The organism is Andreprevotia sp. IGB-42, from assembly GCF_009848685.1.
In the GTDB taxonomy this organism is placed as follows: Bacteria; Pseudomonadota; Gammaproteobacteria; order Burkholderiales; family Chitinibacteraceae; genus Andreprevotia.
Window position 1 is genome coordinate 110,554 of sequence record NZ_WXTX01000010.1, and the last position, 57,015, is coordinate 167,568.

At 62.0% G+C, this 57,015-nt stretch carries 54 protein-coding genes and 1 pseudogene; 42 read left to right on the top strand and 13 right to left on the bottom strand.

Annotated elements, in window-relative coordinates; all coding sequences use genetic code 11:
- Positions 1-133: 133 nt before the first annotated feature.
- The 3 genes and pseudogenes from IGB42_RS15745 to IGB42_RS15750 form a co-directional block, all read right to left on the bottom strand.
- Positions 134-256, bottom strand: a pseudogene (locus tag IGB42_RS15745) (exodeoxyribonuclease III); the annotation flags it as partial.
- A gap of 69 nt (positions 257-325) precedes the next feature.
- Positions 326-535 carry a hypothetical protein gene (locus tag IGB42_RS22695; RefSeq protein WP_374705056.1) on the bottom strand — a complete coding sequence of 70 codons (210 nt, stop codon included), beginning with the start codon at positions 533-535 and terminating at the stop codon, positions 326-328.
- Between the two features lie 269 nt (positions 536-804).
- Positions 805-1,275: a nuclear transport factor 2 family protein gene (locus tag IGB42_RS15750; RefSeq protein WP_159673357.1), complete on the bottom strand. Its 471-nt coding sequence runs from the start codon at positions 1,273-1,275 to the stop codon at positions 805-807.
- A gap of 213 nt (positions 1,276-1,488) precedes the next feature.
- Here IGB42_RS15750 and IGB42_RS15755 point away from each other — a divergent pair, with 213 nt between their 5' ends.
- A complete protein-coding gene (locus IGB42_RS15755) occupies positions 1,489-2,322 on the top strand; it encodes an AraC family transcriptional regulator (RefSeq protein WP_159673359.1) in 834 nt (277 codons plus the stop codon).
- A gap of 86 nt (positions 2,323-2,408) precedes the next feature.
- Here the strand turns inward: IGB42_RS15755 and IGB42_RS15760 are convergent, their stop codons facing one another.
- Positions 2,409-3,182: an exodeoxyribonuclease III gene (locus IGB42_RS15760; protein WP_159673361.1), complete on the bottom strand. Its 774-nt coding sequence runs from the start codon at positions 3,180-3,182 to the stop codon at positions 2,409-2,411.
- A 231-nt stretch (positions 3,183-3,413) separates the two neighbouring features.
- Between IGB42_RS15760 and pyrE the strand changes: the two genes are divergently transcribed.
- The 19 genes from pyrE (at position 3,414) to IGB42_RS15855 (ending at position 20,601) form a co-directional block, all read left to right on the top strand.
- Positions 3,414-4,055 (top strand): orotate phosphoribosyltransferase, encoded by a 642-nt coding sequence (gene pyrE, locus IGB42_RS15765; protein WP_159673363.1) that lies wholly within the window; start codon positions 3,414-3,416, stop codon positions 4,053-4,055.
- Positions 4,056-4,106: 51 nt separating this feature from the next.
- Positions 4,107-4,700 carry a DUF4124 domain-containing protein gene (locus IGB42_RS15770; protein ID WP_159673365.1) on the top strand — a complete coding sequence of 198 codons (594 nt, stop codon included), beginning with the start codon at positions 4,107-4,109 and terminating at the stop codon, positions 4,698-4,700.
- A 195-nt stretch (positions 4,701-4,895) separates the two neighbouring features.
- Entirely contained in the window at positions 4,896-5,669 is a 774-nt protein-coding gene (gene ppgK, locus IGB42_RS15775) for a polyphosphate--glucose phosphotransferase (RefSeq protein WP_159673367.1), read from the top strand.
- 158 nt (positions 5,670-5,827) lie between these two features.
- Positions 5,828-7,747, top strand: a complete 1,920-nt coding sequence (gene mnmG, locus IGB42_RS15780; protein WP_159673369.1) for a tRNA uridine-5-carboxymethylaminomethyl(34) synthesis enzyme MnmG — start codon at positions 5,828-5,830, stop codon at positions 7,745-7,747.
- On the top strand, positions 7,748-8,398 hold the full coding sequence (gene rsmG, locus IGB42_RS15785) for a 16S rRNA (guanine(527)-N(7))-methyltransferase RsmG (protein ID WP_159673371.1): 651 nt from the start codon (positions 7,748-7,750) through the stop codon (positions 8,396-8,398). It abuts the gene before it with no gap.
- Positions 8,395-9,183, top strand: coding sequence for a ParA family protein (locus tag IGB42_RS15790; protein ID WP_159673473.1), 789 nt, complete (start codon positions 8,395-8,397; stop codon positions 9,181-9,183). Before rsmG ends, IGB42_RS15790 begins: the two co-directional genes overlap by 4 nt.
- 77 nt (positions 9,184-9,260) lie before the next feature.
- Complete coding sequence (locus IGB42_RS15795) at positions 9,261-10,097, top strand: ParB/RepB/Spo0J family partition protein (RefSeq protein ID WP_159673373.1); 837 nt, start codon at positions 9,261-9,263, stop codon at positions 10,095-10,097.
- 148 nt (positions 10,098-10,245) lie between these two features.
- A complete protein-coding gene (locus IGB42_RS15800) occupies positions 10,246-10,617 on the top strand; it encodes an ATP synthase subunit I (RefSeq protein WP_255461502.1) in 372 nt (123 codons plus the stop codon).
- Position 10,618: 1 nt separating this feature from the next.
- On the top strand, positions 10,619-11,425 hold the full coding sequence (gene atpB / locus IGB42_RS15805; protein WP_159673377.1) for a F0F1 ATP synthase subunit A: 807 nt from the start codon (positions 10,619-10,621) through the stop codon (positions 11,423-11,425).
- A gap of 89 nt (positions 11,426-11,514) precedes the next feature.
- Entirely contained in the window at positions 11,515-11,796 is a 282-nt protein-coding gene (gene atpE, locus IGB42_RS15810; protein WP_159673379.1) for a F0F1 ATP synthase subunit C, read from the top strand.
- A 36-nt stretch (positions 11,797-11,832) separates the two neighbouring features.
- Positions 11,833-12,303 (top strand): F0F1 ATP synthase subunit B, encoded by a 471-nt coding sequence (locus tag IGB42_RS15815; RefSeq protein ID WP_159673381.1) that lies wholly within the window; start codon positions 11,833-11,835, stop codon positions 12,301-12,303.
- A 6-nt stretch (positions 12,304-12,309) separates the two neighbouring features.
- Positions 12,310-12,846 carry a F0F1 ATP synthase subunit delta gene (locus IGB42_RS15820; protein WP_159673383.1) on the top strand — a complete coding sequence of 179 codons (537 nt, stop codon included), beginning with the start codon at positions 12,310-12,312 and terminating at the stop codon, positions 12,844-12,846.
- Positions 12,847-12,855: 9 nt separating this feature from the next.
- Positions 12,856-14,397: a F0F1 ATP synthase subunit alpha gene (atpA, locus tag IGB42_RS15825; protein ID WP_159673385.1), complete on the top strand. Its 1,542-nt coding sequence runs from the start codon at positions 12,856-12,858 to the stop codon at positions 14,395-14,397.
- Between the two features lie 27 nt (positions 14,398-14,424).
- Positions 14,425-15,297 carry a F0F1 ATP synthase subunit gamma gene (gene atpG / locus IGB42_RS15830; RefSeq protein ID WP_159673387.1) on the top strand — a complete coding sequence of 291 codons (873 nt, stop codon included), beginning with the start codon at positions 14,425-14,427 and terminating at the stop codon, positions 15,295-15,297.
- 39 nt (positions 15,298-15,336) lie between these two features.
- Positions 15,337-16,716, top strand: a complete 1,380-nt coding sequence (atpD, locus tag IGB42_RS15835) for a F0F1 ATP synthase subunit beta (RefSeq protein WP_159673389.1) — start codon at positions 15,337-15,339, stop codon at positions 16,714-16,716.
- A gap of 10 nt (positions 16,717-16,726) precedes the next feature.
- A complete protein-coding gene (locus tag IGB42_RS15840) occupies positions 16,727-17,155 on the top strand; it encodes a F0F1 ATP synthase subunit epsilon (RefSeq protein WP_159673391.1) in 429 nt (142 codons plus the stop codon).
- A gap of 651 nt (positions 17,156-17,806) precedes the next feature.
- Positions 17,807-19,219 carry a bifunctional UDP-N-acetylglucosamine diphosphorylase/glucosamine-1-phosphate N-acetyltransferase GlmU gene (gene glmU / locus IGB42_RS15845; RefSeq protein ID WP_236822607.1) on the top strand — a complete coding sequence of 471 codons (1,413 nt, stop codon included), beginning with the start codon at positions 17,807-17,809 and terminating at the stop codon, positions 19,217-19,219.
- 3 nt (positions 19,220-19,222) lie between these two features.
- On the top strand, positions 19,223-20,146 hold the full coding sequence (locus IGB42_RS15850; protein WP_159673393.1) for a 5'-nucleotidase: 924 nt from the start codon (positions 19,223-19,225) through the stop codon (positions 20,144-20,146).
- Positions 20,147-20,214: 68 nt separating this feature from the next.
- On the top strand, positions 20,215-20,601 hold the full coding sequence (locus IGB42_RS15855) for a hypothetical protein (RefSeq protein WP_159673395.1): 387 nt from the start codon (positions 20,215-20,217) through the stop codon (positions 20,599-20,601).
- A 7-nt stretch (positions 20,602-20,608) separates the two neighbouring features.
- Here IGB42_RS15855 and IGB42_RS15860 read toward each other — a convergent pair whose 3' ends face one another.
- Positions 20,609-21,505, bottom strand: a complete 897-nt coding sequence (locus tag IGB42_RS15860; protein WP_159673397.1) for an AraC family transcriptional regulator — start codon at positions 21,503-21,505, stop codon at positions 20,609-20,611.
- 143 nt (positions 21,506-21,648) lie between these two features.
- Between IGB42_RS15860 and IGB42_RS22605 the strand changes: the two genes are divergently transcribed.
- Positions 21,649-23,223 (top strand): carbohydrate-binding protein, encoded by a 1,575-nt coding sequence (locus IGB42_RS22605; protein ID WP_159673398.1) that lies wholly within the window; start codon positions 21,649-21,651, stop codon positions 23,221-23,223.
- A 72-nt stretch (positions 23,224-23,295) separates the two neighbouring features.
- On the opposite strand, the gene IGB42_RS15870 is transcribed toward IGB42_RS22605, so the two are convergent.
- Together IGB42_RS15870 and IGB42_RS15875 are read right to left on the bottom strand one after the other, a co-directional pair.
- Entirely contained in the window at positions 23,296-24,204 is a 909-nt protein-coding gene (locus IGB42_RS15870; protein WP_159673400.1) for a pseudouridine synthase, read from the bottom strand.
- Between the two features lie 82 nt (positions 24,205-24,286).
- Complete coding sequence (locus tag IGB42_RS15875) at positions 24,287-25,312, bottom strand: low specificity L-threonine aldolase (RefSeq protein ID WP_159673402.1); 1,026 nt, start codon at positions 25,310-25,312, stop codon at positions 24,287-24,289.
- 165 nt (positions 25,313-25,477) lie between these two features.
- Between IGB42_RS15875 and IGB42_RS15880 the strand changes: the two genes are divergently transcribed.
- The 14 genes from IGB42_RS15880 to IGB42_RS15945 all read left to right on the top strand — a co-directional run bounded on the left by IGB42_RS15880 (position 25,478) and on the right by IGB42_RS15945 (position 39,201).
- On the top strand, positions 25,478-26,281 hold the full coding sequence (locus tag IGB42_RS15880; protein WP_159673404.1) for an aspartyl/asparaginyl beta-hydroxylase domain-containing protein: 804 nt from the start codon (positions 25,478-25,480) through the stop codon (positions 26,279-26,281).
- 4 nt (positions 26,282-26,285) lie between these two features.
- Complete coding sequence (locus tag IGB42_RS15885) at positions 26,286-27,266, top strand: sulfotransferase family protein (RefSeq protein WP_159673406.1); 981 nt, start codon at positions 26,286-26,288, stop codon at positions 27,264-27,266.
- Between the two features lie 108 nt (positions 27,267-27,374).
- Positions 27,375-28,466, top strand: coding sequence for a glycine cleavage system aminomethyltransferase GcvT (gene gcvT, locus IGB42_RS15890; RefSeq protein WP_159673408.1), 1,092 nt, complete (start codon positions 27,375-27,377; stop codon positions 28,464-28,466).
- 31 nt (positions 28,467-28,497) lie between these two features.
- Positions 28,498-28,884, top strand: a complete 387-nt coding sequence (gene gcvH / locus IGB42_RS15895; protein ID WP_159673410.1) for a glycine cleavage system protein GcvH — start codon at positions 28,498-28,500, stop codon at positions 28,882-28,884.
- 78 nt (positions 28,885-28,962) lie between these two features.
- Positions 28,963-31,848, top strand: a complete 2,886-nt coding sequence (gene gcvP, locus IGB42_RS15900; RefSeq protein WP_159673412.1) for an aminomethyl-transferring glycine dehydrogenase — start codon at positions 28,963-28,965, stop codon at positions 31,846-31,848.
- A gap of 17 nt (positions 31,849-31,865) precedes the next feature.
- Positions 31,866-32,291 (top strand): VOC family protein, encoded by a 426-nt coding sequence (locus IGB42_RS15905; protein WP_159673414.1) that lies wholly within the window; start codon positions 31,866-31,868, stop codon positions 32,289-32,291.
- 3 nt (positions 32,292-32,294) lie between these two features.
- On the top strand, positions 32,295-32,804 hold the full coding sequence (locus tag IGB42_RS15910; RefSeq protein WP_159673416.1) for a glycine cleavage system protein R: 510 nt from the start codon (positions 32,295-32,297) through the stop codon (positions 32,802-32,804).
- 110 nt (positions 32,805-32,914) lie between these two features.
- Positions 32,915-34,006: a redox-regulated ATPase YchF gene (ychF, locus tag IGB42_RS15915; protein ID WP_159673418.1), complete on the top strand. Its 1,092-nt coding sequence runs from the start codon at positions 32,915-32,917 to the stop codon at positions 34,004-34,006.
- A gap of 226 nt (positions 34,007-34,232) precedes the next feature.
- Entirely contained in the window at positions 34,233-34,655 is a 423-nt protein-coding gene (locus IGB42_RS15920; protein WP_159673420.1) for a hypothetical protein, read from the top strand.
- 199 nt (positions 34,656-34,854) lie between these two features.
- Entirely contained in the window at positions 34,855-35,541 is a 687-nt protein-coding gene (locus tag IGB42_RS15925) for an OmpA family protein (protein ID WP_159673422.1), read from the top strand.
- A 164-nt stretch (positions 35,542-35,705) separates the two neighbouring features.
- Positions 35,706-35,972: an oxidative damage protection protein gene (locus IGB42_RS15930; RefSeq protein ID WP_159673424.1), complete on the top strand. Its 267-nt coding sequence runs from the start codon at positions 35,706-35,708 to the stop codon at positions 35,970-35,972.
- 181 nt (positions 35,973-36,153) lie between these two features.
- Positions 36,154-38,232: a polyphosphate kinase 1 gene (ppk1, locus tag IGB42_RS15935; protein ID WP_159673426.1), complete on the top strand. Its 2,079-nt coding sequence runs from the start codon at positions 36,154-36,156 to the stop codon at positions 38,230-38,232.
- Positions 38,233-38,337: 105 nt separating this feature from the next.
- Positions 38,338-38,799 carry a histidine phosphatase family protein gene (locus IGB42_RS15940; RefSeq protein WP_159673428.1) on the top strand — a complete coding sequence of 154 codons (462 nt, stop codon included), beginning with the start codon at positions 38,338-38,340 and terminating at the stop codon, positions 38,797-38,799.
- Positions 38,800-39,042: 243 nt separating this feature from the next.
- Entirely contained in the window at positions 39,043-39,201 is a 159-nt protein-coding gene (locus IGB42_RS15945; protein WP_159673430.1) for a hypothetical protein, read from the top strand.
- 71 nt (positions 39,202-39,272) lie between these two features.
- Here the strand turns inward: IGB42_RS15945 and IGB42_RS15950 are convergent, their stop codons facing one another.
- The 6 genes from IGB42_RS15950 to polA form a co-directional block, all read right to left on the bottom strand.
- The gene (locus tag IGB42_RS15950; protein ID WP_159673432.1) at positions 39,273-40,502 is read right to left on the bottom strand and encodes a heme biosynthesis HemY N-terminal domain-containing protein; all 1,230 of its coding nucleotides are present in this window, start codon (positions 40,500-40,502) and stop codon (positions 39,273-39,275) included.
- Entirely contained in the window at positions 40,499-41,524 is a 1,026-nt protein-coding gene (locus IGB42_RS15955; RefSeq protein WP_159673434.1) for a uroporphyrinogen-III C-methyltransferase, read from the bottom strand. The genes IGB42_RS15950 and IGB42_RS15955 overlap by 4 nt, the downstream gene beginning before the upstream one ends.
- Positions 41,521-42,288 carry a uroporphyrinogen-III synthase gene (locus IGB42_RS15960; protein WP_159673436.1) on the bottom strand — a complete coding sequence of 256 codons (768 nt, stop codon included), beginning with the start codon at positions 42,286-42,288 and terminating at the stop codon, positions 41,521-41,523. The genes IGB42_RS15955 and IGB42_RS15960 overlap by 4 nt, the downstream gene beginning before the upstream one ends.
- 2 nt (positions 42,289-42,290) lie before the next feature.
- Positions 42,291-43,244, bottom strand: coding sequence for a hydroxymethylbilane synthase (gene hemC, locus IGB42_RS15965; RefSeq protein WP_159673438.1), 954 nt, complete (start codon positions 43,242-43,244; stop codon positions 42,291-42,293).
- 123 nt (positions 43,245-43,367) lie between these two features.
- Positions 43,368-45,143, bottom strand: coding sequence for a FimV family protein (locus IGB42_RS15970; RefSeq protein WP_159673440.1), 1,776 nt, complete (start codon positions 45,141-45,143; stop codon positions 43,368-43,370).
- A 137-nt stretch (positions 45,144-45,280) separates the two neighbouring features.
- Positions 45,281-48,076, bottom strand: coding sequence for a DNA polymerase I (gene polA / locus IGB42_RS15975; protein ID WP_159673442.1), 2,796 nt, complete (start codon positions 48,074-48,076; stop codon positions 45,281-45,283).
- 196 nt (positions 48,077-48,272) lie between these two features.
- On the opposite strand from polA, the gene IGB42_RS15980 reads away from it, so the two are divergent.
- The 7 genes from IGB42_RS15980 to IGB42_RS16010 form a co-directional block, all read left to right on the top strand.
- A complete protein-coding gene (locus IGB42_RS15980; RefSeq protein WP_201799962.1) occupies positions 48,273-48,608 on the top strand; it encodes a DUF2782 domain-containing protein in 336 nt (111 codons plus the stop codon).
- A gap of 71 nt (positions 48,609-48,679) precedes the next feature.
- Entirely contained in the window at positions 48,680-49,621 is a 942-nt protein-coding gene (locus IGB42_RS15985; RefSeq protein WP_159673446.1) for a homoserine kinase, read from the top strand.
- Between the two features lie 63 nt (positions 49,622-49,684).
- Positions 49,685-51,070 carry an FAD-binding oxidoreductase gene (locus IGB42_RS15990; protein WP_159673448.1) on the top strand — a complete coding sequence of 462 codons (1,386 nt, stop codon included), beginning with the start codon at positions 49,685-49,687 and terminating at the stop codon, positions 51,068-51,070.
- 267 nt (positions 51,071-51,337) lie between these two features.
- Positions 51,338-53,485 (top strand): type I secretion system permease/ATPase, encoded by a 2,148-nt coding sequence (locus IGB42_RS15995; protein WP_236822608.1) that lies wholly within the window; start codon positions 51,338-51,340, stop codon positions 53,483-53,485.
- Positions 53,486-53,487: 2 nt separating this feature from the next.
- The gene (locus IGB42_RS16000; RefSeq protein ID WP_159673450.1) at positions 53,488-54,900 is read left to right on the top strand and encodes an HlyD family type I secretion periplasmic adaptor subunit; all 1,413 of its coding nucleotides are present in this window, start codon (positions 53,488-53,490) and stop codon (positions 54,898-54,900) included.
- The gene (locus IGB42_RS16005; RefSeq protein ID WP_159673452.1) at positions 54,897-55,496 is read left to right on the top strand and encodes a response regulator transcription factor; all 600 of its coding nucleotides are present in this window, start codon (positions 54,897-54,899) and stop codon (positions 55,494-55,496) included. Before IGB42_RS16000 ends, IGB42_RS16005 begins: the two co-directional genes overlap by 4 nt.
- A gap of 140 nt (positions 55,497-55,636) precedes the next feature.
- Positions 55,637-57,015: retention module-containing protein (locus IGB42_RS16010; RefSeq protein ID WP_236822609.1), on the top strand; the 1,379-nt coding region annotated here is incomplete at its 3' end.

Here is a 57,015-nt window from a genome sequence, read left to right on the forward strand (position 1 = left end):
TTTAGCAGGGTCGCCTGGGATTGTTAAGGGGGCGGCGAGACGCCCCCTTGACCTGCCCGCCGGGCGGAACCGGCTCCTGAATGCATGCGGCAAAGCCGCTAATCGCCATACCACCTACGCCAAGCACCACACCTCAGAATGGATAGTCATAATCCACAATCAACGGCGCATGATCGGAGAACTTTTCCGCCTTGTAGATCGAAGCCGCCTGCGCGCTGGCAGCCAGTGCCGGCGTGGCCACGTGGTAGTCAGTGCGACAGAAAACCTGCGGTTCCATCTTTCTCGAGACGGCGCCAAGTGACGAACGTCCACCTGGCCCGGAAACTTATGGTTCACCGAACCATGTCGTCGCAGCCTTCGAAAATACGTCCACGTCCGAGACACTCTCACTCGCCCAGCTGACAACACCATCAGGACGCACCAGCAGTGCTTTCAAGCCAAGATCGTCCATCCCCTTGCGGGCAGCCCGAATCATCCGATGACCCCAGCCGTTGGCTGCTGTAGCAAGCGACGTGTCGACGTCGAACTCCAGCAAAGGGCCCGGACTGGGGCTCCTACGTCGTCTCCGACGGCCTGCTGATCACCGGCCAGAACCCGGCGTCGTCCACTGAGGCCGCGCAGGTTCTGCTGCGCCGGGTAGCCCAGGCTGCGGCATGAATGCGGCCACCTGTTCGGCAATGGCCCAAGAGGCGATCGTGAGGCTCTGGACATGCAGCGGCCTCATCAACCTGGCCGCGTTGGAGCGCCTGGAGCCAGTCTGCCGGCACGCACGCAGTGACGTGTTCTGCAGGCTGCGAACCTCGGCTACGCGGCCGGAAATAGCGGAAATCCGTTTCCGGCGAATGGCCCGGTGTCAAGCCAGAGATATTGAAACGAGCGGCTCTTGAAGACCCAATCGTTACCGAAGCGTTGCAGTCGATCGAACGCAATGCAGTGATTGCGGTAGTATTTTTCGCCAGGACCGCGCGCAGACTCATGCACGAATGTGCGCGTGGTCGCTTCGTCGCCGTCAATCTCGATGACGCCAGGCAGCGCGAACTGAATAAAAAAATCTTTGCCCGTCCGCAACTTGCGAAGAAGCGCGACGTTCTCATTGGCACCTTTCGAGTGCTGGCCATGGGGAGCAATTCCGATGATGAACTCACCGTCATCAGCCCACACTGTTTTGAACATGGCGTAGTCAGCGCGAGTCGCGCTGTCGGCGAAACGGGCAATCGTGTTACGAATGGAGGCCTCATCCATGAATTGCTGCAGGCGGGAATGTTGGTCGGTCATGTTTTTTCCTCTGGATAAGCGTTGATGCGAAGCTGCTTACTATCCCCGCCGGTCGACCGGGCCGCAACATCAATCGCGCCAAATTTTTGCCTGATCCTGCCAGAATTGCTATTCTGGTTATCACGCGCAACGGAACGCGCACCCTGAAGACGATCCATCCACATGCTTCAAAAGCTCATCGCAATAGCAAGCCGGCACGGGAGCTCCTCCGGCATGCCGACTGCACATCCCAGGCTTACGATCTGGTCAACGAATGCGCCAACGGCCCCGACGCCAGCGCTGTTCGAACCGAAGTTTTATCTTCTATTGCAAGGCGCCAAGCGAATGACGATTGCCGGGAGCACTTTCAAATGTGAGCCAGGAACCTGTGCAGTGGCGTCGGTGGGTTTACCGTTCGTTAGCGAAGTCGTAGATGCAAGCCCGATGCGGCCCTATATGGGTGTTGAGTTGAAACTGGATGCGGGTATCGTCGCCAGCTTGCTCGTCGACATGCGCGAAGATGCTCCCACCGAGCGGCTGCCGGGAGCCATTTCCCTGGCACGGGCCGCTGATGGTCTCGTCGAACCGCTTGAACGACTCCTGGGGCTCCTTGACGCGCCTTCCGAGATACCGGTCCTCGCCTCCCAGTTTGAACGCGAGTTGTGTTACCGCCTGCTGTCTGGCCCGCTAGGCACCAGGCTGCGCCAGATCGGGACACACAACGTGAGGTTTAACCAGGTGAGGATAGCGGCCGAGTGGATTTGCGGTAATGCGAACCAGCCCATGAGCGTGGAATGGCTTGCGTCACACGTCGGGATGAGCCTCACATCGTTTCATCGGCACTTCAAGGCAGTGACGGCGTACAGCCCGCTGGCCTACCAGCGGCAGATCCGCCTGCTGGGCGCGCGGCGACGGCTCGCCTCTGGTGCTGTCAGCGTCACTGAAACCGCCTTTGAGAGCGGGTATGTCAGTGCCTCCCAGTTCAGCCGTGAGTACAAGAGAGCTTTCGGTATACCGCCACACCGCGACGCGGTGCTGTTGCGTGCCTTCCCGTCAGGCGAATGCTAATAGCCTTGATAACACCATTTCGAAGCCCGCGGCGAAGTTGTTCGATGACGCCGTCTTTCCGCAGGCCGTGCACCTCAAAGATGTTCTTAAAGCGTGAAGTCATAATCCACCGTGATCGGCGCATGATCGGAGAACTTTTCCGCCTTGTAGATCGAAGCCGCCTGCGCGCTGGCAGCCAGTGCCGGCGTGGCCACGTGGTAGTCGATGCGCCAGCCCACGTCCTTGGCGTAGGCCTGGCCACGGTTGCTCCACCAGGTGTAGCCGGGCTGCTCCGCGTAGAGGGAGCGCCATACGTCCACCAGCTTCAGATCGCCGAATACGCGGCCGATCCAGGCGCGTTCTTCCGGCAGGAAGCCGGAGTTTTTCAGGTTGCCTTTCCAGTTTTTCAGGTCGATCTCGTTATGTGCGATATTCCAGTCACCCAGCACCACCACGTCGCGGCCGGATGCGGCGAGCTTTTCCAGGTGCGGCCAGAACGCGGCCATGAAGGCGAACTTGATGGTCTGGCGCTCTTCGCCGGATGAACCCGACGGCAGGTACAGCGAAATCACCGACAGATTGCCCCACTGCGCCTCGATGTAACGGCCTTCGGCATCGAATTCCGCCAGGCCCAGCCCCTCGATCACCGCATCGGGCTTGCGCTTGCAATACAGGCCCACGCCGCTATAACCCTTCTTTTCCGCGTAGTGGAAATAGCCGGTATAGCCTTCGGGCGCGCGCATGGCATCGGTCAGGTCGCCTGCCTGCGCCTTGAGTTCCTGCATTGCCACCACGTCCGCGCCGGATTGCACCAGCCACTCGAGAAAACCCTTGTTGGTGGCAGAACGGATGCCATTGAGATTGGCGCTGACGATACGCATGGAAAACTCCGCAGTGGGCTATGAATGGGGCAAGTGTACTGCGCGCCGGGCCGGGTGCCGAGCGGGCGGCCGCCGTTGCCGCTGGCTGGTGCACGGCAATTGCCCGCGGGCAGGCGGTGACAAAAGAGGGGGGCTTGTGCGCCGTGTTATGCTGTTTTTTGTCACAGGGCTGCGTAAAACGTCGTTTTTCTTACAGCGTTGCCGCCCGATTCATTGCACAGGAGCCTACAAATGTCCGATTTCCGTCGGGAGTTCATCGAATTTGCCGTGGCACAAAAGGTGCTTATGTTTGGTGAGTTCGTCACCAAGGCGGGCCGCAACTCGCCCTATTTTTTCAATGCAGGCCTGTTCAGCGATGGCGCCTCGGTGGGCGAGCTGGCGCGTTTCTATGCGCAGGCGGCGCTGGCCGCCGGGGTGAAGTTCGATGTGCTGTTCGGCCCGGCGTACAAGGGCATCGTGCTGGCCGCCGCCACGGCGGTGAAACTGGCGGAAGCTGGCCACAACGTGCCTTTCGTCTACAACCGCAAGGAAGCGAAAGATCACGGCGAAGGCGGCGTGCTGGTGGGGGCGCCACTCAAGGGCCGCGTGCTGATCATCGATGATGTGATCTCGGCCGGCACCAGCGTGCGCGAATCGGTGAACATGATCCGCGCAGCGGGTGCGGAGCCTGCGGGCGTGCTGATCGCGCTGGACCGGATGGAACGTGGCCAGGGCGAACTGAGCGCCGTGCAGGAAGTGCAGCAGCAATTCGGCATCCCGGTGATCCCGATCGCCACATTGAAGGATTTGATCGGCTACCTTGCTGATTCGCCACAACTTGCCGACAATCTGGATAAGGTTGAAGCTTACCGGGCGCAGTACGGTATCGAATAACGAGACGGCTCCAGCCACCCGGGGCCGTGATCAAAGGAAAACGGAAGCATTATGCGTGTCGGTTTATTTGCGGTGATTTGCGCCGCGTTGCTGTCCATGCCGGTAGAGGCCAAGCTGTATCGTTGGGTCGACGAGAACGGCAAGGTGCAATACAGCGACAAACCACCCCTTACCGATCCGAAGAGCGGCGTTTCCGAAGTCGATTCAACTGGGCGGGTGGTGAAAGAGCCACCGAAGAAAATCTCGCCTGAAGAAAAGGCACGCCAGCAGGAAGAACTGGCGCTGCAGAAAGAACAGCAGCGGCGTGATCGCGCGCTGCTGCAGTCTTTCTCCAAGCCCGAGGAGGTCGATCTGCTGCGTGACCGGCAGATCGATACCATCAAGGGTGGTATCCAGACCAATGGTCTGCGGCGTCAGAGTGCCCAGGAAAAGCTGGATCGCATCGACAAGCAGATTGCCGGCATGCAGAAGCGCAAGAAGCAGATTCCCGCCGATCTGGATGCGGATCGTGCCGTTGCGCAGAAGGAAATCGACGATATCGATGCGGACAGCAAGAAAAAAACCGCTGATATCGAAGTGGTCAGAAAGCGCGCCGAGGATGACAAGAAACGCCTGATCGAACTCAAGGCCGGCATGGTGCATTGACCGCAAGCAGGTGCTGGCACAATCTGTTGCATGCCCCGGATGCATGGCATCGAAATGATCGCGGCCAGCAAATCGGGTTTTTACCCGGCTTGACTTTGCATCGCCCCACGGCAAACTGTCGGGCATCCGGTGTTGGCACGGCGCTTGTCCTGCGCTGTTGCTGACCGGCCTCAACAGATTCTCCAGGAACGCATCATGACGCAAGACCAGAACATCAAGACCGTGCTCGGTATCGATATCGGCGGCACCGGCATCAAGGGTGCGCCCGTCAATATCGAAACCGGCGAGTTGCTGGCCGAGCGTGTGCGCCTGGATACGCCGCAGCCCGCCACGCCGGAAGCGGTTGGCCGTGTGGTCAAGCAACTGGTCGACCAGTTTGCATGGAAGGGGGCGATCGGCATCACCTTTCCGGCGATTGTCGCCAACGGGCAGACGCTGTCTGCCGCCAACGTGGACAAGAGCTGGATCAATGCACCGGCCGAAGAAATCCTCGCCAATGCGGTGGGCTTGCCGGTGAAGCTGCTGAATGACGCCGATGCGGCGGGTCTGGCGGAAGTGCTGTTCGGTGCCGCCAAGGGCCGACCGGGCAAAACCATCGTGATCACGCTGGGTACCGGCATCGGCAGCGCGCTGATTGTCGATGGCGTACTGATCAGCAATACCGAATTTGGCCACCTGATTTTCCCCAAGGATTCGATTGCGGAGAAATACTGTTCGGGCAAGGTCAAGGATGATCTGGACCTGAAATGGAAAGAATACAATCCGCGCCTGAATGCCTACCTGCAGCATCTTGATCTGCTGTTCTCGCCCGATCTCGTGATTATCGGCGGTGGCATCAGCAAGAAGGCCGAGAAGTTCATCCCGGAAATGACCGGCCTGCGCTACAAGGTGGTGGCCGCGGTGCTGGAGAACAATGCCGGCATCGTTGGCGCGGCCGTTGCTGCGGGGCGTGCCAACGGCATGGTCTGAGCGGATCGGTGTGGGTGGTGACCCCGTGGTTGCCGATGCCGGAAAGCCCGCATATGCTGCGGGCTTTTTCAATTCATCCGCAGATGACGCCGCTTCATGGCGCAAGTCACTGTTTTACCGTAGAATATTCGCCCTGATTTGTCTTTAGGCGGCACCCCATGCTCTATCCAACCCGTTATGACGTGATCGTCGTCGGTGGCGGCCATGCCGGCACCGAAGCGGCGCTCGCCAGCGCGCGCATGGGCCGCAAAACCCTGTTGCTCACGCACAATATCGAAACGCTGGGGCAGATGAGCTGCAACCCGTCGATTGGCGGCATCGGCAAGGGTCATCTGGTGAAGGAAGTGGATGCACTGGGTGGCGCCATGGCGCTGGCCACCGACATGAGCGGCATCCAGTTCAAGACACTGAACGCCAGCAAGGGCCCCGCAGTGCGCGCCACCCGTGCGCAGGCCGACCGCGTGCGCTACAAGGCCGCCATCCGCCATATGCTGGAAAACCAGCCCAACCTGGATCTGTTCCAGCAGGAAGTGGCCGACCTGACGCTCGATGGCGACCGGGTAACCGGTGCCGTCACGCAGATCGGCATCCGTTTCGAGGCGGCTGCGGTGGTGCTTACCGCCGGCACCTTCCTTGGCGGCAAGATCCACGTGGGGCTGGAAAACCACGTGGGCGGCCGCGCGGGTGACCCGGCATCGATCACGCTGTCACAGCGCTTGCGCGAGCTGAAGCTGCCGGTGGGGCGCCTGAAGACCGGCACGCCGCCGCGCATCGATGGCCGCACCATCGATTTCTCGGTGCTGGAGCAACAGCCGGGTGATACGCCGGAACCGGTGTTCTCGGCACGCGGCCGCCGCGACATGCACCCGCAGCAACTGCCGTGCTGGATTGCCCACACCAACCTGAAAACGCACGACATCATCCGCAGCGGTTTTGACCGCAGCCCCATGTTCACCGGCAAGATCGAAGGCGTGGGGCCGCGCTATTGCCCGAGCATCGAAGACAAGATCAACCGCTTTGCCGACAAGGACAGCCACCAGATCTTTCTGGAGCCCGAAGGCCTCGATACCAACGAGTTCTATCCGAACGGGATCTCGACCAGCTTGCCGTTCGATATCCAGCTGGGTGCGCTGCAATCGATTGCCGGGCTGGAAAACGCCCGCATCCTGCGCCCCGGCTATGCCATCGAGTACGATTACTTCGATCCGCGCGCGCTCAAGCAGTCGTTCGAATCCAAGTCGATTGCCGGCCTTTATTTTGCCGGCCAGATCAATGGCACCACCGGCTATGAAGAAGCCGCCGCGCAAGGCCTGTTTGCCGGGCTGAACGCGGCGCTGTATGCGCGCGATGAAGCGCCGTGGCTGCCGGGCCGCGATGAAGCCTACCTGGGCGTGCTGGTCGATGACCTGACCACGCTGGGTGTGACCGAGCCTTACCGCATGTTCACCAGCCGCGCCGAATACCGCTTGCAGCTGCGCGAGGACAACGCCGACCTGCGCCTGACCGAGGCGGGCCGCAAGCTGGGGCTGGTGGACGATGCGCAGTGGGAGGCGTTCTGCCGCAAGCGCGATGCGGTGGAAGCCGAGCTGCAGCGGCTGAAATCGACCTGGATCAATCCGCGGCTGATTTCCGAAGCCGAGGCGCTGCCGGTATTCGGCAAGGCCATCGAGCGTGAATACAATCTGGCCGAACTGCTGCGCCGCCCGGAAGTGAGCTACGCCAGCCTGCTGACGCTGGCCGCAGCACAGCCCAAAGAGGGCGAGGCGATGGTCAATGACGAGCTGGTAGCCGAGCAGGTGGAAATCCAGGTCAAGTACCAGGGATATATCGAACGGCAACAGCACGAAGTGGCGAAACGCGATACGCTCGACGATGTGCCGCTGCCGGTGGATTTCGATTACACCATCGTATCCGGCCTGTCGAAGGAAGTGCAGCAGAAGCTGGCCAAGCACCGCCCGGAAACGCTGGGCCAGGCCGGGCGCATTTCCGGCATTACCCCGGCTGCCATCGCGCTGCTGCTGGTGCATCTGAAAAAGAAACAACTCGCCACTGCGGCGATTACCCCCAAGGTTGCCTGAATGTCCGTAGCTGCTGTAACCCCGCTTGCGCAAACCCTGGCCGACGGCCTGAAGATTTTCGGCCTCGCGCTCTCCGATGCGCAGCAGCAATTGCTGCTGGCCTATGTGGAGTTGCTGGCCAAGTGGAACAAGACCTATAGCCTGACCGCGATCCGCGAGCCGGAGCGCATGGTGCCGCACCATCTGCTCGATTCGCTGGCGCCGCTGGGCCATTTCAAGGCCGGCCACGGTGCGCGCATCCTCGACGTGGGCTCGGGCTTCGGTACGCCGGGCATCCCGCTGGCGATTGCACGGCCGGACTGGCAACTGGTGCTGCTCGATTCCAACCACAAGAAAACCACCTTCCTGCGCCAGGCGATTGTCGACTTGAAGCTTGCCAACGTCACCGTGGTGACCGAGCGGGTGGAGGCCTACCGGCCGGAAGCGCCGTTCAACGTGATCACGTCGCGGGCGTTTTCCGATCTGGCCGAATTCGTGAAGCTCACCCGCCACCTGCTGGCTGATGATGGTGAATGGGCGGCGCTCAAGGGCGTCTACCCGCATGAAGAAATCGCCTTGCTGCCGGCCGATGTGAAACCCGCCGGCGTCGATACGCTGGCGGTGCCCGGCATCGACGCGGAACGTCATCTGGTTCACGTGGTGCGCGCCTGATGCGGGTGCTGGCGATCGCGAACCAGAAAGGCGGCGTCGGCAAGACGACCACCGCGGTCAACCTCGCCGCCAGCCTGGCGCACCTGCAAAAGCGCGTGTTGCTGGTGGACCTGGACCCGCAAGCGAACGCCACCATGGGTGCCGGCATTGACAAGGCCAGGCTGGAGCATTCGATCTACAGCCTGCTGATCGGCGAATCGAGCGTTGCCGAAACGGTAAAGACCTCCGAATCCGGCGGCTTCGACGTGCTGCCCGCCAACCGTGACCTGGCCGGGGCGGAAGTCGAGCTGGTGGATGCCGATGCGCGTGAATCCAAGCTCAAGGCAGTACTGGCCACGCAGGCCGAGCATTACGATTTCGTCATCCTTGATTGCCCGCCGGCGCTCAACCTGCTCACGCTCAATGGCCTCGTTGCCGCCGATGCCGTATTGATCCCCATGCAGTGCGAGTACTATGCGCTGGAGGGTTTGTCCGACCTGGTGAATACGCTCAAGCGCGTGAAGCAGAGCCTGAACCGCAAGATCGAGATCGAAGGCTTGCTGCGCACGATGTTCGATCCGCGCTCCACGCTGGCGCAGCAGGTGAGCGATCAACTGGTCAAGCATTTCACCAGCAAGCTCTACCACACGGTGATCCCGCGCAACGTGCGGCTGGCCGAAGCGCCGTCGTATGGCCGGCCCATTCTGTCCTATGACAAGAACTCCAAAGGCGCGCAGGCGTATCTGCAGCTCGCAGAAGAGATGCTGGCGCGGCATAATCCGGTCGAATCCGTCCAACCCGTTTAAGAAGCCGGCATTGTCCGCACCGCCCGTCGCAACGGCAGGGTGGCGCGCATGTCACAGGCTTTGCCGCAGAGAACCACATGGTCAGCAAGAAATTCAAGGGCCTAGGCCGCGGGCTCGATGCCCTGATGGGTGATGCCAGCGACAGCCTGCAGCAACTTTCCATCGACGCGCTGCAGCCTGGCCGTTACCAGCCGCGCACGCATATCGATGCCGATGCGCTGAACGAGCTGGCCGAATCGATCAAGGCACAGGGGCTGATGCAGCCGGTGCTGGTACGGCCCATCGACGGCGTGGAACGCTACGAAATCATTGCTGGCGAGCGCCGCTGGCGTGCATCGCGCATTGCCGGCCTGACCGAGATCCCGGCGCTGGTGCGCGAGGTGCCGGACGAAGCCGTTGCGGCGATGGCACTGATCGAGAACATCCAGCGTGAAGACCTGAATGCGCTGGAAGAGGCGCAGGGCCTGCAGCGGCTGATCGAAGAATTCGGCATGACGCACGAAGCCGCGGCGCAGGCGGTGGGCAAATCCCGCGTGGCCGTCAGCAACCTGCTGCGCCTGCTGCAATTGTCCGAGCCGGTACGCGACATGCTGATGAGTGGCCAGCTGGATATGGGCCATGCGCGCGCATTGTTGCCGCTGGACAGCCTGGCACAGCTTGATGCCGCCAAGACCATTGCATTGAAAGGCCTGTCGGTACGCGATGCGGAAGCGCTGGTGAAAAAGCTGCAACAAGGGCCGGCGCAGCAGCCAGAAAAGCGCGTCGATCCGGATGTACGCCGGCTGGAAGAAGAAGTTTCGCAGCGCCTGGGCGTTACAGTGGCGATCAAAACAGGTAAAAAGGGTGCCGGACGCATCAGTCTGGACTATGCCAGCCTCGATGAGCTGGATCGGCTGCTGGCACTGCTGAAATAAGCTAAAGCGATTCAGCAGTGTTTGCGGTGGCGCATGCGCCCCGCAAGGGTGCCGATGCACTGTTCACGTGCATGAAGCTTACAGGCGTGAAAATTGACGCTGCGGCAAGCAGCTCCGTATAATCGCGGGGTTTTACTGGCGGCGGATGATGAGCAGCAGAGCACAAGTCCGGGGCATCGTTCTCCTCGGTTCGGCGATAACGCTGATGGTTTCCCTGCTGGTTCTCTTTTTATGGGGGCAGGCGCCAGCGATTGCAAGCGCCATCGGAGGATTGATTTCGGTGGCCGGAGCGCGACTTTACGCGCGCATCGCTTACCGTCTGGAATATGGTCCGCCCGCGGCGCTGATGCGCCAGCATTTTGCGGCAGAGATGGTCAAGCTGGGCTTTACGCTCGCGGCCTTCGCTGCGGTTTTCGTTTTTTACCGGCAGGTTGTCTGGGTTGCGCTGTTTGGAGGTTATCTCGCAGCGGCCAGCGCCTACTGGTTCGGTCTTCTAATCAAGTTTGACGGCAAAAACTGACATGTCTGCAGAAAAGCAAACGGCCACACAATATATCCAGCATCACCTGACGTTCAATCAGACTGCTGGCGGCTTCCACCTTGATACCTTCTGGATTGCACTGATCCTGGGTTTCCTCTTTGTCGGCGTGTTCGCACTGGTTGCGCGCAAGGCTACGAGCGGGGTTCCCGGCAAGCTGCAGAACTTTGTCGAACTGATCGTCGAGATGGTCGATTCGCAAATCAAGGATGCCTTCCACGCCAAATCCAAGGTGATCGGTCCGCTGTCGCTGACCATTTTCTGCTGGGTTTTCCTGATGAACGCGATGGACTTCCTGCCGGTTGACCTGCTGCCGACAATTGCCCAGGCGATCGGCCACTACGGCTTCGGCATGGACCCGCACCATGTGTACCTGCGCGTGGTGCCCACCGCCGACGTGAACCAGACTTTCGCGCTGTCGCTGTCGGTGATGCTGCTGATCATCGGGTTCTCGATCAGCGCCAAGGGCCCGGTTGGCTATATCAAGGAACTGTTCACTGCACCGTTCCACGCTGAAAGCCTGCCGATGATCATCGTGCTGCTGCCAGTCAACTTCATCTTCCAGCTGCTGGAGCTGATCGCCAAGCCGATCTCCCTGTCGCTGCGTCTGTTCGGCAACATGTATGCCGGCGAACTGATTTTCATCCTGATCGCGCTGTTGCCGTGGTGGGTCAACTGGGTGCTGGGTACGCCATGGGCGATCTTCCACATCCTGGTGGTCACGCTGCAGGCGTTCGTGTTCATGATGCTGACGATCGTCTACCTGAGCCTTGCGGTAGAAGATCACTAAAAAATCGCGCCGGGCAGGTCTTGGCCTGTCTGGCTCGTGTATTCCATCCTTTTTCATACCAACCTCAACCATCCTTTTAGGAGTTAGAAATGGCTGTTGCTGAAATCGCTTCCGTACAGAGCTTCACCGTGATCGCTGCCGCGATCATCATCGGTCTGGCTGCTATCGGTACCGCCCTGGGTTTTGCAATCCTCGGTGGCAAGTTCCTCGAGTCCTCGGCTCGTCAACCGGAAATGATCCCGGTTCTGCAAACCAAGCTGTTCATCATCGCCGGTCTGCTCGACGCGATTTCGATGATCGGTGTTGGTGTTGCAATGCTGTACACATTCAACAACCCGTTCCTCAATGCGGTTCTGCAAGCTGCTCAATAATCCGGCGCTTGCCTAACTAACTGGAGGACCATCAGCATGGATATCAATTTATCCCTGATTGGCCAGATGATCACTTTTGTGCTTCTGGTTCTGTTCACGATGAAATTCGTGTGGCCTCCGCTGACCGGCATGATGGAAGAACGCGCTCGTCGTATCGCCGACGGCCTCTCTGCAGCAGATCGCGCCAAGCAAGATCTGGCCAATGCAGAGAAAGCCTCCGCCGACAAGCTGCGTGAAGCCAAACAGCATGCGGCCGAAATCATCGCCCAAGCCGAGAAGCGCGCGTCGCAACTCGTTGAAGAAGCGAAGGAAACGGCCAAGCAAGAAGGTGAGCGGCTGGTGAACGGCGCTCAGGCGGAAATCGAAAGCCAGGTTCAACACGCCAAGGAAGTCCTGCGTCAGCAGGTCGGCCAGCTGGCTGTTGACGGCGCGACGAAGATCCTGAAGCGCGAGATCGATGCTGCAAAGCATGCCGATCTGTTGGCATCCATCAAAGCGGAACTGTAAGCAGTCATGGCAGAACTCATCACCGTCGCAAGACCTTATGCCGAGGCTGTTTTCCGTCTGGCGAAAGCGTCGGGTACCCTGGGCCAGTGGTCGCAGGTACTCGCCAATCTGGGCCTGCTCGCGCAGAACCAGACCGCCCTGGACGTGGTGGCCAATCCGAAGTATTCCGCAACTCAGGTTCAACAATTGCTGGTCGACCTGCTGGGCGGCGATGTCAGCGAAGAAGTGAAGAACTTCCTCGTTGTGGTGCTGGAAAACGGGCGCTTTGCAGCGCTCGCGGCGGTTTCGGAAGTATTCGAAGCGCTGAAAGCTGCCGAAGAAGGCGAGGTTGAAGCCGTGATCGAATCGGCCTTCCCGCTTGACGACGCCCAGAAGAATACGCTGGCGAGCACGCTGTCTGCCCAACTCAACCGCAAGGTTGCAGCGGAAGTCACGGTTAACCCGGAACTCATCGGTGGCGTCAAGGTGACGGTCGGTGACCTGGTGATCGATGCATCCGTGCAAGGCAAGCTGGCAGCGCTCGCGACGAGCCTGAAGAGCTAGGAGATTTTAATGCAACTCAATCCGTCCGAAATCAGTGAACTGATTAAAGCCCGGATCCAGAATCTGTCGACAGCTGCTGAAACACGTACCACCGGTACGGTTGTTTCGGTGACCGACGGTATCGTTCGCGTCCACGGCTTGTCCGATGTGATGCAAGGCGAAATGCTGGAATTCCCGGGTAACACCTTCGGTCTGGCGCTCAACCTCGAGCGTGATTCCATCGGTGCCGTGGTGATGGGTGAATACACCCACATCTCCGAAGGCGACGAAGTAAAGTGTACCGGTCGCATTCTTGAAGTACCGGTTGGTCCCGAGCTGATTGGCCGTGTGGTCAACGCGCTGGGTCAGCCTATCGACGGCAAGGGCCCGCTGGGTACCACACTGTCGAGCCCGATCGAAAAGATCGCACCGGGCGTTATCGCACGTGAATCGGTTTCGCAGCCCCTGCAAACCGGTATCAAGTCGATCGACACCATGGTGCCGGTTGGCCGTGGCCAGCGTGAGCTGATCATTGGCGACCGCCAGACCGGCAAGACTGCCGTTGCGCTGGACGCGATCATCAACCAGAAAGGCACCGGCGTAACGTGTATATACGTTGCCATCGGCCAGAAGGCTTCGTCGATCGCCAACGTGGTGCGCAAGCTCGAAGAGCACGGTGCACTGGCCCACACCATCATCGTGGCAGCTGCTGCCTCGGAATCGGCCGCGCTGCAATACATCGCCGCGTACTCCGGTTGCACGATGGGTGAATACTTCCGCGACCGCGGTGAAGACGCACTGATCGTTTATGACGATCTGTCCAAGCAAGCTGTGGCTTATCGCCAGATCTCGCTGCTGCTGCGCCGTCCTCCGGGCCGTGAAGCGTATCCGGGCGACGTGTTCTATCTGCACTCGCGTCTGCTGGAACGTGCTGCGCGTATCAATGCCGACGAAGTCGCCAAGCTGACCAACGGCGCAGTGACCGGCAAGACCGGCTCGCTGACCGCGCTGCCGATCATCGAAACGCAAGCGGGTGACGTGTCTGCATTCGTGCCGACCAACGTGATCTCGATTACCGACGGCCAGATCTTCCTGGAAACCGACCTGTTCAACGCCGGTATCCGTCCTGCGATGAACGCCGGTATCTCGGTGTCGCGCGTTGGTGGTGCTGCACAGACCAAGGTCGTCAAGAAGCTGGGCGGCGGTGTGCGTCTGGCCCTTGCCCAGTACCGTGAACTGGCTGCGTTCGCGCAGTTCGCTTCCGATCTGGACGAAGCCACCCGCAAGCAGCTGGAACGCGGCAAGCTGGTGACCGAGCTGATGAAGCAGGCCCAGTACAGCCCGCTCAAGGTTGCCGAACTCGCCGTTACCCTCTTGCTGATCGGCAAGGGCCGTTACGACGACGTGAAGGTGGACCGCGCGCTGGCATTCGAAGCGGCTTTCCTTGCTGACCTGAAAGCGAACCAGGCCGATGTGCTGGCTCGCGTTGACGCAAAGGGTGACCTTTCCGCCGACGACGAAGCTGCCATCCTCAAGGCTGCGGACGCGTTCAAGGCCAGCAGCGCTTACTGATTCGATACCGAATAAAGGAAACGAATCATGGCAGGCGGCAAAGAGATCCGGACCAAGATCAAGAGCGTCAAGAACACGCAGAAGATCACCCGCGCCATGGAAATGGTTGCAACGTCCAAAATGCGTAAAGCCCAGGAGCGCATGCGCTCGGCACGTCCTTACGGTGAAAAAATCCGCAAGGTAACGGCTCACCTGGCCCAGGCATTGGTGGACTATCAGCATCCTTTCCTCGTTGGTCGCGACACCGTGAAACGGGTTGGCCTCATCGTGATCACGTCGGACAAAGGCTTGTGCGGTGGCTTGAACACCAACGTGCTGCGTCTGGCGCTGAACAAGATGAAGGGCTGGGACCAGAACGGTGTGGAAACTGCAGTCACCGCCATCGGCAACAAGGGTTTTGGTTTCATGGCCCGCAATGGCGCCAAGGTTCTGTCGCACGCGACCGGCCTTGGCGACATGCCGCACCTTGAACAACTGATCGGACCTGTGAAGGTCATGGTTGATGCGTTCATCGCCGGCGAAGTGGACGAGGTGCACCTGGTGTACACCAAGTTCGTCAACACCATGAAGCAGGAACCCGTGGTCGAACAGTTGTTGCCACTGGCAGGCGAGGTCGTTACCAAGCCGCAGTCGCATGAATACAACTGGGAATACCTGTTCGAGCCGGATGCCAAGTCCGTCATCGACGCCCTGATGGGCCGCTACCTCGAAGCCCTAGTTTACCAGGCGGTAGCGGAAAACATCGCGTCCGAGCAGGCAGCCCGCATGGTGGCCATGAAGGCAGCAACCGACAACGCCGACAAGGTGATCGGCAATCTGCAACTGCTGTACAACAAGACGCGTCAAGCGGCGATTACGAAAGAACTTTCGGAAATCTGCGCGGGCGCTGCAGCGGTTTAACAGATCGCCAACCCGAATTTACTGATTAGGAACCCTAAGATGAGCCAAGGGAAAATCGTACAAATCATTGGCCCGGTGGTCGACGTGGAATTTCCGCGCGACAACCTGCCCAAGGTGTATGACGCACTCAAGCTCGCCGATCGTGAACTGACGCTGGAAGTCCAGCAGCAGCTCGGCGACGGCGTGGTGCGTTCGATTGCCATGGGTACCACTGATGGCCTGCAGCGTGGTCTGCTGGTCAACAACACGCACGCACCGATTTCGGTGCCGGTCGGCAACGCTACACTCGGCCGCATCATGGACGTGCTGGGCAACCCGATTGACGAAGCAGGCCCGGTGCAAACCGACGTCCGCCGCGCCATTCACCAGTCCGCTCCGAAGTTCGACGAGCTGAACCAGTCTGTTGACCTGCTGGAAACCGGCATCAAGGTGATCGACCTGGTTTGCCCGTTTGCCAAGGGCGGCAAGGTCGGCCTGTTCGGCGGCGCCGGTGTGGGCAAGACCGTCAACATGATGGAACTGATCAACAACATCGCCAAGGCACACTCGGGCTTGTCCGTGTTTGCCGGCGTGGGTGAGCGTACTCGCGAGGGTAACGACTTCTACCACGAAATGAAGGACTCCAACGTCCTCGACAAGGTGGCGATGGTGTATGGCCAGATGAACGAGCCGCCGGGTAACCGTCTGCGCGTTGCACTGACCGGTCTGTCGATCGCTGAACACTTCCGTGACGAAGGTCGCGACATCCTGTTCTTCGTCGACAACATCTACCGTTACACCCTGGCCGGTACCGAAGTTTCGGCGCTGCTGGGCCGTATGCCGTCCGCAGTGGGTTATCAGCCGACACTGGCCGAAGAAATGGGTGCGCTGCAAGAGCGTATCACTTCGACCAAGACCGGTTCGATCACCTCCATCCAGGCCGTTTACGTGCCTGCGGATGACTTGACCGACCCGAGCCCGGCAACGACCTTTGCCCACTTGGACGCTACCGTCGTTCTGTCGCGTGACATCGCTTCGCTGGGTATCTACCCTGCGGTCGATCCGCTCGATTCGACATCGCGCCAGCTGGATCCGCAAGTGGTTGGCGACGAGCACTACAGCGTGGCACGTGGCGTGCAGCAAACACTGCAGAAGTACAAGGAACTGCAGGACATCATCGCGATTCTGGGTATGGACGAACTGTCTCCTGAAGACAAGCTGTCCGTGTCCCGCGCGCGGAAGATCCAGCGTTTCCTGTCGCAGCCGTTCCACGTTGCTGAAGTGTTCACCGGCTCGCCGGGCAAGTACGTGCCGCTGAAGGAAACCCTCAAGGGCTTCAAGGGCATTCTGAACGGCGATTACGATCACCTTCCGGAGCAGGCCTTCTACATGGTCGGCGGCATCGAAGAAGCGATCGAAAAAGCCAAGACCTTGAAGTAAGGGGATAGGAATGGCCATGACGATGCATGTGGACGTGGTAAGCGCCGAGGCGCTGATCTACTCCGGCACTGCCGAGTTCATCTCGGCACCTGCCGACCAGGGCGAGATCGGCATCCTGCCGCGGCACGCACCACTGCTTAGCCGGATCCGTCCGGGTGCAGTGCGCATCAAGCCGGCCAATAGCAACGATCCGGACGTGATCCTGTACGTTTCGGGCGGCCTGCTGGAAGTGCAACCGCACGTGGTAACCGTGCTGGCCGATACCGCGATTCGCGGTGACGACATCGATGAAGCCAAGGCCAAGGAAGCAAAGGCCAAGGCAGAAGAAGCCCTGAAGAACCGCAGCGGTTCGATGGACTTCGCGATGGCGCAAGCCGAGCTGCTGGAAGCCGTGGCGAAACTCGCCGTGGTGGAAAAGCTCAAGAAGCGCGGCCACTAAGCGCTGGTTCGCCGGTAGTAAAAACAGAAGCAGCCTTCGGGCTGCTTTTGTTTTTTGTGGGTCTGGTTTGCTAGGATTTTGCAGCTTGTAGAGCCACTAGCAGATCCGCTATCGCAGCGCCTGCGGCGCAGGTGTGTCAGGGCGCCTTCCGCGGCGCGGCAAGTCCGGCGGGTCGGTAACTCGCCCTGCGGGCTCAGACATCCCTCCCCGAAACCCCCGGCCTTGCCTGTGCTGCTCGGCGCTTCAGAAGGGAAAGGGTACGTCGTAGCTACCCGCGTTGTTTGTGATCGGGTTTTCAGACGCAAGCCAAAATCTCTGCTCCGTTTCTCGTTCTAGGGTTGGTGGCACGCCGCTCTGATCCCTTCTGAAGCGCCGGGTGCGCAACGCAGGGACTTCCCGCAGAGCGTGCTTTAGCAGGATTGCCCAGGATCGATAAGGGATGGGCGGGACTATTCCCCAAATTGCCTGCTGGACGACCATTCACCGGGTGGGGCCTGCGCCCAAGCAAATGCGCCGTGGGCGATGAAGCATGCCGCGCGGGTAACGCAGAACCTGCATGTGTGCCATGCCACATAATTACGCCGGTTTGACGCAAAAACCGGCATGCATCAGCGGCAGCCTGATGTTTGCGTGTCAACTGCAGGCGCTACAATGGCCGCCATCCATTTCAACTCGCCCCTGCTGATCATGACCAATACGCTCAACGTCGTTGTCCTCGCTGCCGGCCAAGGCAAGCGCATGTATTCCAGCCTGCCCAAGGTACTGCACCCGATTGCCGGCAAACCGCTGCTCGGCCATGTGCTCGATACCGCGCGCAAGCTGGGCGCGGCCAGATTGGTGGTGGTGTACGGCCACGGTGGTGAACAGGTGCAGGCGGCATTTGCCGGCCAGCCGGATCTGGCGTGGGCGCTGCAGGCGCAGCAGCTGGGCACCGGGCATGCGCTGGCGCAGGCCATGCCGCATGTGGCTGGCGATGTCACGCTGATGCTGTATGGCGATGTACCGCTGACGCGGCTGGTTACGCTGCAGCAGTTGCTGGAAGCCAGCGCGGGCGGCAAGCTCGGCATCCTGACCGACATTCTCGATGACGCCACCGGTTACGGGCGCATCGTGCGCAACGAGGCCGGCGAAGTGCAGGCCATCGTCGAGCAGAAGGATTGCTCGCCGCAGCAGGCGCAGATCCGTGAAATGAATACCGGCATCCTGGCGCTGCCCACGGCGCGGCTGGCTGGCTGGCTGGGCGAACTGAAAAACGACAATGCGCAGGGTGAGTACTACGCCACGGACCTGATCGCATTGGCGGTGCGCGATGGTGTGCCGGTGGCCACGGTGCACCCGCAGGATCACTGGGAGGCCGAGGGCATCAACAACAAGGTGCAACTGGCAACCCTGGAGCGCATCCACCAGCGCGAGCTGGCCCATGCCCTGCTGGCGGCCGGCGTAGGCCTGCTGGATCCGGCTCGCTTCGACCTGCGCGGCAGCATCCGCCACGGCAAGGACGTGGTGATCGACGTCAATTGCGTGTTCGAGGGCCAGATCACGCTGGGCAACAATGTGCAGATCGGCGCCAACTGCGTGCTGAAGAATGTGACTATCGCCGATGGCGCAATCATCCACCCGTTCTGCCATCTGGAAGATGCCGAAGTGGGCGCTGCTGCGCTGATCGGCCCGTATGCGCGCCTGCGCCCGGGGGCCGAACTGGCGGCCAATGTGCATATCGGCAACTTCGTCGAAGTGAAGAAAGCCACCATCGGCGAGGGCTCCAAGGTCAATCACCTGAGCTACATCGGTGATACCACCATGGGTAGTGGCGTCAATGTCGGTGCGGGCACCATCACCGCCAACTATGATGGCGTGAACAAATTCCGCACGGTGATCGAAGATGGCGCGCGCATCGGTTCCAACAACGTGCTGGTGGCGCCGGTGACCATCGGTGCACAGGCCACCACGGGGGCAGGGTCGGTGATCAGCAAGCATGCCCCGGCGGGCGAGCTGACCGTGGCGCGTGCGAGGCAAGTCACCCTCACCGGTTGGCAACGCCCGGTGAAACAGAACAAGGATTGAGCCATGCCGGCTTCTCTCGACGGAAAACTGGTTGTTGCCATCAGCTCGCGTGCGCTGTTCGATTTCGAGGCGGAAAACCTGATTTTCGAACAGAGCGACGATACCGCCTACATGGCGCTGCAGCAGTCGCTGCTGGATACGCCGGCGGTGCCGGGCGTGGCCTTCCCGCTGGTGAAGAAGCTGCTGGCATTCAACCAGAACGGCGCGCAGCCGGTCGAGGTGGTGATCCTGTCGCGCAATGACCCGATGAGCGGGCTGCGCGTATTCCGCTCTGCCAAGCACGCCGGGCTGGAGCTGGAGCGCGGCGTGTTCACACGTGGCCGGCCGGCGCATCACTACCTGGCACCGCTGAAAGCTAATCTGTTTCTGTCTGCCAACGAAGCGGACGTGCGCGAAGCCATCCTGCTGGGCTTCCCCGCTGCCCGCGTGTATCCGCTGTCGGTACAGGCGGCAGAAACGCACGCCGACGAAATCCGCATCGCCTTCGACGGCGATGCAGTGCTGTTTTCGGACGAAGCTGAACAAGTATTCCAGCGCGGCGGCTTGCCGGCTTTTCACGCGCACGAGCACGACAAAGCAGCGTTGCCGCTGCCCGATGGCCCGTTCCGCCCGCTGCTGGAGGCGCTGCACCGATTGCAGAAGCAGGCGGAAGCCAACCCGGTGATGAAGATCCGTACCGCGCTGGTCACTGCGCGCAGTGCCCCCGCGCATGAGCGCGCGATCCGCACCCTGATGGGCTGGAACATCGAGGTGGATGAGGCGATGTTCCTCGGCGGGCTGGAAAAAGGTCCGTTCCTGCGTGAATTCCAGCCGGATTTCTTCTTTGACGACCAGACTGGCCATTGCGAATCCGGCGCGCGCTTCGGCCCGACTGGCCAAGTGCATTACGGCGTAACCGATCACCCGGCCGCCGATCATCGCAGCTGAACGGCTTTGCCTTCGGGCATGGCAAGCCTGCTCCTATACTGCATGCATAGCGTGCGAGGGGTGTCACCATGTTCAGCATCGAAGTGGTGGAAAAGACGGCCTTGCTCAAGGTTTGCCTCAATGGCGTGCCCTGCCCGGGCGAATTGCGGCGCCTGCTTGATGCCATCGAGGTGACGCGTGGCCAGTTTGGCGATGGCTACCGGCTATGGCTGGCGTTGCCGGACGGGGGCCGCCAGGTATCGTTCGAGGAAGTGGGCAAGCTTGACCTGACCATGTACGAAGCGCGCCGGCAGGGCTTGCGCGAAGTGGTGATCGAGACGGCGGGTGAAACGCCGCTATGCCAGCAGGTGGCGGCGCTGCTGGAGGGGCTTTATCGCAGCCTGCGCGTGCCGGTTACCGTGGTGTCCGATACCGTAATGGCCAAGAAGACGCTCAATCTGCTCTGGCATGGCTGAGCCCGGGTTATTTTTTGCCGGTGATCAGCACACTGCTAGGGTTCTGGCCGAAATGCTGCAGGAAACGGCGCGAGAAACTGGCCACCTCGCGGTAACCCAGTTGCGCCGCCACTTCACCCACATTGCCCGAGCCGGACATCAGCAACTGTAGCGCGCGTTCCATGCGCATGTTGAGCAACAGTTGCGATGGCGAAACCTTCAGGTGCGTCACGCACAGCTTGTGGAAATAGCCGGGCGATACATCCATCCGCTTGGCCAGCGTTTCCACGCGCCAGTCCGGATGCGCATCCTGCTTGATGCTCTCGAACAAGGTGAGCAGCCGGCGCTCCATGTGCGGTTTTTCCAGCGCGGCCGTCAGTGATTGCGACAGGATGCCCATGGTCAGCGACAGCGCGCCGGTGGCAAACGGGTTATTCGCGTTGCTGCCGTGGCCAGCTTCCACTTCGCGGCATAGCAGCGAGAGCGCGTCAAAGATGCTCTCCGCGTGTTCGTCCGGGTAAACCACATTGCCCAGCGTGTTGAGCGCATGCCAGCGCGGCGTGTCTTTCAGCAAGAACCAGCCAAAGCGCCAGACCTCGCCGGTCAGCCGGAAACCACGCAAGCCCCCCTTGGGCAGCACCACGAAATCCTGCGGCCGTATCGTTTGCCAGCCCGATTCATCCAGCGCCTCCGCACGGCCATGCGCAGACAGCAACACGGTGTGGAAGGGCGCGCCCAACCGTTGTATTGCAAACACATCACGTGCGGTGGTCACCCCCGCCAGGATCACGTCGAACTCGGCCAGTTTACGGTAGAACAAGGCCTCGTAATCGTTGGCACCGACATAACGCTGACGCGTAGCTGGCGCGACCGCCATGGCTTCCTGGTATTCCACGCCAAGATGGCGGTTCAGTTGATATTTCATCGCACCAGAGGAGATAAAGACAAATCAAGATTGAAAGCGGACATTCCGTCCGCCATGGCATTCGGCTAGTTTTGCGCAGCGCATACGGGAAATCACTCACTGCGCGTACACATATTAAAACCATAGATGGAAGGAGGAGACAAATGTCTCGCAAATCGCAACCCCGCGCCCTGCGCCGGCTGCAAGCCGGTGCCGTGGCACTTGCCATGGGTTTTGCCTCGATCGGCGCCATGGCAACCGAAGCCGCCCCGTATTTCTTCACCTGGGGCTACGGCGAAAGCAGCTACAAGTTCACCAGCCTCGTCGATGCCAAGCAGAAAGCCGGTCTGGATGCCGCCACACTGGCGTTCATCATTACCGGCAACAGCGGCTGCAGCCTGAGCAACGATGTCGACAACATGCTCAGCGACGTGATCGCGTTCCAGCAGCAAGGCGGCCGGCTGATCATCTCGTTCGGCGGCGCAGCTGGCACCTATGTGGAAGCCCGCTGTACCGGCGCGCAAATGGCGACGCTGATCGATGGTCTGCTGCAACGCACCGGCGTGCGTGCGCTGGACTTCGACATCGAAGGCAGCCAGCTGTCGGTAACCTCGCTCAACACTGTGCGTAACGAAGCAATCAAGACACTGCAGGCCAAGTACCCGGACCTGTACATCTCGTTCACGCTGCCTACCAACCCGACCGGCCTGACCTCGGAAGGCCTGAACCTGCTGCGCGGCGCGCAAACCGCTGGCGTGCGTACCGACGTGGTCAACATCATGACCATGGACTACGGTTCGTCGATCTCCAACGGCAAGAAGATGGGTGATCTGGCGGTGCAGGCTGCCAACTCGCTGTTCACGCAGATCAAGGGCATCTACACCACCAAGAGCGACAGCGAACTGTGGGCGATGGTCGGCATCACGCCGATGATCGGCAAGAACGATGTGCAGACCGAGATCTTCACCGTGGCCGATGCACAGCAAGTGGCCAACTTCGCCAAGCAATACGGCGTGGGCCTGCTGTCGTTCTGGGCACTGCAGCGTGACCGCAGCGGCACCGGCAGCCTGGACGATTTCTCGCTGACGCCGCAAACGGATTACCAGTTCTACCAGACCTTCAAAGCGGCGAAGACCGGTGGCACCAACCCGACTGCGGTTCCGACTACCAAGCCGACAACCGGCCCGACAGTCATCCCGACCACGGGCCCGACCGTCACACCGCGTCCGTCCACCGTGCCGACCGTGACACCGGTTCCGCCGACACCAACCACACCGCCGGTCGGCGGCTGCAATGCCGCCTGGAACAGCAGCACCGCGTACTCCGGTGGTGCCAAGGTGACCTACAACGGGCGCAACTACCAAGCCAGCTGGTGGACGCAGGGTGACATCCCGTCGTCCAACACCGGCAGCGGCAAGCCATGGGTTGATCTCGGCCCGTGCGGCAGCACCACTGCCACACCGGTACCGACCAGCGTGCCGACCGCAACACCGAAGCCGACCGTTGCACCGAGCACCGTACCGACCGCTACACCGGTGCCGCAGCCGACTTCAACCCCGACACCACAACCGACCGTGGTCCCGGGTGGCTGCGCAGCGTGGGTTGAAGGCAATACCTATGCAGCCAACAGCTGCGCCAGCTACGGTGGCAAGGATTACGTGGCCCTGATCACGCATACCGCGTACGTCGGTACCAACTGGAACCCGGCCTCCACACCGACCCTGTGGAAACTGAAGTAAGCACTGAGCTTGTTGTAACATCCTTCAAATAGTAATCGGCTTGAGAGGCCCACCTTGCGGTGGGCCTTTTTTTCATGCCGCCGCCCAAACCAGTTGCCGCTGGCTGGCAAAGTACTGATCGATACCGCTGACCGGATCAACAAAGCGGATGCTTCTGGCCAGCAACTGCAAAGGCTGACTGAAATCATCGCCCTTGTCCGGCAGGGCCAGCGGGTACCACGGGTCGTGCCGGATGGGGATGCCCAGCGCGCACAGGTGTGCGCGTAGCTGGTGCTTCTTGCCGGTGTGCGGCTGCAGCCGGTAGTGCGCCCAGTCGCCATGCCTTGCGATCAGTTCGATGCGCGTTTCGCTGTTGGCCTCGCCGGGTACTTCCTGCATGGTGAAGTTTTCCGGGCGTTCCTCCAGCCGGCTGCGGTGCACCAGCGGCAGTGCCAGATCAGCCCGGTACGGCGCGATGGCTTCGTATTCCTTTTGCACGCGGCGCTCGGAAAACAGCTTCTGGTACGTGCCACGGTGAGCGGGGTTGGCGCAGAACAGCATGATGCCGGCGGTTTCGCGGTCCAGCCGGTGGATAGGCGCCAGATCGGGCAGGCCCAGCCTGACCTTCAGCCGCGTCAGCAGCGTTTCCTGCAGGTGACGGCCGGCCGGGATGCAGGCCAGGAAATGCGGTTTGTCGGCCACCACCAGGTTATCGTCCTGGTGCAACACATATTCTTCGAACGGTACCGGGGTTTCACGTGGAACCTCGCGGTAATACCAGATGCGCGTATACGGCAGGTAAGGGCTGCCCAGCGTGTATGGCATGCCGTGCGGATCAACCAGCGCGCCGCGTTGCAGCCGTTCCTGCCATATTCCGGCAGCCACATGCGGAAAGCGCTCGATCAGGTAAGCGAGCAGGCTGGGCCAGCTACCGGCGGGCAGCTCCAGAAAGCTGGGCGCCACGCCATCACGTTGCGGCAAAGGGGAGTGGCGTGGCTTCATTGTGCTGCAACCGGCTGCGGGGCGAAGCCGGCACTATACCCGCTCCGCAGCGTGTGCTGGCCGCGGGGCTGGTAGGGGCTGATCAGCGTAGCGATGTGGCGATGGTGGCGGCGATCTTTTCCACTGCCGCTGCATCGATCTGCCAATGCGTCACCAGGCGCATCACGCCATCTTCCGGTGGATTGGCCTTGATGCCGGCGGTCTGTAGCGCGGCCATCAGCCGAGGCACATCGATGTGCGACGCGACATCGAACCACACCATATTGATGTCGAGCTGATCATGGCGCACGGTGATACCGGGCAGGCCATCGAGCAGCGCTGCCAGCTGTCTGGCATGGGCGTGGTCATCCGCCAGGCGCAAACGCATGTCATCGAGCGCGATCAGGCCGGCAGCGGCGAGCATGCCGGCCTGGCGCCAGCCGCCGCCCAGCAGCTTGCGCCTCTTGCGCGCGGCGTCGATGAAGTCGGCGGGCCCTGCCAGAATGGAGCCGATCGGTGCCGCCAGCCCCTTGGACAGGCAGAACATCACCGTATCCGCGCAGGCGGCGATCTCGCTGGCTGCCACGCCCAGTGCAGTGGCGGCATTGAATACGCGGGCGCCATCCAGGTGTATCGGCAGGCCGGCGGCCTTGGCGGCTGCATGGCAGGCCTGCATATTGGCCAGTGGCAATGCGCGGCCATTGGAGTGCGCGTTTTCCAGGCATACCAGGCCGGTGCGCGGCAGATGGATATCGCCAGCCGGGCGCACGCGGCGCGTGATGTCAGCGGGGGCCAGTTCGCCCAGCAGCGTGGGGACTGGCCGCAGGTTCACGCCGGCGATCACCGCGGCCGCACCTACCTCGTGCCAGACGATATGGGTTTCCTCGCCCAGGATCACTTCGTCGCCGTGCTGGCAATGCGTGAACAATGCCAGCTGGTTGCCGAAGGTGCCGGTAGGCACGAATAGCGCGGCATCCTTGCCGACGAGTTCTGCCGCGCGTGCTTCCAGCGCCGGCACGGTCGGGTCGTCACCATAGACGTCATCGCCGACCTCGGCATTGGCCATGGCGCTGCGCATGGCTGGCGTTGGCTGGGTAACGGTGTCGCTGCGGATATCGATCCAGTTCATGCTGCTGCCCTCTCTATGTGCCTCACAGCCTAGCGTGTGTAGCCGGCATTCAAAACTGTGGATCATCCTTATCCGCAGCCGGCCGCCAATTGATGCCATGCGCATGCCGTGGCCGGGCTAGAATCTGCGCTACCTGCAGCCCAGCCCATTTCAGCCCTTCCAGCCATGACCGACGTTGCACCCTTGCCCCTGTGTTCGCGCTTGTCCCTGTCCATCGATACCGCGCCACTGCTGGCCGCATTGAGCCGTTTGCCGGCCGAGGCGTGGCAGCCGCATTTCAATACCGGCTATTTCAGCGGCGACTGGAGCGGCATCGCGCTGATTGCCCCTGCCGGCGCGCATACCGCGTTGGCGCCAGGCGATGGCGAACCGCAGCCGACAGCTACGTTCCACGCGGAGCCGGCATGGGCACGGGTGCTGGCGCAGATCGAAGCACCGATACGCGCCGCCCGCCTGCTGCGGCTCGGGCCCGGCGCGCGCATACGCGAGCACATGGATTACGACCTGGCCGGACCGGGCAGCGATATGCGCGTGCATATCCCGCTGCTCAGCCACCCGGAAGTCGAGTTTCTGCTGGATGGCCAGCTGGTGCCCATGCAGGCTGGCGAATGCTGGTTTCTGGATCTGTCGCGCCCGCATCGCGTGGACAATCCCACACAGCACGCACGCATCCACCTGGTGCTCGATTGCCGGCGCAGCCTGTGGCTGCGGCAGGCGGTGGCAGACGGCCTGCCCGGTACGCCCCCGCTGGGCAGCAGTGCCGGATGCCGCGCGTTTGCCGCATTCCAGCAGCAGGTTGCGCACGATGCCGCGCTGGCCGATGCGCTGATGGCGATCGAAACGCGCGATCAATTCGTGGCACAGGCAGTGGCGCTGGGGGCCGTACACGGCCACCACTTTGCACCGGACGATATCCATGCGGCGATGCGGCAAGGCCGCCAGCGCTGGATGCAGCTATGGATGGCCTGAACGCATGACCACCACCGCACTGAATTACCACGACTGGTTGCCGATCCGCGCCTGGCCGGATGGCGACGACTGGCGCATTGACTGGGCACGCTTCGGCAGCCACGCGCTGGAAGAGCCGTTTTTCCGCGACAGTACCGATCAGGTACTCAAGCGTCCGTTCAACCTGGCATTCCGCCGCGATACACCAGCAGATGAATTGCTGGACTGGCAACAGCGCAGTCCGGGCATGGCGCCGACTGCCTTCGTGTTCCATGCATCGCGCTGCGGTTCCACGCTGATCGCCCGCATGCTGTCGCGCCTGCCCAGCCATACAGTGCTGTCCGAACCGGCAGCGCTGGATGCACTGCTGCGCGCGCACTACAACACGCCGCAATGCGCCGCCCGCCAGCCGGACTGGTTGCGTGGCCTGCTGTCCAGCTATGGCCAGCGCCGCCGCGGCAGCGAGCACGCGCTGGTGGTGAAGCTCGATGCTTGGAACATTTTCGAGCTGCCGCTGTTGCAGCAGTGTTTTCCGGCTACGCCGTGGATTTTCCTGTACCGCGATCCGCTGGAAATCGTGGTGTCGCAACTGCGCCAGCCGGGCACGCACACGGTACCGGGCCTGCTGGGCGCCTCGCCACTCACCTTGCCGCCGGATGCTGCGCTGGCGCTGTCGCGCGCGCAGTTCGTTGCGCGCAGCATCGGCCTGATCCTGGCCGAGGGCGCACGGCATTGCCGGCAATACGGTGGCCTGGCGCTCAATTACGATGAATTGCCGGGGGCAGTGACCGGGCGGCTGGCCGGCCTGTTCGGTCTGGCGGACACTGACCTGCCCACGGTGCTGGCCGGCGCCAGCCACAGCGCCAAGCAGCCGGGGCAGCGTTTCGAAAGCGACCGCGACGCCAAGCAAAGGGAAGCAACCGATGAAGTGCGCGCCGCAGTGGCCGCGTGGGCCAGCCAGCCCTATGTCGCGCTCGAAGCGCTGCGCGCGCAACAGCGCGGCTGAAGTGCTTGCGGTGGGGGCGCAGCTGCGCCAGCCATCGGGATTCATCTGCCGCACGCTACGGGGCGTTGTCAGTCACGTATAATTGCGGCAAATTTTGATGAGGTCGCCATGCCGCAACGCACTCCCCTGTTTGATGCCCACGTCGCCGCAGGCGGCAAGATCGTTGATTTTGCGGGCTGGGAGTTGCCTATCCACTATGGCTCGCAACTGAAAGAGCACGAAACCGTGCGCAGCGATGCCGGCGTGTTCGATGTATCGCACATGACCGTGGTCGACGTGACCGGCCCGCAAGCGACGGCCTTCCTGCAAACGCTGCTGGCCAACGACGTAGCCCGGCTGGGCTTCGAGGGCAAGGCGCTGTACTCGGGCATGCTCAACGCAGACGGCGGCGTGATCGACGACCTGATTGTCTACAGGACGGCATGGGATTACCGCGTGGTGGTCAACGCCGCAACGCGCGACAAGGACTTGGCATGGATCAACCAGCAAGCCGCTGCATTTGACGTGACAGTAGCCGAGCGCCCGGAACTGGCCATGCTGGCCATCCAAGGCCCGAACGCCATCGCGAAGGTAAAGGCAGCCCGACCGGATCTGGCGGCACTGATCGATGGCCTCAAGGTATTCCAGGGGCTGCCGTTTGCCAGCTCGCAAGGCGACTGGTTCGTTGCCCGCACCGGTTATACCGGTGAAGACGGGCTGGAAATCATGCTGCCGGGCAGTGATGCCACCGTGTTCTGGAATGCGCTGCTGGCTGCCGGTGTGGCACCGACCGGCCTGGGCGCACGTGATACCTTGCGCCTCGAAGCCGGCATGAACCTGTACGGCCACGAGATGGATGATGGTGTGTCGCCGCTGTCCGCCGGCATGGGCTGGACCATTGCCTGGGCACCAGAGGCGCGAAATTTCATCGGCCGCAGCGTGATCGAAGCCGAAAAAGCTGCCGGCCCTGCGTACAAGCAAGTGGGGCTGGTGCTGGAGGGCAAGGGTGTGTTGCGCGCCGGCCAGACGGTGATCACGTCAGCCGGCGAAGGCGAAATCACCAGCGGCACCTTCAGCCCGTCGCTCAAGCTATCCATCGCCATGGCGCGCGTTCCTGTTGCCGCCAGCGAACTGGTGGACGTGGACATCCGCGGCAAGCACGAGCCCGCCCGTATCGTGAAGATGCCGTTCGTGCGCAACGGCCAGAAAGTATTCGAATAAGCCCAACACCCATACCCGCAAGGACAAGACCATGAGCCACGTACCCGCTGAACTGAAATACGTCGATACCCACGAATGGCTGCGCCAGGAAGACGACGGCACCATCACCCTCGGCATTACCGATCACGCGCAAGAGCTACTGGGCGATATCGTTTTTGTTGAATTGCCGGCGGTTGGCACCCAGCTGGCTGCCAACGATACCGCCGGCGTGGTGGAGTCGGTGAAGGCCGCGTCCGACGTATATGCACCCATCGCCGGTGAAGTGGTGGAAATCAACGAAGCCTTGGTGGCATCGCCGGAACTCGCCAACTCGGTACCGTATGGCGATGCATGGTTCTTCCGCGTGCGCCCGGTGGATGCTGATGCACTGGCGGGCACGCTCGATGCTGCAGCCTACCTGGAATTGATCGGCGCCTGATCAGCGCGCCTGCCTTGCCGCCCGCCCCATCGTTTATCGGGGGCGGGCGTTCTGCTTTTTAGTTAGACGGATAGCCCGATGACCACCACCCAGACCCCCAGCCTTGCGCTGCTTGAAAACCACGCCGAATTCATCGCCCGCCATATCGGCCCGGATGCCGATGCGCAGGCGCAGATGCTGGCCACGCTGAACGTGGCATCGCTGGACGCGCTGGTGGCAGAGACCGTACCGGCTGCCATCCGTCTGCCAGCCGATCTGCCGCTGCCGGCACCGCGCCGTGAAGTGGATGCACTGGCCGATATTGCCGCGTATGCCAGGCAGAACGTGGTGCGCACCTCCTTGCTGGGGCAAGGCTACTACGACACGCTCACCCCCAAGGTGATCCTGCGCAACGTGCTGGAAAACCCCGGCTGGTATACCGCGTACACGCCCTACCAGGCGGAAATCGCCCAGGGCCGGCTGGAATCGCTGCTGAACTACCAGCAGATGGTGATCGACCTCACCGGCCTCGCGCTGGCCAATGCCTCGCTGCTGGATGAAGCCACCGCTGCGGCTGAAGCGATGGCCATGGCGCGGCGCGTTTCGAAGTCGAAATCCAATGTGTTCTTCGTCGACGCCGCCGTGTTCCCGCAAACGCTGGATGTGCTCAAGACCCGTGCGCATGGCTTCGGTTTCGAGCTGCGCATCGGCACGCTCGACGAAGCCGCCGGTGCCGATGTCTTCGGCGCGCTGCTGCAATACCCGGGTGATGATGGTGAAGTGCGCGATCTGGCGCCGGCCATTGCCGCACTCAAGGCCAGCGGCGCCGTGGTGGCGGTAGCGACCGATCTGCTGGCGCTGGTGTTGTTGAAATCGCCGGGTGAGCTGGGCGCCGATATCGCGCTGGGCTCCGCGCAGCGTTTTGGCGTGCCGATGGGCTTCGGTGGCCCGCACGCGGCATTCTTTGCCACCTGCGACGAGCACAAGCGCTCGGTGCCGGGCCGCATCATCGGTGTATCGGTGGATGCGCGCGGCAAGACTGCGCTGCGCATGGCGCTGCAAACGCGCGAACAGCATATCCGCCGCGAGAAGGCCAACTCCAACATCTGTACCTCGCAGGTGTTGCTGGCCAATATCGCCGGGCTGTACGCGGTGTACCACGGCCCGCAGGGGCTCACCCGCATCGCCCAGCGCACCACGCGCCTGCTGGCGATTTTTGCTGCCGGCCTCAAGGCGGGCGGCGTAGCGGTGAAGAATGCCACTGCGTTCGATACGCTGCGCATCGGCGTGGCGGATGCCGCCGCGCTGGTCGCCAACGCGGAAGCCGCTGGCTACAACGTGCGCAAGGTCGACGCCGGCACGGTGGCCGTATCGTTCGATGAAACCACCACGCGCGCCGATGTGGCTGCGCTGTGGCAGGCATTTGGCGTGAGCGCGGATGTGGATGCGCTTGATGCCAGCGCACCCGGCCTGATCCCGGCGGCGCTGGCGCGTACTTCGACCTTCCTCATTCACCCGGTGTTCAACCGCTATCACACCGAGCACGAGATGCTCCGTTACATGAAGCGGCTGGAAAACAAGGATCTGGCGCTCAACCACTCGATGATTTCGCTGGGTTCCTGCACGATGAAGCTCAACGCCACCAGCGAGATGATCCCCATCACCTGGCCGGAGTTCGGCCGCATCCATCCGTTTGCGCCGGTTGAACAGACCACCGGTTACGTAGCGATGATCGAGGAGCTGGCCGGCTGGCTGCAGCTGATCACCGGCTTCGATACCGTATGCATGCAGCCCAACTCGGGCGCGCAGGGTGAGTACGCCGGCCTGGTGGCCATCCAGCGTTATCACGAAGCGCGCGGCGATGCGCACCGCAAGGTCTGCCTGATTCCCAAGTCCGCGCACGGCACCAACCCTGCTACCGCGCAGATGATTGGCCTGAGTGTGGTGGTGGTCGATTGTGACGAAGCCGGCAACGTCGACGTGGCGGATCTGAAGGCCAAGGCTGAAAAGCACGCGGCCGAGCTGTCGTGCCTGATGATCACTTACCCGTCCACGCACGGCGTGTTCGAGGAAGCGGTGCGCGAAATCTGCGACATCGTGCATGGCTTTGGTGGCCAGGTGTATATGGACGGCGCCAACCTGAACGCGCAGGTCGGCCTGACCGCACCGGGCTTCATCGGTGCCGACGTCAGCCACATGAACCTGCACAAGACCTTCTGCATTCCGCATGGCGGCGGTGGCCCGGGCATGGGCCCGATCGGCCTGAAGGCGCACCTGGCGCCCTTCGTTCCCAACCACGCGGTGCGTGCGATACCGGGCGAGAGCGCCGGGCAGAGTGCGGTATCGGCGGCGCCGTACGGTTCGGCATCCATCCTGCCGATCTCGTGGATGTACGTGGCAATGATGGGGGGCGAGGGCCTCAAGCAGGCTACCTCGGTGGCGCTGCTCAATGCCAACTACGTGGCCAGCAAGCTGTCCGGCCACTACCCGGTGCTGTACACGGGTAGCAAGGGCCGGGTGGCGCACGAGTGCATCATCGACCTGCGCCCGCTCAAGACCGCCACCGGCATCAGCGAGGTCGACGTGGCCAAGCGCCTGATGGACTATGGCTTCCATGCGCCGACCATGAGCTTCCCGGTGCCGGGTACCATCATGATCGAGCCGACCGAATCCGAATCCAAAGCCGAACTGGACCGCTTCATCGAGGCGCTGATCAGCATCCGCGCCGAAATCGCCAGGGTGGAAGACGGTAGCTGGGCCGGCGATGCCAACCCGCTGAAGAGCGCGCCGCATACGCAGGCGGATGTGATGGGCGACTGGGACCGTGGTTATAGTCGCGAGCAGGCGGTGTTCCCGCTGGCGTGGGTGCGCGACAACAAGTTCTGGCCAAGCGTGAACCGCATCGACGACGTATACGGCGACCGCAACCTGTTCTGCGCGTGCGTGCCGATGGATGAATACGCTGCCGACGGGCAAGCCGGCTGATGTCGCAGGCACCGCACATGCTGCATCACCTGTCGTTCGGCGTGGCCGACCTGGCGCGTTCGGCCGCGTTTTATGATGCGGTGCTGGGCGCGCTCGGTTACCGGCGCGTGTTCGCCAATGAACACGCGGTGGGCTATGGCCTGGTCGACGGGCAGGACCATTTCTGCATCAAGGCCCGTGCGCGCACGCAGGCACCGGGCCGGGGTTTTCATCTGGCGTTTGGCGCCGGCAGCCATGCGCAGGTGGATGCCTTCCATACCTCCGCATTGCTGCACGGCGGGAGCGACAACGGCGCACCGGGGCCAAGGCCGCATTACGGGCCGCACTATTACGCCGCTTTCATCATCGACCCGGACGGCTACGAGATCGAAGCCGTCATCAATCATCCACCATCATCAGATGACGCGCGTGAGCGCGCCGCGCACACGCCATCAGGGGAATAAACCATGACCATCACCACCCTCGTACTCACCGTGCTCGGCAGCGACAAGCCGGGCCTTGTCGATCAACTTGCACAAGCCGTGGCAGACAACAAGGCCAACTGGCTGGAATCCTCGATGAGCCGGCTGGCGGGGCAGTTTGCCGGCATCCTGCGTGTTGAGCTCGATGCCGCGCACCGCGCCGGGCTGGAAGCCTCGCTGGCGGCACTTGCCGATCTGCAGGTGTCGGTGGTGGAAGGTGGCGCCGCCGAGGATTACCCGATCGAGCTGATGCTGTCCGTCACCGCGCATGACCGCATCGGCATCGTGAAGGAAGTGACACAGGTGCTGGCACGGCACGGTGTCAATGTGGACCAGCTCAGCACCGAGGTGGTACCGGCACCGATGTCGAGCGATCCCTTGTTCCAGGCCGGCGCCGTGCTGCGTGCGCGTGCCGGCTTCGATGTGGATGCGCTGCAGCGTGATCTGGAAGCGTTGTCGGATGACCTGTTTGTCGAGTTTGGTCCGGCGGATTGATTGCAGCAGCGCCGGTGCGCCATTGCCGGTTTGGTCGTTACGCTAAGTCACGGTAAAATCATCGTTTTTTCGGGGCAGCCTGTTGCTGCTCCCGCGCACAGGAATACAGCATGAGCCTCAAATGCGGCATCGTTGGCCTGCCCAACGTCGGCAAGTCCACGCTTTTCAACGCCTTGACCAAGGCCGGCATCGAAGCCGCCAACTACCCGTTCTGCACCATCGAGCCCAATGTGGGCATCGTGGAAGTGCCGGATGCACGGCTGCAGCAGCTGGCCGACATCATCAAGCCGCAAAAAATCGTGCCGGCCATCGTCGAGTTCGTCGACATCGCCGGCCTGGTGGCGGGTGCTTCCAAGGGTGAGGGCCTCGGCAACCAGTTCCTGGCCAATATCCGCGAAACCGATGCCATCGTGAACGTGGTGCGCTGCTTCAACGACGACAACATCGTGCACGTGGCCGGCCGTATCGACCCGATCGACGACATTATCGTCATCGGTACCGAACTGGCGCTGGCTGACCTCACCACGGTGGAAAAAGCCGCGCAGCGTGAAGGCAAGAAAGCCAAATCGGGCGACAAGGAAGCGCAGGCACTGATCAAGGTGCTGGAAAAGCTGCTGCCGCACCTGAACGAAGGCAAGCCGGCACGTTCGGCCGGCCTGTCGGACGAAGAAAAGCTGGCCATCAAGGCACTGTGCCTGCTCACCATCAAGCCGGCCATGTACGTGGCCAACGTGGCGGAAGACGGCTTCGACAACAACCCGCTGCTGGACAAGGTGACCGAGCACGCCAAGGCAGAAGGCGCGCCGGTGGTGGCAGTGTGTGCGGCCATCGAATCGGAAATTGCCGAGCTGGACGACGCCGACAAGGCCGAGTTCCTGTCCGAGCTGGGCCAGTCCGAACCGGGCCTGAATCGCCTGATCCGCTCCGCCTATGAGCTGCTTGGCCTGCAGACCTACTTCACCGCCGGCGTGAAGGAAGTGCGCGCCTGGACCATCCACATCGGCGATACCGGCCCGCAAGCTGCCGGGGTGATCCACACCGACTTCGAACGCGGCTTCATCCGCGCGCAAACCATCGGTTTTGATGACTTCATCCAGTACAAGGGCGAACAGGGCGCGAAGGAAGCAGGCAAAATGCGCGCCGAGGGCAAGGATTACGTGGTGAAAGATGGCGATGTGCTGAACTTCCTGTTCAACGTGTGATTCCGTACCGGCCACTGCAAAAACCCCCGTCATCATGCGGGGGTTTTTGTTGGCGGTTCGCGAGTGTGCCGGGCGTGTTGGCCGATGACCGCATGGGCTTGCCCATGGCTGGAGATCGTTGCCATCCCCTACCTGTTGAAACCGGCGCTCAACTTGCTAATCTGTATGGCAATGTGGGCAATGAGCCAGTTCTGCCGCCCATACCATCAACGGCAAAGGAGCCGCCATGCCCGAAATCGATTGCGAAACCGAACACCTGACCATTGAAGACGCCATTGCCTGCTCGCGCCGTGGCCTGGGCCTGACCAAAAGTACCGAGCACCCGCTGGTGGGCCTGAAAGACAACATGATCGCCAACATCGGCCAGATCATCGGTTTCAGCGATTCGGAGGGCACCAAGCGCTGGCGGGTCGATTACGACCCGGTCAAGGGCGCGCATATCAATGAAGAAGATGTGTCGCGCAAAGGCCACCCGCGCAAGGTGTGCCACAAGGTCAAAGGCTGCAGCGAAAATTGGGTGCGCCTGTGGTGGCACAAGTTCACCACTGCCGGGCTGTCGGGCTATGACAATCCGCCGGTCAAGCTCTCGCAGGGGGCGGAAGATATCGTGGCAGTACACCCGCTGATCAAGCAAACGGCCACGCTGTAAACGTCGGGTTTGATGCGCGGTGTGGCAGATGCCCCCAGAGTAATGCTGGCTGCATTGTGCAGGCCAAGTGACGTATTCACGGGGTTGCAGGGCTTGGTGGGGTTTGTTGCGGGCGACACAGGTCTGTTGTGAATTTCTTCGTCGCCGCAGAGGGTGGGCTCACTGATAATCGCCACACAACAACAGATCAGGATTTCCCATGCGCTCGACTCTTATCCGTAAAACCCTGTGCCTGTCGCTGCTGCCGGCCGTGTTCCTCACCGCTTGCGCCACCAACGATACCGGCCAGAAGCGTGATCTGAACAATACCGAACTGGGGGCGATCATCGGTGCGGTGGGTGGTGCGGCGGTCGGTGCGGCGGTCAACCACAAGAACCGCGGCAAGGGTGCGCTGATCGGTGCGGTGGGTGGTGGCCTGGCCGGTGCCGGCGTGGGTTACTACATGGACCAGCAGGCCAAGGATTTGCAGAAGCAGCTGGCGCCGGAGATTGGCCGTGGCGAGATTTCGGTGCAGAAGCGTGCGGATAACTCGCTGGTGGTGAGCATGACGTCCGCCACCGGGTTCGATACCAATTCGGCTGCCATCAAGGGTGGCTATACCACCACGCTGGACAAGATCGCCAAGGTGGTCAACCAGTATGGCAAGACGGCGATCACCGTGATCGGCCATACCGATGACGTGGGCAAGGATGCCTATAACCAGCAGTTGTCCGAGCAGCGTGCGCGTGCGGTTGCCGATTATTTCGTCGGCCGCCAGGTGAACCCGGTGCGCCTGGATTCGTATGGCAAGGGCGAGACCGAGCCGCGTGCCAGCAACAGTACCGAGGCCGGCCGGGCGCTGAACCGCCGGGTGGAGCTGTGGATCATGCCAGTGACGGCCAGCTGATCCGGCACCGCTCAGCCAGCCCGCGCAAGCGGGCTTTTTTCGTCCATGCGGGCCGACGCGCCGACGGGGTACAATATCGGCCTTTGCGTGATGGAGCCGGCAAAATGGGCTTTGTCATACGCATGTAATATTTTTGTCATTTAATTCGTGCTGGAGTGCTTGCGATGAGCCGTACTGTGCAATGTATCAAACTGGGCCGCGAGGCTGAGGGCCTGGATTTCCCGCCGTTGCCGGGTGAAATGGGCAAGAAGCTGTACGACAATGTCTCCAAGGAGGCATGGGCAGCCTGGATCAAGCACCAGACCATGCTGATCAACGAAAACCGCCTCAATCTGGCTGATCCGCGCGCGCGCCAATACTTGCAGCAGCAGCTGGACAACTATTTCTTCGGTGGCGGTGCCGATCAGGTTGCCGGCTACGTACCGCAATAAATTGATTCAGGCCGCCACGTGCGGCCTGTTTTGCAGCATGGTGCTTGCCGGATCGCTGCGGAACGCCGCCCTGAACCACACCACTGCGGGCTTTGCTGCCGGGTATCTACAGCGAACACCGCAGTGCCCTTGCCACCGTTTATGGGTATTCTGAACCCAGTTTCTTGCATCGAGCCCGTTCATGACTTACAAGCCTGCCGATAACCAGCTGATGTTGAACCGTGAACTCGGCCTGTTGGAGTTCAACCGCCGGGTACTGGCGCAGGCTGAAGACGTGAATAACCCGCTGCTGGAACGCCTGAAGTTCCTGTGCATCGTATCGTCCAACCTGGATGAGTTCTTTGAAGTGCGCATGGCATGGCTGAAAGAAAGCATCCGCCAGTTTCCCACCCGCTTATTGCCTGAAGGGCTGACGCCACAGCAGGCGTTCGACCTGATCACCAAGGAGGCGCACGATCTGGTGGAGCGCCAGTACCGCCTGTTGCGCGATACCATGTTCCCGGCACTGGCAGCGGAAGGCGTGCACTTCCTGCGCCGCAGCGTATGGAATGAGCAGCAACGCGCGTGGGTGAAGGATTTCTTCTTCCGTGAGCTGATGCCGGTGCTGACGCCGATCGGGCTGGATCCATCGCACCCGTTTCCGCGCGTGCTGAACAAATCGCTCAATTTCATCGTCGAGCTGGAAGGGCGCGATGCATTCGGCCGCAACTCGGGTATTGCCATCGTGCAGGCGCCGCGTATCCTGCCGCGTTTCGTGAAGATGCCGGCGGAGATCAGCGGTTCGGAAAATGGTTTCGTATTCCTGTCGTCCATCCTGCATGCGCATGTGGACGAGCTGTTTGCCGGCATGAACGCGCTGGGCTGCTACCAGTTCCGCCTGACACGCGATTCCGACCTCAGCGTTGACGACGAGGATGTGAAAGACCTGCGCGCGGCGCTGGAAGGCGAGCTGAGCCAGCGCCCGTTCGGCGATGCGGTGCGCCTGGAGCTGGCCGACAACTGCCCGGTGCATTTGCAGGAGTTCCTGCGTGCCGAGTTCGGCCTGGAAGAGATCGACGTTTACCGCGTCAACGGCCCGGTGAACCTGGTGCGCCTGATGGACGTGCCCGGCCAGGTGGATCGGCCAGACCTGAAATTCGAGCCATATATGCCGGGCATCCCGGTCGAGCTGCGCAAGCAGTCCGATCTGTTCTCGGCGATACGCCATGGCGACATCCTGCTGCACCATCCGTACCAGAGCTTCACGCCCGTGGTGGATTTGCTGCAGCAAGCCGCACGTGATCCGAATGTGGTGGCGGTAAAAATGACCGTCTACCGCACCGGCAGTGAATCGGTGCTGATGGAAGCGCTGCTGGAAGCTGCCAAGCGTGGCAAGGAAGTGACCGTGGTGGTCGAGTTGATGGCGCGCTTCGACGAAGAAGCCAACATCAACTGGGCGGCCAAGCTCGAGCGTGCCGGTGCGCACGTTGTGTATGGTGTATATGGCTACAAGACGCACGCCAAGATGCTGCTGCTGGTGCGGCGCGAGGAAGGCAAGCTGCGCCGTTATGTGCATGTGGGTACCGGCAACTATCACCCGCGCACCACCAATTTCTATACCGATTTTGGCCTGCTGACCGCCAACGAGGAAATCACCAGCGACGTGAATGATGTGTTCATGCAGCTGACCGGTCTGGGCCTGGCCGGGGATCATCACCAGCTGTGGCAGGCGCCGTTCACGCTGCAGCAGAACATCACCAAGTCGATCGACCGGGAAATCGCCATCTCGCGCGCCGGCCGCAAGGCCGTGATCATTGCCAAGATGAATGCGTTGCTCGAACCGACAGTGATCGAGAAGCTGTACGAGGCCAGCCAGGCCGGCGTGACCATCCACCTGATCGTGCGTGGTGTATGCGCATTGCGCCCGGGTATTCCTGGGCTGTCCGAGAACATCCGCGTGCGCTCGATCATCGGCCGCTTCCTCGAGCATCACCGCGTGTTCTATTTCCACGCCGATGGCGAGGAATGCATCTACCTGTCGTCTGCCGACTGGATGGGCCGCAACCTGTTCCGCCGCATCGAAATCGCTTTCCCCATCCTCAGCACCAAGCTCAAGCGCCGTGTGATGCGTGAAAGCATCCGTCCGTACCTGGTGGACAATGCCCAGGCGTGGGAGATGCAGTCGGATGGTCGCTATCGCCGCAAGAGTGCACGTGGCGGCAAGGTACGGTCGGCACAGGGCATGCTGCTCAGCGAGCTGGCTGCCAAGCAACGCTCGTAAACCGACGAATTGCGCTATGCAGCATTGATGGCTTTCTTCTAAGATCCATCATCAGCGCCCGGCTGCAAAGTCGGGCGTTTTCTTTGACTGCCGATAACGACAATTATGGATTTGATACTCTGGCGACACGCCGAAGCAGAAGACGGTCACGATGACCTCGCCCGACCGCTGACCGAGAAAGGCCGCAAGCAGGCGGCCCGCATGGCCCGCTGGCTGGCAGGTCAGCTCAAGGGCGAGCAGGTGCGCGTGATCGCCAGTGGCGCATTGCGCAGCACGCAGACGGCGCAGGCGCTGGGGCATGGTTTCGAAACCGATCTGCGCATCAACCCGGGCGCGCTGACCGCGTCCTATCTGGAAGTGACCGGCTGGCCCCAGGGCGACGGCCGGGTCACCGTACTGGTCGGACACCAGCCGACCATAGGGCGGGTGGCCAGCCTGTTGATGAGCGGGCGCGAAAACGAATGGGCAACGCGCAAGGGCGCCATCTGGTGGATACAGCGCCGCCGGCGCGAACACAAGGTGCTGTATGTGCTCAAAGCCTGCATCGCGCCAGAGCAACTGGACTAAAAGCCGTTACACAACCCTGCCGGGTGCGTTGTGCGGTGCGTGGCCTCACCTGGGGTACGCCTTGTCGTGTCTGCGCTCCCCGGCCGCGCTTTGCCGGCACCGGTTGGCCGTGTTTTGAGAGCGGCTCCGGCTGTGATGGGCCGGCGGTAATATGGACGAGCGTCAATTTGATCTGGCGCAACCGGTCTGTCACACAGGCCGGCTAGAGTGGTGATCCGCACGAATCAGATAGAGGAGCCCGCCATGATCAGAGTCATCCGTACGCGTTCGATGCTGCAAGCTAGGCAGGATTTTTTTGCCCGCAATCGGGATCGCCAGCCATTCTCGTGGATCCGTTTGCCGCAGTCGGCCGCCCGCCCGCCGCAGGCCAAGCTGCGCACCGACACGCAAGGCCACGCCTGATAAAAAAACAGCCTTCATTCGAAGGCTGTTTTTTCATGGGTTGTGACCACATCAATATTGCGGTGAGCCGATCAGTACGGTACGCCCAGCAACGAGGGTGACGTGCTTTCCGGCAACGACAATGCCAGGCTGGCGCGGTAATGCCGGTTGGCTTCCTCGAACTTGTCCAGCCCTTCCAGCATGGCAGCCAGTTCCACATGCGCGACCGCAGTGGCTTTGACCGACAGGCTGGCTTCCAGATACGTTTGCGCCTTGCCCCACAACGCGCGCTTGCGGCACAGGCGGCCCAGCGTCAGCAGCAATGCGTGATCGCGCGGGTGTTGCTGCAGCCAGCGCTCCGCCAGTTGCAACTGGGCGATCTGGTTGTCGCCATCCAGCGTCAGCTGGCCGTACAGGCCGGCCAGTTCGCTGGCCCATTCGTCACCCAGGGCCGCTTCCAGCACTTCACGTGCAATGGCGTCCGCACCTTGCTCGCACAATGCCCTGGCAATGGCGCCTACCAGTTGCGGGCTGCTGCGCTCGTCTGCCGGCAGCTTGTTCCACCAGACTTTGAGTTCCTGCGCGCTCATGGGCTTGCCGGCCAGCATGGTCAGGTGCGCCTGGGTGCGGATGCGCCGCGCCTGATCGGCATCGATGGCATCACTTTTTTCCAGTTGCTCGGCCAGTTTGGCAACCAGATCCGGGCGGTTTTCGCGCTGGCGCAGGCGCAATTCCAGCTTGAGGCCGGCAGTGAGTTTGGGCGAGATCGCTTTGACTTCGTTGAGTGCCAGATCGGCATCGGCGTAGCGCCGTTCGTCCAGGTACAGTTCGGCCATGGTCATTGCCAGTGACAGATGCTGCGGCCCCAACTGTTCGCGCAGCTTGGTGAAGTGTTTGTCGCGGCGGCCGAAATCACGCATCGCATGCGCTGCGCGCGCGGCCAGCAGGCCGTTGACGGCAAACGCCTCCTTGTCCTTGCCCGAGGCGGCAAAGGCGTCTGCAGCCAGCCGCTCGGCGCGCTGGTAGCGGCCTTCGAAGAAGGCGATGCGCGCCTGTCGTTCCAGCTTTACCGACGCCTCACGTGCTTTGTTTTCGCGGTAGCGGCGCACGCGTTGTGGCAGGCTGCCAAGCTCTGCCACCAGGCGGATCAGCAGGTAGAGTGCAGTCACCACAACAATCAGCAGCACCAGGAAGGTATTGAGCGACAGCTCGATCCGCCACGGTGGCAGGAACAGCAGCGCATAACCGGTATTGAATTGCACGAACAGCGTCAGGCCGACCGCCAGTGCAAAGATGCCCGTCAACCACAATGCGATTTTCACGGCTTCACCTTCAGGGCTGCGCTGCGGGCATTGCGCACGGCATTCAGGCTGCTGGAGAGGTCTTGCACGGACGGCGCGATATCGGCTTTCTGCAGTGTCTGCAGCACTTCACGCACGTGTTTGGTCTGAGGTGCCTGCGGATCGAAGTAGCGGCCCAGGTATTGGCCCACCGCGGCAAGGTCGGCGCGATAGATGGGCGGATTGCGCGCAATCACTGCGCTGCGTGCATCCAGCAGGCGCAGCTTCATGTTCTCGCGCAGCAGCAAGGTCTGTTCCGGTGTCAGCAGCACGCTGTCGGCCCGATCCATGCGGCGGATCTGGATCAGTTGCTTGAGCTCACCCCACACTTCGCTCGCGAAGCGTTGCAGCACATTGCCTTCGGTGGGCACCACGCGCTCCGCGCGCGGGTCGCGCTGGTTGTCGATATGCAACGGAATGGCGTCGAGCTCATCGATCAGGCTGTCGAGCCTGGCGGCGATGCCGACCGTATCGACCACCGGCATGGCCTTGAGCGCCTCGAAATCCTGGGAGATCGCCTTGCGCACGTTGATCAGCTCGGGCCGGTTCAGTGACAGCAGCTGGCTATCGAGTGCCGCCAGCGTGGACAGCGCCACATCGCTGCGTCCGGACAGCTGCAGTTGCTGGCTGGCGTAGGTGAGGGCCTGCTCGGCTTCCAGCAGGATGCGCTGGCTGTCCGAACGGGTCACCGAGTCATACATCGCTGACAGGGTAGCCTGCTGGTTCTGCGCTTCTGCCTGCTTTGCGCCCAGCAGGGCCACTTCGCGCTGCAGCGCCTGCAGTTGTTCGTGTGCAGCCTGTTCACGCCCCTGGGCGTGTTGCAACAGCGTGCCTTGCTGTGTATAGGTTTGCCTGAGATCCTTGTTGATCCGGTGCTGCTGCCATGCCAGCGCGCCTGCGGCCGCCAGTGCAACCAGCGACAGGATGAGTGGCAACGACAGCGTTTTGCGTGCCGGTGCGGGCTTGGGGGCAATGGCAGCGGAGAGCGAGGCTTCTAGGGTCATGACTTGGGCGGTTCCGCGAAATGGCTGTCCAGCGTGGCAACGATGCCGGCATCACCGGCCTGGCTGAGGATGACGTTGCGTGCGCCGTGTTGCGTGAGCGCCGCAACGATACGGGGGTGCGGCGCAAAATAGTGCACCGATTGTAGCTGCTCGCGCGTGGTGGCTCCAACCGCTGCGAACAGGTGTTGCGCGGCTTCCGAGCTGCTGATGATGATCGCATCACAGCCTGCGGCAAGCGCAGCGGCAACCCCGGCATCATCCAGCTGCGGTGGCAGCCGGCGATACGCGGGCACGATGGTCAGATTACCGGCCATTGTCGCCAGCCCTTCAACCAGTAGCTCGCGGCCACTTTCGCCCCGGAACAGCACGATGCGCTTGCCGGTAAAGGCGTGCATGGCCGGCTCGGCAAGCAGGCCTTCGCTATCGAAGCGTGTTTCCGGCGAGATCAGGGTGCCGATGCCGCATTCGCGCGCGCGCGCCGCGCTACCCGGCCCCACCACGGCTGCCGGCAGCCAGGCCGGCCATGGCCTTGCCAATGCGGCGAAGACCGCATCGATGGCAGAGGGGCTCACAAATGCCGCCAGATCGAATGCATCCAGCCCTGCCAGCGCGCGTGCCAGCGGCGCGCCATTGGCGGGGGGCGCAATGCGCAGCAGCGGCATGGCCACCGGCAATGCGCCGGCATCCTGCAGCAGCGCATTCAGCGCGGCCGCCTGGCCCGCCGGGCGTGTGACCCAGATATGTTTGCCTGCCAGTGTGCTCACTGTCAGCCAGCCAGTGCCTTGAGGATGGCTCCGGCGCCTTCGGTCATCAGCAAGTCGGCCACGCGGCGGCCCAGCCCATCAGCAGCAGCATGCGTGCCGTTGGCCTCGGCCACCACTGTATGCTCGCCGTTCGGGCTGGCCACCAGGCCACGCAGCCGCAGGAAACCGTCTTCATCTTCGGCAAAAGCGCCTAGCGGAATCTGGCACGAGCCGCCCAGCTGGCGCGACAGCACGCGTTCCGCGGTAACGCAGGCTGCGGTTGCAGGGTGGTTGAACGGCGCCAGCAACTGCAGCAGATCGGCGCGGTCGGCACGGATTTCCAGCCCCAGTGCGCCTTGGCCCGGGGCAGGCAGGCTTTCATCGGTGGAGAGCAGTGCGGCAATGCGGGTGGCAAAGCCCAGGCGCTTGAGGCCTGCCGCCGCGAGGATGATGGCGTCGAACTCGCCGGCGTCGAGCTTGCCCAGCCGGGTGCCGACATTGCCGCGCAGCGGCTTGATCAACAGGTGCGGAAAGCGTGCGCGCAGCTGTGCTTCGCGCCGCAGGCTGGCGGTGCCCACCACGGCGCCTTCCGGTAGCTCGGCCACGCTGGCATAGCGGTTGGAGACGAATGCATCGCGCGGGTCTTCGCGTTCAGTGATGGCGGCAATGGCAAAGCCTTCCGGCAGCACCATGGGCACATCCTTCATCGAATGCACCGCCAGATCGGCGCGGCCATCGGTCAGCGCTTCTTCCAGCTCTTTCACGAACAGACCCTTGCCACCGATCTTGTTGAGGGTTTTGTCGAGGATCTGGTCGCCCTTGGTGGTCATTCCCAGCAGCTCGACCGTGATATGCGGGTAAAGCGCCTGCAGCCTGGCCTGGATATGGTGTGCCTGCCAGAGCGCCAGAGGGCTTTCACGCGTGGCGATAACCAGTTTGCCCGGTTGAGGATGATCGTTTGGCAAGGTGGAGGACATCAGCAGGTTCCGGGCAGCAAAAGCGTGATTTTACCTGCATCTGGCCGGATGACTGGCGCTTACATTGCCAATGCGCGTGCGCGGCCATTGCAGCGGGCATGGTGGCTGGAAACCTTCGCGCGACTAGTATTTTTTCTGCTCGTCAGGAAACGGGGTTTCTGGGTCGAAATCCACCTCGCCCAACAGCGGCGGTTGCGCATACAGCGCGGCATCGTCGTCGCTATCCGTGTCCAGTTCGGCATACGCCATATCGATATGCGCGGTCTGCACATCATCGGTTTCGTCCACTTCATTGCTGCCGAGGAAATCCAGCACCGGTTCGTGCCGGGGATCCGCTATGTCCGGCGGCCTGGCAAGCGGTTTTTCTGCCGGCCGGGCTGCTGCTGCGGCGGCCTGCAATGGCGCAATCATTTCCAGATCGGCATCGCGGGTGCGGGGCAGGGCAGGTTGCCCGGGTGGCTCGGCATACAGCGGGTTTTCCGGATCCAGCCGGTTGCCGATATTGCGGACCAACTCCCAATCCTCTTCACCGGCATGCATGGCCCTGAAGCGCCGCGCCAGGTTGGCATAATCGGTTTTCATGCCCTGATGACGAAAGATGCGGAACAGCAGGAACCAGCGTTCGACGTCTTCGGGCGCCATATCAATGGCATGTTGCAGTTCTTCGATTGCGGCAGTGACTTCGCCATGCACCAGCAACATCTGCGCTCTTTCATCCGCATCGGGCATGGTTTCTTCCACCTCGATCGATCCCGGGCTCAACTGGCTGTTGATGAACGCAGATGCCTGCGCCGGACGGCGATGCATCATGCTGCCGATATCGGCAGAGCGATCCTGCAAGGTATTGGCGTCGAAGCGGGTATCGAAGTCCATGTCGCTGCGGCGTTGCCGCCACCAGAGCACTACACCGGCAATGCCGCCGATGCCCAGCAACGCGAACAGCCACCACTGCCATGGCTGCGCCGCAACCGCTGCAGGTATGGCGGTTGCTGCATGCTCGGCCGCAGGATGACGTTGCAGCGTCACGGCAGGCGCTGCCTGTGTTGCCGGCGGGCTGGCGGGCTGCGCGCCGCCGGTTGCGCCATCGCGGGCATCGAGCCTGTCCGATTGCTGGTGCAGCATTGTCAGTGTGTGCTGCAGATCGGCAATGTCCGCCTCCAGTTTGCCCTGCAGCGATTGCAGCGTGGCAACGCGCTGTTCCAGTTGTGCCGAATATTCCGGTGTGCCGGGCACCGGCTGCGGTGGCGGTTTGGGCATGTCGCCGCCTCCATCGATGTACAGCCGCGTCTGATCGGCAATGCCGGCCAGCAATGTGCTGGGCACCTCTTTGCGCGCAGCGCGCTTGCTGCGCTTTGTGGCGGGAACGGCAAGGGGTGCGATGGCTTCGGCGGGCGGTGGTGCACTGCTTGCGGCGGCGACCGTTTGCGATGTGGAATGCTTGCGTTTTTCCGGTACCGCCTCGTCCGGCCTGATCGGCAGTACATCGGTCGCAGGCTCGCTGGTGATGACCGGCGCAGATTCGCCCACAGGCGCCGGGTCCAGCATCACCAGGTAGCTGCGATCCAGCGCTTGCCGTCCGCAGTTGATGTGCAGCGTAAACGTGCTGGTGGGTTCGCTCTGTGCATCATCGGTCTGCAGCATGATGCTGCCGGCCTGGATACGTGCGGTGATGGGGCCGGGGCCGGGCAGGTCGTCACTGCCGCCGGTGAAGCGCACGCACGATTCATTCAGCGTTTCACCTTCGGCCAGCTGCAGCGGAATCGATGCGCGCAAGCGCTGCCCCACGTAGGAGTGCACCCGCAATTCGCCCACGCCCATCGCTGCCACGCTGCCAGCCAGCAGCGGTGCTGCAAGCAGCGCCAGCGCCCGATAAACCGCGTAGTGCCCGTGTTGCGACATCGCACCCCCAATGACCACGCGCGTTGCCCGTGCTTCAGTGTCAGGATTCGAGTCTAGACAATTTTTCTTTTAATGCCAGCGCATGGTGTTTGTTAGCAAGGTGTCAGGTAGATATTTCACCTTGCCACCGGCGCGGTTCAGTGCGCTTCATCCCAGTTGTTGCCGATGCCGGTTTCCGCCACCAGTGGCACTGCCAGCTCGGCCACTGCAGCCATCTGGCGCGGCAGTTCCTGCACTACAAGGTCCAGCTCCGCTTCCGGTACTTCCAGCACCAGTTCATCGTGCACCTGCAGTACCAGCCGGCTTTGTAAGTTACCTTGTGACAACCAGTTGTCTACTCGCAACATTGCCCGTTTGATCAGGTCCGCTGCGGTGCCCTGCATCGGCGCGTTGATCGCTGCGCGCTCTGCGCCAGCACGCCGGCCGGCATTGCTCGATTTGATTTCCGGCAGCCACAGGCGGCGCCCGAACACCGTTTCCACATAGCCCTGATCGCGCGCCTGCGCACGGGTGCGCTCCATGTAAGCAGCCACGCCGGGGAACTGCGCAAAGTAGCGGTCGATGAAGGTTTTGGCGGCAGAGCGCTCGATCTCCAGCTGCGCTGCCAGACCGAACGCGCTCATGCCATAAATCAGCCCGAAGTTGATGGTCTTGGCATAGCGGCGCTGCTCGGTGCTGACTTCATCCGGCGCCACGCCGAATACTTCGGATGCCGTGGCCTTGTGCACGTCCATGCCCTCGGCGAACGCCTTCAGCAGCGCAACATCGCCGGACAGGTGCGCCATGATGCGCAGCTCGATCTGCGAATAGTCGGCCGATACCAGTTTGTGGCCGGGCGGTGCAATGAAGGCCTCGCGGATCTTGCGGCCTTCGGCGGTGCGGATGGGGATGTTCTGCAGGTTGGGGTCGCTGGACGCCAGGCGCCCGGTGGCTGCTACCGCTTGGCTGAAGTTGGTGTGCACGCGGCCGGTCTGCGCATTCACCATCAGCGGCAGCTTGTCGGTATAGGTGGATTTGAGCTTGGAAAGGCTGCGGTGCTCCAGCAGCACCTTGGGCAGCGGGTAATCCTTGGCCAGCTCGGACAGCACGTCTTCATCGGTGGACGGTGCGCCCTTGGGGGTTTTCTTGATCACCGGCAGGCCCAGGCGCTCGAAGAAGATCTCGCCGATCTGCTTGGGGCTGCCCAGATTGAACGGCTGCCCCGCCAGCTCGTACGCCTTTTGTTCCAGCGCCAGCAGCTTCAGGCCGATGGTGTGACTTTGCGCCTGCAGCCGCTGGCCGTCGATCAGCATGCCGGTACGTTCCATGGTGAACAGCACTTCGCGTACCGGCAGCTCCAGTTCGCGGTACAGCGTTTGCAGCTGCGGCTCCAGCGCCAGCTTGGCGCCCAGCGACTGCGCCAGCCGCAAGGTGATGTCGGCGTCCTCTGCCGCGTATTGCGTGGCGGTATCCACGCCCACTTCGTCAAAGCCGATCTGCTTGGCGCCCTTGCCGGCCACTTCTTCGTACTTGATGGTGGTTTCGCCCAGCTCGCGCAGCGCCAGGTCATCCATGTTGTGACGTTCGTGGCTGGCCAGCACGTAGCTCATGAGCAATGTATCGTCGGCAATGCCCCGCAGCGCGATGCCATGGTTGGCAAACACGTGCTGGTCATACTTGAGGTTCTGGCCGAGCTTCTTGTGCGTGGTTGATTCCAGCCACGGCCGCAGTTTTTCCAGTGTGGCATCGAAAGGCAGCTGCTCCGGCGCCTCGGTGCCGCGGTGCGCCAATGGCAGGTAGGCTGCGGTGCCGCCTTTCACGCTGAACGAGATGCCCACCAGCCGCGCGGTCAATGGGTCGAGACTGGTGGTTTCGGTATCCAGCGCGGTGATGGCGGCAGCATCGAGCCTGGTCAGCCAGGCATCGAGCTGTGCATCGCTGAGGATGGCTTCGTAGTGACGTTCGATCACCGCAGGCGGAATCACCGCTACCGCTATTTCCACGCCAACCACTTCAGGTGCGGCGGCTTCGCCGAACAGATCGCTGGTGCCGCCTTGCGTGACCACGGTTTCGGTGACGACCACTGCCCCGGCCAGTTTCGTTTCCGCCTCGCGCTGCCAGCTGCGGAAGTTGTAGCGGCGGAACATCTCCAGCAGGGTGGCCCAGTCTTCCTTGCGCGGCAGCAGGTCGGCCGGGCCTTGTGGCAGCTCCGCTTCCAGCGGCACGTCGCAGCGGATGGTAACCAGCTCGCGCGCGGTAGGCAGCCAGCCCAGCGTATCGCGCAGGTTCTGCCCCACCACGCCGCCGATCTTGTCGGCATTGGCCATCAAGTTGTCGAGGTTGTCGTACTCCGCCAGCCATTTGGCGGCGGTCTTGTCGCCACACTTGGGCACGCCCGGCACGTTGTCGACCGCATCACCCTTGAGCGCCAGGAAATCGACGATCTGATCCGGCCGCACGCCGAATTTGGCGAATACACCGGCTTCGTCCAGCACTTCCTCGGTCATGCTGTTTTCGATGCGCACATAGTTGTTCACCAGTTGCGCCATGTCCTTGTCGCCGGTGGACAGGATCACTTCCCAGCCCATTTCTCCGGCGGTGCGGGCCAGCGTGCCGATCACGTCGTCGGCCTCCACGCCATCGATGCACAGCATGGGAATGCCGAACGCGGCCACGGCCTTGTGGATGGGTTCCACCTGCACACGCAGCTCGTCCGGCATCGACGGCCGGTTGGCCTTGTATTCGGGGTAGATATCATCGCGGAAGGTCTTGCCCTTGGCATCCCAGATGCAGGCGATATGATCGGCCGGCGTGGTGCTGCGCAGCTTCTTGAGCATGTTGATCACGCCGTACAGCGCATTGGTGGGGGTGCCATCGGGGGCGGACAGCTCGCGTATGGCGTGGAATGCGCGGTACAGATAGGACGAGCCGTCGATCAGAAGCAGCGTGGGCATGGCAATTCCAGGGGGCGGGGCAGGGGCAGGACGCCATTATCCGACACTTTGGCGCACAGGGCATGAGGGGCTGGTTTAGCCGCTGCTATACTTGTGAAAAAGCCCGGCCCTTTGTTGGCGGCCAGGATTGTGCAGTACAAGGTGCACGGCCGGCAGGCCGCGTGAGATGCAGTCTGATTTTGTAGAAAGGGAAACCATGAAGACCCGCCTTATTGCACCGACCCTTATCGCGCTGGGCCTGCTGGCTGGCGCCGTGCTGGCCGCCGACAACAAGCTTGAAGCGCCACCCCCGTTGCCTTCCGATCAGGAAGTGTCGAACGTGCCTGAACCGGAGGTGCGCATCATCGAAAAAAGCGATGCCACCGTGGCCGAATACCGGCTCAAGGGCAAGCTGTATAAGGTGAAGGTCACTCCTAAGGTGGGGTTGCCCTATTACCTAATCGACAATGAAGGCAAGGGCAGCTTTACCCGCACCGAGGATATGGGCGATCCGGAGCTTTCGGTGCCGCAATGGGTATTGTTCGAGTTCTGAGCCGCTTTGCATTTGCTGCGGCGTGATCGCCGCTTTCCAACCATTCCAGCCTGACCCAGCCGAGTTTTCGCATGTCCGTTTTTACCACCGTTACGCCGGAAGATCTGGCGCCCTTTCTGAAGCGCTATGCGATCGGTTCGCTGCTTGAGCTCAAGGGCATCGCCGCCGGCATCACCAATACCAACTACTTCGTCACCACCACGCACGGCCGCTACGTACTGACGTTGTTTGAAACGCTGCATGCCGACGAGTTGCCGTTCTATGTGAACCTGCTGGCCCACCTGGCACACCATGGCATCGCCAGCGCAGCGCCCATCGCCAACTTTGCCGATGACTACATCGATACGCTCAATGGCCGCCCCACCTTGCTGGTGAACTGCCTGCCGGGTGCGGTGATCGACAGCCCGAACGCCGCGCAGGCGGCACAGGTGGGCGAGATGCTGGCGCAGATGCATCTGGCTGCGCAAAGCTATGCTGGCCGCATGGCCAACCCGCGTGACCTCGCGTGGTGGACCGATACCGCCGAGCAGGTCTACGCGCAGATGCCGGTGGCGGATGCCACGCTGCTGCGCGAACAACTGGCGCTGCAGGCGCGCACCAGCTATGCCGATTTGCCGCACGGCATCGTGCATGCCGACCTGTTCCGCGACAACGTGTTGATTGATGGCGACAAGGTTGGCGGCTTCATCGATTTCTATTACGCATGCAACGATGCTTTCCTGTACGACGTGGCGATCACGCTGAATGACTGGTGTGTGACCGATGACGGCGATATCGATGCCGCGCGCGCGCGGGCCTTCCTTGCCGCTTACCAGGGCGTGCGCGCTTTCACGCCGGAAGAAGTGGTCGCGTGGCCACTGATGCTGCGTGGTGCGGCCATCCGTTTCTGGACATCGCGGCTGTACGATTTCTACAAGCCGGCCACCGGCGAGCTGACGTTTGCCAAGGATCCGGGCCATTTCCAGCGTGTGCTGAGCAAGCATCTGGTGCGCCAGGATTTCTGGCTGGCCTGAACCGGGCCGATCGAACATTGAATGAGCGGGCGCCGGCCCGGATACCCTACTGGAAAACCACCGATGAACAGCCTGGATGCACTGCGTGACCTGCTGGGGGCGGATGCCGTCCTGACCGGCGTTGCCGCTGAACCTTATCTGCTGGATCAGCGCAAACGCTATCGCGGCAAGGCACTGGCAGTGGTGCAGCCAGCCAGCACCGAAGCGGTCTCTGCACTGCTGCAGTGGTGCAGCCGGACGCGCACGCCAGTGGTCCCGCAAGGCGGTAATACCAGCCTGTGCGGCGCGGCCACGCCGGATGACAGCGCCACGGCCATCGTGGTGTCGCTGGCGCGGATGAACCGCGTACTCGAAGTGGACGCCGGCAACAACACCATCACCGTCGAGGCCGGCTGCACATTGGCTGACGCGCGCGCAGCCGCGGCCAGCGCCGGCCGCCTGCTGGCCGCGCACTGGGCGGTGGACAGCAAGGTGCGCATCGGCGGTGCTTTGGGCACCAATGCCGGTGGCCTCAATGTGCTGCATTACGGCAATACGCGTGAGCTCACGCTGGGGCTGGAAGCAGTATTGCCGGACGGCCGTGTGCTGGGGGCATTGCGCGGCCTGCGCAAAGACAATAGCGGTTATGACCTGAAGCAGCTGTTCATCGGGTCCGAGGGCACGCTGGGCATCATCACCCGCGCGGTGTTCCGCCTGGATACCCGCCCCACCGCAGTGACTACCGCGCTGGTGCCGGTCATTGATGCGCAGGGCGCCATCGACCTGTTGCGCAATCTGCAGACCGCCGCCGGCGATCGCATCACCTCGTTCGAGCTGATTTCGCGCCGCTGCTGGGAGCTGATTGCCGAGCACTGCCCGGAGCTTCCGGCACCATTTGCCAGCCTGCCCGAATGGTGCGTGTTGCTGGAGCTGTCCGATACCGGCATGGCAGAAGCGCTACGCGAGCGGTTGACTGCGGCGCTGCAGTCGCTGGGCCTGGGCGCGCTGGCGCGCGTGGCGCAGACTGCGGAGGAAGGTGCTGCATTCTGGGCATGGCGCGAGGCCATCCCGGAGGCGCAGAAGCGCCGCGGGGTGTCCATCAAGCACGATATCGCCGTGCCCATCTCGGCCATTCCGGCGTTCCTGATCGAAGCCGAAGCCGCGCTCAAAGCGCTCCATGCTGACGCCGACATCATCGCATTCGGTCACGTGGGCGATGGCAACCTGCACTACAACTTGTTCCGCGATGACGTGAGCGATGCCGCGTACGCGGTAGAGCCTGCGGTGAATGCAGCGGTATACGAAGTAGTGGCGCGTTACCACGGTACCATCAGTGCCGAGCATGGCATCGGCCAGCTCAAGCGCGAGCTGCTGCCGCAATTCCGTTCAGCAACGGAGATGGATCTGATGCGGGCAATCAAGCATGGCTTCGATCCATTGGGCATCATGAATCCGGGTAAAATTTTGTAAGATAAATACTGATCGCAATGTCGGCGATGTTGCGGCCGCATCGCCGGCTTATGATTTTTGCTGGGCATTCCAGTCATTCTGGTCTATGCCTTGCCGTAAGTCGGTTGACGTAGACAGCGGGTGTTAAGAATCGTCATTTCCTGAATTCGGTTGTCATCACCGCGCCGGCTGAATATGCTGCGAATATCCGTGCCAGAAGCTAAGGTTTGCTTGCTGGCATGCACCGGGCCTGATCGCACGATTTTCTAACCTTATGGACGCTGTGACGTGACGCAATCCGCCGACTGGACCGGCAATCCCCATCATCTGCATGCCGACCCGTTGCTCGACTGCCTGTCCGAGCTGACACGCATTTATGGCCGGCCCGCTACCGCGCAGGCGTTGGCTGCCGGCTTGCCACTGGTGGACAACAAGCTCACGCCCTCGCTGCTGCCCCGTGCAGCAGCCCGTGCAGGTCTGTCTGCGCGGCTGGTGCGCAGGCGCCTGGATGAACTGAGTTACCGCAGCTTGCCTGCCATCCTGCTGCTCAATGACCAACAGGCCTGTTTGTTGCTGGAATGGTTACCGGATGGCCGTGCGCGTGTGCGCTGGCCGGATGCGGGCGAGTCTGGCGAGGTGGTCAGTTTCGAGACACTGGCGCTGCAGTACAGTGGCGTGGTGATTTTTGTGCGGCCGCGTTTCCGCTTCGAGGCGCGCGCGCCCGAATTCGGCAAGGTACGCAGCAAGCACTGGTTCTGGGGTGTGGTATTCGCCAACTGGCGCATGTACCGCGATGCGCTGCTGGCGGCATTGCTGATCAACATCTTCGCGCTGACGCTGCCGTTGTTCTCGATGAATGTGTACGACCGCGTGGTGCCGAACCACGCGCAGGAAACACTGTGGGTGCTGGCGATCGGCGCGTTGCTGGTGCTGGGATTCGACTTTGCGCTGCGCACGGTGCGCAGCCATATCATCGATGTGGCGTCCAAGCGTATCGATATCACCTTGTCGGCGTTGATTATGGAGCGCGTGCTGGGCATCAGGATGGCCAGCCGACCGTCGTCGGTCGGCTCTTTCGTGGCCAACCTGCGCAGCTTCGAATCGGTACGCGATTTCATTGCGTCGGCATCGATCACCACCATCATCGATCTGCCATTCGTATTCGTGTTCCTGCTGGTACTGGTGTGGTTGTCGCCGTGGCTGATCCTGCCGCCGCTGGCCGGCATGCTGCTGGTCGTGGGTTGCAGCTGGATCACCCAGGGCAAGATGCACGAGCTGGTGGAAGCCACGCAACGCGCCACTGCGCAGCGCAACGCTACGCTGGTGGAAAGCGTGGCAGGTATCGAAACGGTGAAGGTGCTGGAAGCGAGCACCGGTTTCCAGCGCAAGTGGGAAGAAGCCACGCTGTTCATCGCGCAGATGGGTACACGCATCAAATTGCTGTCTGCTGGCACGGTGAACTTTGCCAATACCATCACGCAGTGGGTCAATATTGTCACGGTGATTGCGGGGGTTTACCTGCTGATCGACAACCAGCTGTCGATGGGCGGCATCATTGCCGCGTCGATGCTGTCCAGCCGCATCATGGCGCCATTTGGCCAGGTCGCGGGTTTGCTGATGCAATTCCAGAACGCCCGTACTGCGCTCTCCAGCATCGAGTCGTACATGAATCTGCCGGTGGAGCGCCCGGACGGCACCAAGTTCCTGCATCGCACGCAGTTCCAGGGCGAGATCGAATTCAAGCATGTGTCGTTCTCGTACGGTGGCCAGCCGGTACTCAAGGATGTGTCGTTCAAGATTGCCGCCGGAGAGAAGGTCGGCGTGATCGGCCGTATCGGCTCGGGCAAGAGCACGCTGGAAAAGCTCATCCTCGGCCTGTATCAGCCCGATGAGGGGGCGGTATTGATTGATGGCGTGGATACGCGCCAGATGGACCCGACCGACCTGCGCCGTGCCATCGGCTATGTGCCACAGGACCCGATCCTGTTTTATGGCAGCCTGCGCGACAACATCGTGATGGGGGCGCCGTTTGCCGATGATGCGATGGTGCTGGCTGCTGCCGACAACGCGGGCGTGCGTGAGTTTGCCGATGTGCATCCGCATGGGTTCGACATGTTGATCGGCGAGCGGGGTGAATCGCTATCGGGTGGCCAGCGTCAGACCGTGGCGATCGCGCGTGCGCTGCTCAACGACCCGGTGCTGCTGCTGCTCGACGAGCCTACCAGTTCGATGGATCACATGTCCGAAGAGCGGCTCAAGACCCGTTTGCGCAGCTTCATTGCCAGCAAGACGCTGTTCCTGGTGACACATCGTACATCGATGCTGGATCTGGTAGACCGCCTGATCGTGCTTGATGACGGTACCGTGGTGGCGGATGGCCCCAAAGCGGTCGTCGTCGAGGCCCTGCAGCAGGGCCGCGTTGGCCGGAGGGCATGAGCATGAACGCACCGCAAAAGAAGCAGGTCAGGCGTTCGTGGTGGCAGCGCTTGCGCCACCAGGGTAGCCGCACCGTCGACAAGCTGATGCAGGATGGTGACAACCGTCATGGCACGCATTCACGCGATTTCATCGGCGATGCCGACTGGGCGATTGCCGAGCACAACCCGCGCGGCTCGCGCCTGCTGGTGTGGCTGTCCGCGCTGGCACTGCTGTGCCTGATCATCTGGGCAGCGCTGTCGCCCATCGATGAAGTGGCACGCGGCGAAGGCAAGGTCATCCCGTCACGCCAGGTGCAGATCGTGCAGAGCCTGGATGGTGGTATCGTGGAGAAAATCCTCGTCCGCGAAGGGCAACTGGTCGAGAAAGGCCAGATGCTGATCAAAATCGACCCGACGCGCTTCGTGTCGTCGCTGAAGGAAAACCGCGCGCAATACCTGTCGTTGAAGGCCAAGGCTGCGCAGCTCGATGCCATTGCCAGCGGCAAGGCCTTCGTTCCGCCGCCGGATGTGATGGCCGAGGCGCCAGAACTGGTGACGCAGGAGCAATCGCTGTATTTGTCCAAGCGCGCAGAGCTGGAGGCAGGCATGGGCGTGGCACGGCAGCAGCTGGCGCAGCGTAGCCAGGAAATGAACGAAGTGCGCGCACGGCGTGATCAGGCATCGCAAAGCCTGGATCTGACGGTGCGCGAGCTGGACGCCACGCGGCCGCTGCTGAAAAGCGGGGCGGTATCGGATGTGGACATCCTGCGGCTGGAGCGTGATGTGGCGCGTTTCCGTGGCGAGCGGGATGCCGCCAATGCGCAGTTGCCGCGCATCCAGTCATCAATGGCCGAAGCCAGCTCCAAGATCAACGAGGTGGATCTGACCTTCCGCAACCAGGCCAAGGCAGAGCTATCGGAAACCCTGGGCAAGCTGGGCAGCCTGACCGAGGGTAGCGTGGGCCTGCAGGATAGGGTGAAGCAGTCGGATATCCGCTCGCCGGTGCGCGGCACCGTCAAGACCTTGCTATTCAACACCGTGGGCGGCGTGGTGCAGCCGGGCAAGGACGTGATCGAAATCGTGCCGTCGGATGATGCGCTGTTGCTGGAGGCGCGCGTGGCGCCACGTGATATCGCCTTCCTGCGCCCGGGGCAGAAAGCGCTGGTGAAGTTCACTGCGTATGACTTTGCCACCTATGGCGGACTCGAAGCAAAGCTGGAACACATTTCGGCAGACACCGTGACCGACGAGAAAGGCAATGCCTTTTTCCTGGTGCGGGTGCGGACCAATTCTTCGTTCATCGGCGACAAGAAACTACCGATCATCCCCGGCATGGTCGCCGAGGTGGATATCCTTACCGGCAAGCGGTCTATTCTGGCTTACCTGCTCAAGCCGGTGCTGCGTGCCAAAGCCAATGCAATGACTGAACGATGAATCATCCACCGCTTACCTTGATCACCGCAGATCCGGTGCTTGCCGAGCATTGGCGCAGCGCTGCCGCCGGGTTTACCGTGCAACTGGGGCGCGAGCTGGACGAAGCCGGGCCGCTGGTCCTGGTCGACCTGGCTGCACCCGGCCTGCCCGGTCTTGCCGATGCCCGCTGGCATGCCTGGACAGCGATGCGGCTGGTGATCATGGCCAGCAGCCTGCCCAGTGATCTGGAAAACCTGCATGCGTTGCAGGCGGGCGCGCGCGGCTATGGCCATGCCTACGCGCCTTGTGAATTCTGGATGCAGGTGCTGGATGTGGTGGCCAAGGGTGGGGCGTGGATCGGTCCGCTGGTAATGCAGCGCCTGATCCAGACGCTGACACGCAATGATATGCATGAAGCGCATGATTGGCAGGCCAAAGTGACCGAGCGCGAAGCCGAAGTGGCGCGTCTGGTGGCGGGCGGGGCCTCGAACAAGGAGATTGCCCGTGCGCTGGATATCACCGAGCGTACCGTCAAGGCACACCTGACAGTTCTTTTCAGCAAGCTGCATGTTGCGGACCGGCTGCAACTGGCGCTGCGTGTGAAGGGAATGCACTGAGCTGGCGCGTTGAAATGTGTTGGTAATCAAGCAAATTGGTCAGAAATGCCGAGGTCATGCTGTACTTTGGTACAGTAGATTGATGTTGTCAGTTAACTTATCTTCAGGGTTCCCTAACATAGGTCCTAGAGGATTTTCTGATGGCTCAAATCGCTGCGCACGCCACGCTTGTTTCGGTCAATGGTCAGGCATATCTGCGTGATGCGACCGGCAAGCTGACCCCGCTCCGCCAGGGTCAGGAAATCCAGGAAAACGAAGTGCTGGTAACCACCGCCAATGGCGAAGTGGTGCTGCTGCTGCCTAACGGCGAAGTGCAGACCATTGGCCCGGACCGCTCGGTGCTGGTCGATGCGCAATTCCTGGCGGTCGAACCACACAGCGCTACCGACGCAGCGCTGAGCGCGGCATCGACCGATACCGCCGCAGTGAACGCGGTGATCGCACAGGGTGGCGATCTGTCGCAAGAGCTGGAAGCCACGGCTGCCGGCTTGGGCGGTGGTGCAGGCGCTGGTGATGACACCCACTCCTTCATCCGCCTGGCGCGCATCAGCGAGGACGTCACCCCGACCAATATCGGCGGCCCGGCTGCGACCAGCCAACCGGAATTCCAGAACACTACATTCGGTGATGGTACGCCGGCGCAAACTGCGGAAGCAGGCAGCACTGCCGTGCCCAATCGCCCCCCGGTTCTGGTGGACAACAATGGCGCGCCGCTGGGCGCGACACAGTCTGCGTCCACCCCGGAAGATACCCCTGTCAGTGGCCGGCTTGCCGCTACCGATGCAGATGGCGATGCACTGACCTTCGATAAGGCCAGCGACCCGGCCCATGGCACTGTGACCGTTGATGCCAACGGCAACTGGACCTACACCCCGGCCAGCAATTATAACGGCGAGGACAGCTTCACCGTCACCGTCAGCGATGGCAAGGGCGGTACCGATACCGTCATCGTCAATGTGGGTGTTACCCCCGTCAACGATGTACCGGTGCTGGTCGACGGCAATGGCAACCCGCAAGGCAACAGCCAGTCTGTCACCACGCCGGAAGATACCCCTGTCAGCGGCGCATTGGCCGCGACTGATGCGGATGGCGATGCACTGACCTTCAGCAAGGCCACAGATCCGGCACATGGCAGCGTGACCGTCGATGCCAACGGTGGCTGGACCTACACGCCCGCCAAGGATTACAACGGCAACGACAGCTTCACCGTCACCGTCAGCGATGGCAAGGGCGGTACCGATACCATTACCGTCAATGTGGGTGTCACCCCGGTCAACGATGCGCCGGTTGGCGCCGATCGTGCGGTGACCACGCTGGAAGATACCCCGGTCAGCGGCGTGCTGACTGCCACCGATGCCGATGGCGATGCACTGACCTTCACCAAGGGTACTGATCCGGCACACGGCACCGTCACTGTCGGCGCCAATGGCAACTGGACCTACACCCCGGCCAGCAATTACAACGGCAACGATAGCTTTACCGTCACCGTCAGCGATGGCAAGGGTGGCACCGATACCGT

What these genes read in the sequence shown, in the direction of transcription:
- IGB42_RS15750 (WP_159673357.1), bottom strand. Translation starts at nt 1,275, where the DNA reads ATGACCGACCAACATTCCCGCCTGCAGCAATTCATGGATGAGGCCTCC.
- IGB42_RS15755 (WP_159673359.1), top strand. Translation starts at nt 1,489, where the DNA reads ATGCCGACTGCACATCCCAGGCTTACGATCTGGTCAACGAATGCGCCA.
- IGB42_RS15760 (WP_159673361.1), bottom strand. Translation starts at nt 3,182, where the DNA reads ATGCGTATCGTCAGCGCCAATCTCAATGGCATCCGTTCTGCCACCAAC.
- pyrE (WP_159673363.1), top strand. Translation starts at nt 3,414, where the DNA reads ATGTCCGATTTCCGTCGGGAGTTCATCGAATTTGCCGTGGCACAAAAG.
- IGB42_RS15770 (WP_159673365.1), top strand. Translation starts at nt 4,107, where the DNA reads ATGCGTGTCGGTTTATTTGCGGTGATTTGCGCCGCGTTGCTGTCCATG.
- ppgK (WP_159673367.1), top strand. Translation starts at nt 4,896, where the DNA reads ATGACGCAAGACCAGAACATCAAGACCGTGCTCGGTATCGATATCGGC.
- mnmG (WP_159673369.1), top strand. Translation starts at nt 5,828, where the DNA reads ATGCTCTATCCAACCCGTTATGACGTGATCGTCGTCGGTGGCGGCCAT.
- rsmG (WP_159673371.1), top strand. Translation starts at nt 7,748, where the DNA reads ATGTCCGTAGCTGCTGTAACCCCGCTTGCGCAAACCCTGGCCGACGGC.
- IGB42_RS15795 (WP_159673373.1), top strand. Translation starts at nt 9,261, where the DNA reads ATGGTCAGCAAGAAATTCAAGGGCCTAGGCCGCGGGCTCGATGCCCTG.
- IGB42_RS15800 (WP_255461502.1), top strand. Translation starts at nt 10,246, where the DNA reads ATGAGCAGCAGAGCACAAGTCCGGGGCATCGTTCTCCTCGGTTCGGCG.
- atpB (WP_159673377.1), top strand. Translation starts at nt 10,619, where the DNA reads ATGTCTGCAGAAAAGCAAACGGCCACACAATATATCCAGCATCACCTG.
- atpE (WP_159673379.1), top strand. Translation starts at nt 11,515, where the DNA reads ATGGCTGTTGCTGAAATCGCTTCCGTACAGAGCTTCACCGTGATCGCT.
- IGB42_RS15815 (WP_159673381.1), top strand. Translation starts at nt 11,833, where the DNA reads ATGGATATCAATTTATCCCTGATTGGCCAGATGATCACTTTTGTGCTT.
- IGB42_RS15820 (WP_159673383.1), top strand. Translation starts at nt 12,310, where the DNA reads ATGGCAGAACTCATCACCGTCGCAAGACCTTATGCCGAGGCTGTTTTC.
- atpA (WP_159673385.1), top strand. Translation starts at nt 12,856, where the DNA reads ATGCAACTCAATCCGTCCGAAATCAGTGAACTGATTAAAGCCCGGATC.
- atpG (WP_159673387.1), top strand. Translation starts at nt 14,425, where the DNA reads ATGGCAGGCGGCAAAGAGATCCGGACCAAGATCAAGAGCGTCAAGAAC.
- atpD (WP_159673389.1), top strand. Translation starts at nt 15,337, where the DNA reads ATGAGCCAAGGGAAAATCGTACAAATCATTGGCCCGGTGGTCGACGTG.
- IGB42_RS15840 (WP_159673391.1), top strand. Translation starts at nt 16,727, where the DNA reads ATGGCCATGACGATGCATGTGGACGTGGTAAGCGCCGAGGCGCTGATC.
- glmU (WP_236822607.1), top strand. Translation starts at nt 17,807, where the DNA reads ATGGCCGCCATCCATTTCAACTCGCCCCTGCTGATCATGACCAATACG.
- IGB42_RS15850 (WP_159673393.1), top strand. Translation starts at nt 19,223, where the DNA reads ATGCCGGCTTCTCTCGACGGAAAACTGGTTGTTGCCATCAGCTCGCGT.
- IGB42_RS15855 (WP_159673395.1), top strand. Translation starts at nt 20,215, where the DNA reads ATGTTCAGCATCGAAGTGGTGGAAAAGACGGCCTTGCTCAAGGTTTGC.
- IGB42_RS15860 (WP_159673397.1), bottom strand. Translation starts at nt 21,505, where the DNA reads ATGAAATATCAACTGAACCGCCATCTTGGCGTGGAATACCAGGAAGCC.
- IGB42_RS22605 (WP_159673398.1), top strand. Translation starts at nt 21,649, where the DNA reads ATGTCTCGCAAATCGCAACCCCGCGCCCTGCGCCGGCTGCAAGCCGGT.
- IGB42_RS15870 (WP_159673400.1), bottom strand. Translation starts at nt 24,204, where the DNA reads ATGAAGCCACGCCACTCCCCTTTGCCGCAACGTGATGGCGTGGCGCCC.
- IGB42_RS15875 (WP_159673402.1), bottom strand. Translation starts at nt 25,312, where the DNA reads ATGAACTGGATCGATATCCGCAGCGACACCGTTACCCAGCCAACGCCA.
- IGB42_RS15880 (WP_159673404.1), top strand. Translation starts at nt 25,478, where the DNA reads ATGACCGACGTTGCACCCTTGCCCCTGTGTTCGCGCTTGTCCCTGTCC.
- IGB42_RS15885 (WP_159673406.1), top strand. Translation starts at nt 26,286, where the DNA reads ATGACCACCACCGCACTGAATTACCACGACTGGTTGCCGATCCGCGCC.
- gcvT (WP_159673408.1), top strand. Translation starts at nt 27,375, where the DNA reads ATGCCGCAACGCACTCCCCTGTTTGATGCCCACGTCGCCGCAGGCGGC.
- gcvH (WP_159673410.1), top strand. Translation starts at nt 28,498, where the DNA reads ATGAGCCACGTACCCGCTGAACTGAAATACGTCGATACCCACGAATGG.
- gcvP (WP_159673412.1), top strand. Translation starts at nt 28,963, where the DNA reads ATGACCACCACCCAGACCCCCAGCCTTGCGCTGCTTGAAAACCACGCC.
- IGB42_RS15905 (WP_159673414.1), top strand. Translation starts at nt 31,866, where the DNA reads ATGCTGCATCACCTGTCGTTCGGCGTGGCCGACCTGGCGCGTTCGGCC.
- IGB42_RS15910 (WP_159673416.1), top strand. Translation starts at nt 32,295, where the DNA reads ATGACCATCACCACCCTCGTACTCACCGTGCTCGGCAGCGACAAGCCG.
- ychF (WP_159673418.1), top strand. Translation starts at nt 32,915, where the DNA reads ATGAGCCTCAAATGCGGCATCGTTGGCCTGCCCAACGTCGGCAAGTCC.
- IGB42_RS15920 (WP_159673420.1), top strand. Translation starts at nt 34,233, where the DNA reads ATGCCCGAAATCGATTGCGAAACCGAACACCTGACCATTGAAGACGCC.
- IGB42_RS15925 (WP_159673422.1), top strand. Translation starts at nt 34,855, where the DNA reads ATGCGCTCGACTCTTATCCGTAAAACCCTGTGCCTGTCGCTGCTGCCG.
- IGB42_RS15930 (WP_159673424.1), top strand. Translation starts at nt 35,706, where the DNA reads ATGAGCCGTACTGTGCAATGTATCAAACTGGGCCGCGAGGCTGAGGGC.
- ppk1 (WP_159673426.1), top strand. Translation starts at nt 36,154, where the DNA reads ATGACTTACAAGCCTGCCGATAACCAGCTGATGTTGAACCGTGAACTC.
- IGB42_RS15940 (WP_159673428.1), top strand. Translation starts at nt 38,338, where the DNA reads ATGGATTTGATACTCTGGCGACACGCCGAAGCAGAAGACGGTCACGAT.
- IGB42_RS15945 (WP_159673430.1), top strand. Translation starts at nt 39,043, where the DNA reads ATGATCAGAGTCATCCGTACGCGTTCGATGCTGCAAGCTAGGCAGGAT.
- IGB42_RS15955 (WP_159673434.1), bottom strand. Translation starts at nt 41,524, where the DNA reads ATGACCCTAGAAGCCTCGCTCTCCGCTGCCATTGCCCCCAAGCCCGCA.
- hemC (WP_159673438.1), bottom strand. Translation starts at nt 43,244, where the DNA reads ATGTCCTCCACCTTGCCAAACGATCATCCTCAACCGGGCAAACTGGTT.
- IGB42_RS15970 (WP_159673440.1), bottom strand. Translation starts at nt 45,143, where the DNA reads ATGTCGCAACACGGGCACTACGCGGTTTATCGGGCGCTGGCGCTGCTT.
- polA (WP_159673442.1), bottom strand. Translation starts at nt 48,076, where the DNA reads ATGCCCACGCTGCTTCTGATCGACGGCTCGTCCTATCTGTACCGCGCA.
- IGB42_RS15980 (WP_201799962.1), top strand. Translation starts at nt 48,273, where the DNA reads ATGAAGACCCGCCTTATTGCACCGACCCTTATCGCGCTGGGCCTGCTG.
- IGB42_RS15985 (WP_159673446.1), top strand. Translation starts at nt 48,680, where the DNA reads ATGTCCGTTTTTACCACCGTTACGCCGGAAGATCTGGCGCCCTTTCTG.
- IGB42_RS15990 (WP_159673448.1), top strand. Translation starts at nt 49,685, where the DNA reads ATGAACAGCCTGGATGCACTGCGTGACCTGCTGGGGGCGGATGCCGTC.
- IGB42_RS16000 (WP_159673450.1), top strand. Translation starts at nt 53,488, where the DNA reads ATGAACGCACCGCAAAAGAAGCAGGTCAGGCGTTCGTGGTGGCAGCGC.
- IGB42_RS16005 (WP_159673452.1), top strand. Translation starts at nt 54,897, where the DNA reads ATGAATCATCCACCGCTTACCTTGATCACCGCAGATCCGGTGCTTGCC.